The organism is Hydrogenophaga sp. (genome assembly GCF_019264445.1).
Taxonomy (GTDB): Bacteria; Pseudomonadota; Gammaproteobacteria; order Burkholderiales; family Burkholderiaceae_C; genus Hydrogenophaga.
The window spans coordinates 1-54,963 of the sequence record NZ_JAHVAB010000040.1; the positions used below are offsets into that span (position 1 = coordinate 1).

Consider the following 54,963-nt stretch of genomic DNA (forward strand, 5'->3'; position numbering starts at 1 on the left):
TGCATGAACCACCCCGCCTTCACCCGCCGCGACACCCTCAAGACCCTGGCCGCGCTCAGCGCGGCGGCCACCAGCCCGCTGGCGTTTGCACAGAAGCCCATCACCGTGGGCGTGATCTACGTCGGCCCGCGCGACGACTACGGCTACAACCAGGCGCACGCCGAAGCGGCGGCGCAACTCAAGAAGATGGCTGGCGTGAAGGTGGTGGAAGAAGAGAACGTGCCCGAGACCGCCGCCGTGCAGCGCAGCATGACCGGCATGATCGCGCAGGACGGCGCCTCGCTCGTGTTCCCCACGTCGTTCGGCTACTTCGACCCGCACATGCTGGCCGTGGCGGGCAAGTTCCCCGACGCGCGCTTTGCCCACTGCGGCGGCATGTGGACCGAAGGCAAGCACCCGAAAAACACCGCGAGCTTCTTCGGCTACATCGACGAATGCCAGTACCTCAACGGCGTGATCGCCGGGCACATGAGCAAGAGCGGCAAGATCGGCTTCGTGGCCGCCAAGCCCATTCCGCAGGTGCTGCGCAACATCAACGCCTTCACCATGGGCGCGCGCTCGGTCAAGCCCGGCATCACCACCAACGTGATCTTCACGGGCGACTGGTCGATGCCGGTGAAGGAAGCCGAGGCCACCAACAGCATGGCCGACCAGGGCGTGGACGTGTTCACCATGCACGTGGACGGCCCCAAGGTGATCGTGGAAACCGCTGCCAAGCGCGGCAAGATGGTCTGCGGCTACCACGCCAGCCAGGCCAAGCTGGCCCCGCAGGCTTACCTGACCGGCGCCGAGTGGAACTGGCTCACCGCGTACATGCAGTTCCTGGAAGCCGCGCGCAGCGGCAAGCCGCACCCCAACTTCGTGCGCGGCGGCCTGAAGGAAGGTTTCGTGAAACCCTCGGCCTACGGCCCGGCCGTGACCGACGCCGCCAAGAAACAGGCCGACGGCATCAAGGCCCAGATGATGGCGGGCAGCTTCGACATCTTCAAAGGCCCGCTGAAAGACAACAAGGGCGCCACCGTGATCCCGGCCGGCAAGGTGTTCAAGCAGACCGACCTGGAGCTGGAAAAGATGAACTACCTGGTCGAAGGCGTGAACGGCAGCGTGTGATGGATCCCCTGTGCCCACGCCACCCGTTCGCCCTGAGCTTGTCGAAGGGCATCCAGGCACACACCATGCAAAGGCTTCGACAAGCTCAGCCCGAACGGAGAGTGGCTCAGCCCGAACGGAGAGTGGCTCAGCCCGAACGGAGAGTGGCTCAGCCCGAACGGGCGGCAGCTCAACCCCCACATCCATGAGCTGACCATGCGCAACATCCTGCTGCCCATCGGCGCGATCCTCGCGGCCCTGCTGCTGTTCGGGCTCTTCGTCTCGTTCGCGGGCGTGGACCCGGTGGAGGTGTGGGTGCTGCTGTTCAAGGGCGCGTTCGGCGACTGGTATTCGTGGCAGAACACGCTGCAGCGCGCTGCACCGCTCATGCTCACCGCGCTGTGCGTGGCGATTCCCGCGCGCGCCGGCCTGGTGGTGATCGGGGGCGAAGGCGCGCTGGTGCTGGGCGGGCTGGCGTGTGCGGCGCTGGCGCATGCGGTGCCGCTGCCGGGCCACGCGCTCGGCACCGTGGCGGTGTGCGTGGCGGGCGCGCTGGCCGGTGCGCTGTGGATCGCGCTGGCCGGCTGGCTGCGCCAGTTCCGCGGCATCAACGAAACCATCAGCAGCCTCTTGCTGGCCTATGTGGCCATCGGCCTGTTCAAGCACATCGTGGAAGGGCCGCTGCGCGACCCGGCCAGCCTGAACAAGCCCTCGACCCCCGCGCTGCCCGACGGCCTGCTCATCAGCGGCATGGGCGGCTCCGACGTGCACTGGGGCCTGGTGATCGGCGTCGTGGTGTGCCTGCTGGCCGGCCTGTGGCTGCGCCTCACGCCCTCGGGCTTTGCGGTGCGCGTGGTGGGTGGCAACCCGCGCGCGGCCCAGCTGGTGGGGCTGCCGGCCACGCGCCTGATCGTGGTGGCCTGTGCGCTCGGTGGCGCCGCCGCTGGCCTGGCGGGCGCCATCGAGGTGGCCGCCGTGCACACCAGCGCCAACGCCGCGCTGATCGCCGGCTACGGCTACGCGGGCATTCTGGTGTCGTTCATCGCGCGCCACCACCCCGTTGCGGTGATTCCGGTGGCCATCGTGTTTGGCGGCTTCGGCGCGGCGGGCAGCCTGCTGCAGCGCCGCCTGGGTCTGCCCGACGCGTCGGTGCTGCTGCTGCAAGGCATTGCCTTCGTGCTCATCCTTGCCAGCGAAGCGCTGCGCGATGTGGACTTCAAGCGACTCTTCGCGCGCCTGGGGCAATTCGGCCCGTCCGAGCCGGTGCCCATCGTGATCGGCACGCCTGCCCCCACCCCGGGAGAGAAGCCATGACCACCGACCAGTTGATCATTTTTCTCGCCGGCATCGTTGGCGGCGCCCTGCGCGTGGGCGTGCCCTTCCTCTTCGTGAGCCTGGGCGAATGCCTCACCGAAAAATCGGGCCGCATCAACCTCGGGCTCGAAGGCGTGCTGGTGCTCTCGGCGATGGTGGCGTTTGGTGGCTCGTACCTCAGCGGCTCGCCATGGGTGGGCGTGCTGGCCGCCGCCGTGGCGGGCGCGCTGCTGGCCACGCTGCACGGCTTGCTGTGCTCGCTGCCGCGCGTGAACGACATCGCCACCGGCATCGCGCTCATGCTGCTGGGCATGGGGCTGGCGTTCTACCTGGGCAAGCCGCTCATTCAGCCGCAGGCACCGCAGCTCCCCGCCATCCCACTGGGCTTCTGGAGCGACTCGGCCGCCGTGCGCTCCGCGCTGCAGATCAACGCGCTGCTGCCCATCGGCCTGGTGCTGGCGGTGGCCCTGTGGTGGGCCTTTGCGCGCACGCGCGCCGGCCTGCTGGTGCGCATGGCCGGCGACTCGGCCAACGCCACGCGCGCGCTGGGGTACTCGGTCTCGGGCATCCGCATTGCGGCCACGGCAGCCGGTGGTTTGATCGCCGGGCTGGGCGGCGCCTCGCTCACGCTGTTCTACCCCGGCAGCTGGAACGAAGGCATCTCCAGCGGCCAGGGGTTGATTGCGGTGGCGCTGGTGATCTTTGCGCGCTGGAGCCCGCTGCGTTGTGTGGGTGCGGCGCTGCTGTTTGGCGGCGCGGGCGCCATCGGCCCGGCGCTGCAGTCGGTTGGCGTTGGCTGGGGCTACCACCTCTTCAACATCGTGCCGTATGTGCTCACGCTGCTGATCCTGGTGATCACCTGCCGCCCCGGTGTGATCGTGCCGGGCAGCCCGACCGAACTTTCTTCAAACCGTTGACATGAACACCTATCCGTTCGGGCTGAGCCTGTCGAAGCCCTTCCAGGCCCACACCGCAAGAGCCCTTCGACAAGCTCAGGGCGAACGGCATTGAAGGAAACCGACATGGAACGTTTCGTGGATGCCCAACCGTATGCCTGGCCCTACAACGGCGACCTGCGGCCGCAGAACACCGCGCTCATCGTGATTGACATGCAGACCGACTTCTGCGGCGTGGGTGGCTATGTCGACAAGATGGGCTACGACATCTCGCTCACGCGCGCGCCCATTGCGCCGCTGCAGCGCCTGCTGGCCGCGATGCGCACGGCGGGCTACACCGTCATCCACACACGCGAAGGTCATCGGCCCGACCTCTCGGACCTGCCAGCCAACAAGCGCTGGCGCTCGCGGCAGATCGGCACCGATGGCGTGGGCATTGGCGACGACGGGCCGTGCGGGCGCATTCTGGTGCGCGGCGAGCCGGGCTGGGAGCTCATTCCCGAACTCGCGCCGCTGCCGGGCGAAGTCGTCATCGACAAGCCGGGCAAAGGCTCGTTTTACGCGACCGACCTCGAACTGCTGCTGCGCACGCGCGGCATCACCAACCTCGTGCTCACCGGCATCACCACCGACGTGTGCGTGCACACCACCATGCGCGACGCCAACGACCGCGGCTTTGAATGCCTGCTGCTGTCGGACTGCACCGCCGCCACCGACCGGGGCAACCACGAGGCCGCGCTGAAGATGATCACCATGCAGGGCGGTGTGTTCGGCGCCCATGCCACCTCAACCGCCTTGCTGGAAGCGATCCAATGAAACACCCCTGCCGCGCTTCGCGCGACCCCCTCAAGGGGGCAGCACCGGCGGCCCGGCAAAGCCGGTTCCGCGGTGCTTCTGGACGGAGACCGTGACATGAGCGAAACAAATCCCATCGGCGGCCTGCCGCTGCCCACCGGCGCGCTGGCGCTGGACACCTACGACATGGGCATGCAGTTCGGCAGCTTCAAGGCGCTGGACGGCGTGAGCATGAAAGTGGCGCCTGGCACCGTGCACGCGCTGCTGGGCGAGAACGGTGCGGGCAAGAGCACGCTCGTGAAATGCGTGGCGGGTTTTCAGCGGCCCACCTCGGGCAGCATCCTGATTGACGGGCGCGAGCAGGCCATTGCCAACCCGGTGGTGGCGCGCACGCTGGGCATCGGCATGGTGTACCAGCACTTCACGCTCGCCCCCGGCATGACCGTGGCCGAGAACCTGCTGCTGGCCGGCGGCAAGACGCCGGCCGTGATCGACTGGCGCGCGCAACGCGCCGACCTGCAGCGCTTTCTGGCCACCACGCCGTTCCAGCTCGATCTGGACGCGCGGCCCCAGGCGCTGGCCGCCGGCGAAAAGCAGAAGCTGGAGCTGCTCAAGCAGCTCTACCTCAAGCCGCGCCTGCTGATCCTGGACGAGCCCACCTCGGTGCTCACGCCGCAAGAAGCCGACGAGGTGCTCGGCCACGTGCGCCAGTTCGCCCGCAGCGGGCTGTGCACCGTGCTGATCATCACGCACAAGTTTCGCGAGGTCATGGCCTATGCCGACGACGTGACCGTGCTGCGCAGGGGCAAGGCCGTGCACCACTGCGCGGTGCCCGACACCACCCCCGCCCTGCTCGCGCAGGCCATGGTGGGCGAAGCGGGCGCGGCCACCCCAGAGCACCAGGCCTCGCGCGCGGCGCCACCGCCTGCGCTCTCAAGCCAGGTCGCGTCGTTGCAGGTGCAGGGCCTGAACGTGGTGGGGGACCGCGGCACGCTGGCCGTGCAGGAACTCAGCCTCGCCGTGGCGCCGGGCGAGATTCTGGGCATTGCCGGTGTGTCGGGCAACGGCCAGCGCGAGCTGGTGGAAGCCCTGGTGGGCCAGCGCCCGCGTGCAGCGGGAGCGGTGACGGTGCAGGGCCAGCCGTACCACGCGCGCCGCGAAGAAAACCACCGCCTGAAGGTGCGCAGCCTGCCCGAAGAGCCCTTGCGCAACGCCTGCGTGGGCGATCTTTCTGTGGCGGAGAACATGGCGCTGCGCGACTTTGACCGCGCCCCGCTGTGCGCTGGCGGGCGCCTGCGCTTTGGCCATTGGCGCAGCCGCGCGCGCGAATGGATCGCCAGCTACGGCATCAAGACGCAGGGCGAAGGCGCGCCGATCCGCAGCCTCTCGGGCGGCAACGTGCAGCGCGCGGTGCTGGCGCGCGAGCTGCACGGCGACATCAGCGTGCTGATCGCCGCCAACCCGGTGTTCGGGCTGGACTTCGCGGCGGTGAGAGACATCCACGGCCGCCTGCGCGGCGTGCGCGACCAGGGCGGCGCGGTGCTGCTGATCAGCGAAGACCTCGACGAGCTGCTGGAGCTGGCCGACCGCATCGTGGTGATGAGCGAAGGGCGCATCGTGTTTGAAACACCCGGCGCTTCGGCGAACCGGCAAACCCTGGGCGCCCACATGGGCGGAGGACACTGACCATGCTGATCGATGCCCAACCCTTCGCTTACGGGTTCGACGTGGCGCACACCGCGCTGGTCATCATCGACATGCAGCGCGACTTCATCGAGCCCGGGGGCTTTGGGGAAACGCTGGGCAACAACGTGTCGCTGCTCGCGGCCATCGTGCCGGCGTGCCAGGCCGCGCTCGGTGCGTGGCGCCGCGCGGGTGGCATGGTGGTGCACACGCGCGAGGCCCACCGGCCCGACCTCTCCGACTGCCCACCGGCCAAGCGGCTGCGCGGCAACCCGAGCCTGCGCATTGGCGACGTGGGGCCCATGGGTCGCATCCTCGTGGCGGGCGAACCGGGCAACCAGATCATTCCGGCGCTCTCGCCGGTGGCCGGCGAAACCGTGATCGACAAGCCAGGCAAAGGCATGTTTTACGGCACCACGGTGCACGCGCAATTGCAGAAGGCAGGCATCACGCACCTGCTCTTCATGGGCGTGACCACCGAGGTGTGCGTGCAGACCAGCATGCGCGAGGCCAACGACCGCGGCTACGACTGCCTGCTGCTCGAAGACTGCACCGAGAGCTACTTCCCGCACTTCAAGGCCGTCACCGTGGAGATGCTGCGCGCGCAGGGCGCCATCGTCGGCTGGACGGCCACCAGCGCGCAGCTGATCGCGGCCCTGCAAGGCACCTGAATCGCCAACGCTGCTAGAGTTTCCCCGTGCCCACCACCATCCCCCAACCCAAGGCCCTGCAGGCGCCTGCGCGCCGCTCTCGCGCGAACGAGGTGTACGAGCAGCTCAAGCGCGACATCGCCGATTTCCGCATGGTGCCCGGCGACCGCTTCAGCGAACACGAACTCTGCAGCCGGCTGGACGTGTCACGCACGCCGGTGCGCCAGGCGCTCACCCGGCTGCAGCAAGAGGGACTGGTGGAGGTGATGTTTCGCAGCGGCTGGCGCGTGCTGCCGTTTGATTTCGACAAGTTCGACCAGCTCTACGACCTGCGCATGGTGCTGGAGACCACCGCCGTGCAGCGCCTGTGCCTGCAGGACGTGCAACCCCCGGAGCCCGCGCTGCAGGCCTTGAAAGACCGCTGGCTCGCGCCCGTGGCCGAGCGCAGCACCGACCCGGTGCAGGTGGCCGAGTGGGACGAAGACTTTCATGAGGCGCTGGTGCGCGCCGCCGGCAACGCCGAGATGGCGCGTGTGCACCACGAGCTGACCGAGCGCATCCGCATCATCCGCCGGCTCGACTTCCTCAAGCAGATGCGCATCGACGCCACCTACGACGAGCACGCCAAGATCCTGCGCGCCATCCTCGCCCGCAAGGCCGACCGCGCCGACCTGCTGATGCGCTCGCACATCGAGACGAGCCAGGTCGAGGTGCGCAAGATCACGCTGCACCAGGTGTTCATGGCGCAGCAGGTGGCGCCGGCGGCCTGAGCCCGCGCACCGGCCCGCTTCACAAGCGGTTCTTCTCGATCTTCTGCGCGGGTGCCCCGTGGTCCACCCGCACGTGGCCCACGTCGGAGTACGAACCGCCCATGTCGAGGCTGACATCCAGGCTGGTGAGCACCACCGTGAGCTTCGGGCGCACCCAGGTGGCAATGAAGAAGTCCTGGCGGCCTTCGCTGCGGCGGTCCAGGTAGCGCTTCTCGATGCGCGTGGGCGCGCCGTATTTGGCCTCCAGCGCCTGCTGCACATCGGCTATGCCCAAGGCCGGAAAGTAGAACTTCACCGCCTGCAGCGTGCCCCCGGCCACGCGCACCCAGATCCATTTGTCGCCCACCAGGCTGGGGCGCAGTGCGTCAGCGTGAATGATCTTGACATCGCCATCCACCAGCGGGCCGGCCGGCGGCAAGGGGTTGGGGTTGCCGGCCGTGTCCATCGGCTCCACCGTGTAGCCCACGCCCTCGCGCTGAAAGCACTTGCCACTGGCGGGCGTCACTTCCGTGTAGCGGTACATGTTGGTCGTGCGCCGCCGCAGCAGGCCCTGCTGCCCGATCGGCACGGTGATCACTTCGTACTGGCACTCGCGCACGTCAAAGGGCTTGTTGAGCTCCAGATCGAACACGAAAAAGTCGCGGTCTGCCGCCGTGGCGGGCCACCACAGGCTGGCCAGGCACGCGGCCACACCCCATGTCACAAGCGGTTTCATGCCAGTCTCCCTGCGGGCCATTGCATGGCGTTGCCAAAGGCACCAGTGTCTGCCGCAAGGGCGGCGCTTGGAACCCGACCTAGGTCGGGTGTGACGGTGTCAGGCCTGCGGGGCGATGCCGTGGCGCAGCAGGCGATTGAGCCAGGACAGCGCGATCACCGGCAGCACCGCGGCGACCTTGACGTTGCCGCGAAACACAACGGCCACCGCCAGCGCGAGCACCACCGCCAGCAGCAACAGCCAGGAGCGCTGAAGCACCACACGCCTGGCGCCCACCTTGCCCACGAAGCCTGCCGGCGTTCGCCACATCGCCAGCACACCCACGAGCAACATGCTGGCAAAGAGGCTGGCTTCACCAAAGTGCTGGTAGATGCGCAGCAACCACCACTGCTCCAGAAACGCCGCCGCACCGCCCACGATGAGCCAGACATTGGCGCCCATGATCAGCCGGTTGGCTGGCACCTCGCGCGCCAGCAAGGCCACGAGCTCCAGCAAGGCGACCACCGACGCGACCTTGAACGCGTGGACAAAGCGCTCGTCAGACGCCGGCCCGGCCGCGAATGCCAGATAGGCAAACACCGCCAGCGCGAGAAAGCCGAGCAGGTATTCGAGCGTGGCGGTGAGGATGCGGCGCATGCGTGCAGATCCGCTCAGGCGCAGGCCGCGGTGAGGTTGCTTCGCGCCCGCGCTTCGCAGCGCTCCCTGAAATACGACGTGTTGTAGATGTGCTCCCGGTCCAGGAACGACTTCAGCACCGCCTTGCGCTTCACGCGGTAGATCAGGCCTGGCACCCAGCTGTATTCGGCACGCACCTGGCGGTCGTATTCCGCAAAGCGCTCGGGCGTGGCACCCGCCGCTGTGAGCGCGCGGACCGCCCAGTCGGCACTCTGCTGCTCGTTGGACTTGCCCTGAACGTCGTAGACCGCGTCGTGAAACCACAGGGCCAAGGCCACCTCGCCGGAGTGGTGGGCCAGATGGCGCGCCTGGTCGAAGTGCACCAGGCATTCTGCGAGGTGCTGAAGCGAGTGGTAGTGCCGCTGTGGCTCTTCGTAGGCGGCCACGAGTGCCTCAAACAGCCCGGCAGGCGCCGGCAAGCCGAGGTCGGCCCACGCCTGCCGCCACGCCGCCTTCAAGTCATGCATGGACGTTCTCCCACCTACCCGCACACCACCCCATCCGCGTCCAGCGCAGGCGGTCGCAGCAGGTCGTTGTCGATGCCCATGACCGCGCTGGCGCGCTCCACGGCTTGCCACAGCGGTCGGGGCATTTTCAGGATGTCGTCGGGCGATTGCGCCTGGGCGATCCAGGCGCTGATCTGCTGGTGCTGCTCGTGGGTAAGCAGGGCCAGGTGCAGCATTTCGTCAATGATTTTCATGCGGGGTTCAGGTCGGTTTGGGCACTTGCAGTGCCTTCAGGTTGGCGGCGGCGCGTTCGGCCAGCCGGTCGATCAGTGCGTCGAGTTGCTGCACTTCTTCGGGCGAGAGCGCCAGCAGCAGCTGGCGGTTGAGCTCCACCACCTCGGGCAGGAATTCGTCGTAGAGCGCGCGGCCTTGTTCGGTGAGGGCCACGCGGGCGTGTCGGCGGTCGCTGGGGATCACTTCGCGGGAGGCCAGCTTCATGTCCACCAGGATGGTGACGATGCGCGAGGTGCGCGCGCGGTCCAGCTGCGCCAGCTCGGCGAGTTCTGACGACAGGACCGGCCCATGCCGGGCCAGCACCACGATCAGGCGCCACTCGCGGCGCGACACGCCGTAGCGCGCCTGGCACAGGCGCCCCAGCGGTGCCACGGCCTGCGCCTGCAGGCGCGAGAGGCGATATAGGAACAGCTCAGCCATCTGACGCTCGGACTCCACCAGTGAATACCCTGAGCATAGTTGTATTGGTCAACCATCGTCTGCGGGCATAGATTCACCGGACGCGTCCAGAAACACAGGAGACATTCATGACCCAGGTACCGCTTGCCCCTGCCACCCCTTCCCGCCTGCTGGGCGCGGCGCTGCTCGCGCTGGCGGCCTCGATGGCCTCCTCACCCGCCCTCGCGCAGGCCTGGCCGGCCAAGCCGGTGACGCTGGTGGTGGGCACACCGGCCGGTGGCTCGGTGGATGCGTATGGCCGCGCGCTGGCCGACCAGCTCGCCAAACAGACGGGCGGCACCTTTGTGGTGGAAAACAAGGGCGGCGCCAACGGCAACCTGAGCGCCGAGCAGGTGCGCACCGCCGCCGCCGATGGCCACACGCTGTGGCTCAGCACGCAGGCGATGTTCACGATCAACCCCTCGGTGTACCCGGCCCTGAAGTGGAAGCAGGCGGACTTCAGACCCCTGGCCAAGGGCATCGAGAGCCCGCTGGTGCTGGTGACGCACCCGTCGGTGCCCGCCAAAACGCTGCCCGAGCTGGTGAAGTGGGTGGCGGCCAACCCGGGCAAGATCACCTACGCGTCGTTCAGCCCGGGCACGCCCTCGCATTTCCTGGGCTTCCAGCTCAACGAGCGCTTCAAGCTGGACATGGTGCACGTGGCCTACAAGGGCAGCGCGCCGCAAATCACCGACCTGCTCGGCGGGCAGGTGGTGCTGGGCTTCACGCAGCTGCAGGCGGCGCTGCCGCATGTGCAGAGCGGCAAGCTCAACGCGATTGCGGTGACCTCGAAAGACCGCACCCGGTTCCTGCCGCAGGTGCCCAGCCTGGCCGAGCTGGGCCACCCCGACCTGACGTCCACCGTGTGGTTCGGGCTCATGGCGCCCTCGGCCACACCCAAGCCGGTGCTCGACCAGATCCAGGCTGCCGCGGTGAAGGCGCAGGCCGATGCCGACTACAAAGCCAAACTGGAAGCGCAGGGCTTTGATGTGCCGCAGGAGAGTGGCGAGGCGTTTGCCGCCACCATTGCCGCGGAAACCGCGCGCTGGGCCAGGGTGGTCAAGGCCACCGGTTTCCGCGCCAACGACTGAACAGAAAGCCCCGCCCACATGCCCCGCCCCAACGCGCCTTCACTGGCGTTCTTCGCCCAGCTCTCGATCGAAGTGGCCCCGGCCCACGAAATCGGCCAGACCCCGGCGGGCCTGCGCCGTGTGATTCCCATCCTGAGCGGGCTGGTGCAGGGCGACGGCTGGCGTGCGCGCGTGTTGCCCGGTGGCGCCGATTTCCAGGCCATCGTCAGCCCCACGCTCGCGCAGCTCGATGCGCGCTATGTGCTCGAAACCGATGCGGGCGACCTCATCTATGTGTGCAACCGCGCCATCCGCGTGGCCGCGCCCGAGGTGACGGCGCGGCTGGTGCGCGGCGAGCCGGTGGACCCGGCGCTGGTGTATTTCCGGTGCGTGCCCACGTTCGAGACCGCCGCGCCCGCGCTGGCCTGGGTCAACGAGCGGCTGTTCGTCGGATCGGGCATTCGCCGCCCCAGCGCCGTGGAGATCGACTGCTTTACCGTGAACTGACCGGCAGCAGCGTGAGCGATGCAAACCCGAGGTGGTGCATGGTCTCGCGCAGGATGAGCACGTAGGCCGCAAACTCCGCGCGCACGGGCAGGCCGGCAGAGGCCGCCGGGCGGCCCAGCGACACCGCCACCAGCTGGTTGAACACTTGCTCGATATCGTCAATGAGCAGCAGCGCACCGTGCGCTTCGCGCTCGTGCACCAGGCGGTGCAGCTCGCGCGCCGGGGCGTCCGCTGTCACCAGCTGCGAGCCCGGCGGCATTTGCCGCAGCAGCGGCATCACGGCGTTTTCCACGTGTTCGATGGCGTTTTCCAGCTCCAGCGGGGTCGGCGGTTCGCGCCGGAACGGGCCTTCGCCCAACGCCTGGGTGCCGATGTCGAGCATCCATTCACGCACCCCGCCGCGCAGGAACTCGGTGATCAGGTGCGTTTCGTGTGTGCCGATGGCGATGCGGGTGCGGGCATCAGGCACCATGCACGCCTCCGTGCTCCTGCCCCTGCCGCGCCGAAATGCGCTCGGCCACCCGCTCGGCCTGCTGGGCAATGGTGCGCAACAGGCCGCCGGGCTGGCGCACGTCAAAGCCCACGAAGTACACGCCCTGCAGCGCGCCCTCGCCGCTCACGCCGGGCGGTATGCCGCGCTCGTCCAGCGGCAGCGGGGTGTAGGGAAAGAGCGCCTGCAGCGCAGGCTGGTAGCCGGTGGCCAGCAGCACGGCGTCAAACGGGTGCTCGGTACCGTCGGTGAAACGCACACCGCCAGAGGTCAGCGACTGAATGCCGGGGTACACCAGAATGTCGCCGGTCTGGATGCGCTTGACGGTGCCCACATCGATCACGGGCGTCTTGCCCTCCTCGCGCAACTGGCGCTGCGGCGACACGCGCGCAGTGGGCAGCCCGTGGCGGCGCAGGTCGCCCACCGTGAGGTCTCGAAACAGCGTGGCCAGCGCATCGCCCAGCGCATGGGGCAGTTTGCTCAGCAGGATGCTGGAGAGCTGCGTCGGCCGCCCCAGCACCTCGCGCCGCACGATGTTGACCGGCGAGCGCACCGAGAGCGCGGCGCGCACGCCGTGCTCGACCAGATCCAGCGCGATCTCGGCGCCGGTGTTGCCCATGCCGACCACGAGCACGCGCTGCCCTGCGAAGGGCGCGGCGTTGCGGTAGCTGCGGCTGTGCAGCACGCGGCCCTGGAACACGTCTTCGCCCGGCAGGCGCGGCACCTGCGGCACGCGGTTGGCACCGGTGGCCACCACCACGTGGTTGGCGGCGTAGTGGCGCCCATCCGACAGCCGCACCTGCCACGGCGCGCCCGGTTCCTGGCGGGGTTCGATGGCCTCCACGTTGACGCCCAGCTCGGGCTCGATCCGGTGATGGCGCGCGTAAGCGGTGAGGTAGTCCACCACGCCCTGGCGCGGCACGTAGCGCGGCGCGTCTTCCGGGAACGCCATGCCGGGCAGGGCCGAATGGGTCTTGGCGGTGTGCAGGTGCAGCCGCTCGTAATGGCGGCGCCACGAAGACGCCACCTCCTGCGCCCGGTCAAACACCAGCGGGCTGTGCCCGCGCTGCATCAGGCACGCGGCCACCGCCAGCCCGGCAGGACCGGCGCCAATGACGACGATGTCTGCCTCGGTGTCGGGGTCGAGCGGGGCGTGGTTGGAGCCGCGAAAGGGTTGGGTGTACAGGTCTGGCGTGTCGTGGTCCATGGAGGCAGTGTGCGGCCTTGGCCTCGCATGTCAAGCCCGAGGAGTCGGGCTGGCGTCACTGGCTCGGGGGGTCGAGGCGGCGGGCCCGCTCCATCAGAAAGGTTTTTTCGCGCTCGTTGCCCGCCAGCTCGGCCGCGCGCACGAATTCGGTGCGCGCTTCGGCGTGGCGCCCCAGCCGGGCCAGCAAATCGCCGCGCACGCTGGGCAGCCAGTGGTACTGGCGCAGCGCCTTGTGCGCCATGAGCGCGTCCACCAGCACCAGGCCGGCGGCCGGGCCGGCGTGCATGGACACCGCCACGGCGCGGTTGAGCTCGACCACCGGCGAAGGCGACACGCGCGCCAGCTCGCCATAGAGCGCGGCAATGCGCGCCCAGTCGGTGTCGGCCGCGCGCAGCGCGCGGGCATGGCAGGCGGCAATGGCGGCCTGCAGGTGGTACGGGCCAGGCGCGGTGGTGAGCCGGTCGGCGCGGTCCAGCGCGTCCAGGCCTCGGCGCACGAGCAAGGCGTCCCAGCGGCTGCGGTCCTGCTCGGCCAGTAGCACGGGGCGGCCTTGCGCATCGGTGCGCGCGGCCGTGCGCGAGGCCTGGATTTCCATCAGCGCCAGCAGGCCCAGCACCTCGGGCTGCTGCGGTGCCATGCCGGCGAGCATGCGGCCCAGGCGCAGCGCTTCGTCGCACAGGGCCGGGCGCATCCAGTCGTCACCGCTGGTGGCGGTGTAGCCCTCGTTGAACACGAGGTACACCACTTCCAGCACCGAAGCCAGGCGCTCGCCCAGCGCCTCGCCGCGCGGCACCTCGAACGGCACGCCCGCCTCGCTGAGCGTGCGCTTGGCGCGCACGATGCGCTGCGCGATGGTGGCTTCGGGCACCAGGAAGGCGCGTGCAATTTCGTGCGTGGTGAGCCCGCCCAGCAGCTTGAGCGTGAGGGCCACGCGCGCGTCGGTGCCCAGCACGGGGTGGCAGGCGGTGAACACCAGGCGCAACAGGTCGTCGCCAATGTCGTCCTGGCGGGCCTCGTCGAGCGCGTCCACAAAGTCGGGCACGTGCGTGGCGCCCAGCGCCTCCAGGTCGGCCGCGATGCCGTCGTGCTTCTCCTGCGCCATCTGGCGGTGGCGCAGGTGGTCGAGCGCGCGGCGCTTGGCGGTGGTCATGAGCCAGGCGGCGGGGTTGTCGGGCACGCCGTCGCGCGGCCAATGTTCGAGCGCGGCCACCAGCGCGTCCTGCGCCAGCTCTTCGGCCACGCCGATGTCGCGCACCACGCGCGCCACCGACGCGGTGATGCGCGCGGACTCCAGGCGCCAGACGGTGGCAATGGCCTGATGGACACCGGAATGCATGCGCGCGAATTTACATCTGCGCGGGTGCGGCGCTCTCGTCCATCCAGAACACCTCCCACTGGTGGCCGTCCAGGTCGGCAAAGCCATGCTGGTACATGAAGCCGTGGTCCATGGGTGTGTTGGGCGTGGTGCCGCCGGCGGCCACGGCCCTGGCCACGATCTCGTCCACCTCGCTGCGGCTGTCGCACGAGAGCGCGATCAAGACCTCGGTGGCCTTGTTCGCGTCGCTGATCGGCAACTTCGTAAAGCCTTGAAAGAAGGGCTCAACCAGCAGCATGGCGTAGATGTTGTCGGCAATCTCCAGGCAGGCGCCCTGCTCGTTGGTGAACTGCCGGTTGAAGCTGAGGCCCAGCGAGGTGAAGAAGGCCTGCGAACGGGCCATGTCCTTGATGGGCAGGTTGACGAAGATCTGGCGCAGCATGGGGTTCTCCTTGTAGGGGTTCAGTGCGTGCCTTCGCACAGGGTCTTGAGCTTTTCCAGCGCCAGCGGCCAGGTGCGGGCCATGTGGTCGTCGTAGCCCCCGAACACATCGGCGGCCACCCGCAGACGCGTGCCGCCGGCCTCGTCGGTGAAGCGGTAGTTTTCGTGGCAGGGCGCCCAGGCCTTCACGGCTTCGCTGGTGGTGTCTTCGCCTTGCGGGCCGATCATGCCGAGGTGGCGGATGGACACGAACTCGGCAGGCCGGTGCTCCGCGATCTCGGACACCATGCCCTGGCCGTTGGGGCCCAGGAAGCGAATGCGCTCGCCGGCGTTCCACGAGCCCTCGAAACGCGAGCCTTCGCAGAAGACGCTGGTCCACTGCTCGTAGGTGGGCGACTGCAACATGGTGGCCCACACGCGTTCGCGCGGCGCCGCAATGTGAATGTCAAAGTGTTGCGTGTTCATGGACATCTCCTCAAGGCCTGGCGGCCTGCATGGCGTCGAGTTTCTTGAAGTCTTCCAGCGGCTCGCTGGGCGGGAAGTCGTCGAGTTCGTAGAGCTGGCGCAGCTCGATGACGGCCTCCTTGCCCTGCCCGGCCGGGTTGGGAAAGCGGCGACTCCACTCCATCGCCTCTTCGCGCGAGCGCACCTGGATCAGCGTGTAGCCGGCGATCAGCTCCTTGGCTTCGGCAAAGGGGCCATCGACGACGCGCTTGCCACCATCGGCGCTGTAGTGCACGCGCCAGCCCTTGCAGCTGGGGTGCAGGCCCGAGCCGTCGAGCAGCACGCCGGCCTGCGCCAGGGCTTCGTGGTAACGCACCATCTCGGCCATCAGGGCTTCGTCGGGGGCGGGGGTGGTCTCTGCTTCGAACTCGGCGCAGGACTTGACGATGATCATGAATCGCATGGGCTTCTCCTGGGTGGCGGATGAAAGGGACTTTCAACCGGTACGACGAAGCGGGTGCGGCGTTTTCGACACACCCCGCTCAGGACAAACCCTGAGAGCCCCCCGGTCTCAGCCCGGGCTGTCGTCGTAGCAGGGCCCCACGGCGCGCACCTCCACCGTGGCCCACTCGGCGGCGGGGCACTCGTGTGCAATGGCAACGGCCTCGGCCATGCTGTCGCACTTCAGCAGGAAGAAGCCGCCGATCATTTCCTTGGCTTCGGCGAACGGTCCGTCGAGCACCTGGGGCTTGCCGCCGCCCGTGTGCACCCGCACCGCCTGCGACTGCGACGCCAGTGACTCCACCGCCAGCAGCTTGCCGCGCGCCTTGAGCGATTCACCAAACTGCTGCATGCGGGCGTACACCTCGCGGCCCTGGGATTCGGTGCGCGTGCGGCGCTGGCCGGTGGGTTCAACGATCAAGAGCATGTGGGACATGGCAGGGCCTTTTGACGAAGCACAAGCCCGGGATGCTACCGCTTGACCCCGCAGGGCAAACACCCACAATGCAACGGAATGAACACCAGCACCAACTTCGAAAGCTTCCGCCTGCAAGCCCTGATCGAGGGCTTTGACGAAGCCCTCGAACGGGAATGGCCACCCCTCACGCTGCTGGACATGCACACCCACCCCTTCGCGGCCAAGGCGGTCGTCACCCGGGGCGAGATGTGGCTCACGGTCGGCGACCTCACGCGCCAGCTGCGCCCGGGCGACACCTTCGAGATCGAGCGCGACGTGCCCCACGCCGAACGCTACGGCGCCGAAGGTGCCACGTACTGGGTGGCGCGGCGCAAGGACTGAGGCCTCAGCCCGCCCGCTCCAGCCACACATACAGGCCCACCACGGGCTGTTGCTGGTCTTCGCGCAGCGGCGCCTGCCATGTCTGGCGCACACGAAAGCCATGGGCTTGGGCCAGTCGCTCCACGTAGCCGGGTGAATGCGCGTAGCGCAGGCTGGGCCGCAGCTGGAGTTCGTGCGCATCGCCGGCCAGCTCCACCGAGAACGCGAAGCAGCCGCCCGGCCGCAGCCGCTGCCGCACGGCGGCAAACACCTCTTCGAGCGCACCCACGTAAATGAACACATCGGCGGCCACCACAAGGTCTGCCGGTTCTTCGGACGAGCGCAGGAAGCCGAGCAGGTCGTCCTGCGCCACGTGGCGGTAAGCGCCGCTGGCGCGCGCCTGCTCCACCATGGCCTGTGCGAGATCGACACCGTCCACCGCATCGGCATGCGGGCGGATGAGCGAGCCACACAGGCCCGTGCCGCAACCGAGATCGAGCGCCAGCGGGAAGCGCTGCCCACCCTCGCGCAGGGGCTCGAGCAGGGTCGCATGGGCCTGGTACTTCAGGTGCTCGATGAGGTGGCTCTGAAAGTCGTCGGCGTACTCGTCAAAGAGTGCTTCCACATACGCGCGTGGCGGCTGCGCGGGCGTGGCGTCGCCTGTGCGCACCGAGGCGAGGTAGAAGCGGTGCAGGGTGTCGTCGCCACCGTGGGCCAGGGCTTGCTCAAAGCAGCGCGCGGCTTCGGCGTATTGGCCGGCGTCGCGCATCAGGCTGCCGCGCTGGCTCCAGGCCTCGGCCAGCGTGTCGTCCAGCGCCAGCGCCCGGTCCAGCGCCTGCAGTGCCTCTTGCGGGCGCTCCAGGCGCAGCAGGCACAGGGCCAGCGAGAGATGGATCTGCCCGGTGCTGGCACCGAGCTTCACGCCCTGCTGCAGCGCGTGCGCGGCTCCCGCCCAGTTCGAGAGCGCTTCCTGTGAGAGCCCCAGCGCGATCCAGGCGTCGCGGTGGGTGGGGTCGGCTTGCGTGGCCTGCGTGAGCGTCGCCACGGCCTCGGCCCAGCGGCCCAGGCGGCACTGCGTCACCCCCAGGTTGGCCAGGATGGAAGGCCGCCCGGGCACCAGGGCCAGCGCGGCCTGGTAGCGATCAGCGGCCTCCTCAAGTTGTCCGGCCTCGAAGAGGGTGTTGCCTTCGAAGAAGCAGGCCTTGGCCTGCTCCAGGTGTTCGGGGGTGTTCATGGCGCGACACCATACACCCGCCGGCTTTACTTGTTGGTGTTCGCGGGCGGGTCCAGCGGTTCGAGCAGGCTGCGCGGCGGGTTGCGCTTCATTTCCTCGGCCAGGGTGACCTGGTCCGGGTTCATGCATTCGTCGGCCAGGCGCTTGCCCAGCTTCTGGCTCATCAGCATCGACTTGTTGCCCAGCTGCAGCCACAGCGCGCCGCGCTTGGGGTCTTCCAGGCGAATGGCGCCGGTGCGGCTTTCCACGGGGTGCATGAAGTAGCGCGCGTTGCGCATGTCCTTGACCTGCACGATGAAGAAGCCCTGGCGCTTCGCGGGCGTGACCTGCACGGACGCACCCAGCTCGCAGGGGATGGAGCCCACGTGCACGCGCTGGGCAATGGCCAGGTCGGCCTCGGAGAGCGCCACGTCGGTGTCTTCGTCAATGGGCGTCATTTCTTCCACGGCCTTGACCGCCGAGCGCGCCAGCGGAGGGCGCTGGGCCGCCGGCTTGGCCGCTGGCGCGGGTTTGGCAGCGGGTTTCGGGGCGGTTGGCTGGGTCTGCGCCTGCACGGCCAGGGGCATGAGCGCGGCGGCGCCGAGGGAGACGACAAGGGGGAGAAGTTTCATGAGGGTACCGGTTGAAAGAGAAGCGCAGCGCGCAGTCTGCCCGCTCGGGCGGTGAAATGATGTTCCCAGATGTTTCGGTGTCCAGCGGCGCGGGCCCTCTCAGTCCGCACCGCGCACGCCGCTGGCCACCAGCGCACGGTACTCCGACGGCGTATGGCCCACCACGCGGCTGAAAAACTTGCTGAAGTACGCCGCGTCGTCGTAGCCCAGCTGTTGTGCCACTTGCGTGACCGACAGGGACGAGTAGGCGAGCAGACGGCGCGCCTCGAGCATCAGCCGCTCGTGCAGGATCTGCAGCGCCGACCGCCGCAGCGCGTGGCGGCAGGTGCGGCTGAGGTGGTCGGGCGTGACGCCAAGCGCCTGCGCGTAAAAGGGCAGCGCTTCGTGCCCCCGGAAATGCAGCTCCACCAGCGCCAGGTAGCGGCGCACCAGCGCATCGCGCGCACCCTGCCCTCTTTCGCGAATGAAGTGCTCGCCGCGCTGGCGCAGCACCTGCACCGCCAGCAGCGTGGCGCAAGACAACAGCGCATGCACCCGCCCCGGGCTCTGCATGCGGAACTCGCGTGCGACCTGGGTGAAGAGGCTCTTGCACTCGGCCGAGTTCTCGTCGTCCATGTCTGCCAGTACGCAGGAGGTGCCCAGCCCCATGTCGGTCAGGTTCGAGCCACCCAGCAGCTTGCGCAGCGTGGCGGTGGGCACAGTGACCTGATGACCCACGGTGTCGGGCGTGTAGGTGAAGCCGTGCACCGAGCCGGGGGCGAGCATCAGCAGCACGGGGGCCTGGGCCTCGAATTCACGGCCGTCGATGGTGCCGTGCAGCTGGCCTTGTTCGAGCCACTGGAACTGGTGCAAGCCATCGTGCCGATGCGCGGGAATCGTCCAGTCCATCTCCGAGCCGCGCACCGCCACCGACTCGTAGTGCAGGCAATCGTCCGGCTGCTCGTGTCGGACTTCATGGAATGGAACCAGCAACAAGGGCGAGGTGCTCATGGCGCGCGATTGTCACCGCATGCCGGAAAACTACAAGGCCTGTCCGAATCGTCCATCGCGCGAAGGCGCCGGCCCGCTCATCATCGGCCGGTGACGGCCGCTGCACCGCAGGCGGGCCGGCACGAGACCACCACACCACAACGATGGAGACACGCATGCCACACCCTTCACCCGCCCACCCCTCCCGCCGCCGTCTGCTGGCCGCCCTGCCGCCGCTGGTGGCGCTGGCGGCCACCAGCGGCGGCAGCCGCGCCTGGGCCCAGGGCACTTTTCCGCAGCGCCCCGTGAAATTCATCGTGCCCAATGCACCGGGCAGCTCCATCGACACCATTGCACGCATCCTGAGCACGCAGATGGCACAGGGCTTTGCGCAACCCCTGGTGGTGGACAACAAGGCAGGTGCCGCCGGTGCACTGGGTGTGGAAGTGGGTCGCACATCGCCGGCCGACGGCCACACCGTGATCGTCGCCAGCAGCAGCTCGATCACCATCGCGCCTTTGCTGCAGAAGGCCGTGCCCTACGACCCGCTCAAGGACTTCGATTTCATCTCGCTGATCGCCTTGCTGCCCAATGTGCTGGTGGTCAACCCCGCGCTGCCCGTGCGCAACGTGGCCGAGCTGATCGCGTACGCCAGGTCAAAGGGCAGCAACAGCAACATGGCCTCGGCAGGCGTGGGCTCCACGAGCCACCTGGCCGGCGCGGCGCTGCAATCGGCGGGGGGCTTCCAGTCGCTGCATGTGCCGTACAAAGGGGGCGCGCAGGGTGTGACCTCGGTGGTGGCGGGCGAGACCGACTGGGTGCTCACGCCCGCACCGGCGGCTATGGGCCAGGTGCAGAACGGCCGCTTGCGGCTGCTGGCGCACAGCATGACGACCGAGTCGCGCCCCTTGGGCGACGTGCCTTCCATTGCCCAGACGCTGCCCGGCTTCGAGTTCGCGGGCTGGATCGGCCTGATGGCACCCAAGGGCCTGCCGCCCGGCGCGGTGGACACCCTGCGGCGCACCCTGGCGCAGGCCCTGCAACAACCGGAGCTGCGCAAGCAGTTCGACATCAACGGCGCCGTGCCCACGCCATCGACCCCGCAGGAGTTTCGCGCGTTCCTCGCGCGCGACATCGAGGTGCACAAGAAGGCCATCGAGGTGGCGGGCGTGAAGGCCGAGTAGGGCCTGCGCCGATGCCGGAAATGTGCAAGCACGCTGCGCTTTCGTCCATGGACCGTGTCGGACAACGCCCCTATCGTGGCGACCGCATCTGCACACCACGTACAAGAAGGAGACACCTGATGCTCAACCGACGCGCCCTGATACAGGCCGGCGCCGCCACCGGCGCCGCGCCCTTCCTGCTCCCTGCCCTGGCCCAGGCGCCCGGCGCGGGCACCGCCTTCGTGGTCTCCGGCTTTCCCGCCGGGGGCATGGGCGACAACGTGGCCCGCCCGCTGGCCGAAAAAATGCGCGGCCGATACGCGCCCGCCGTGGTGGTCGAAAGCCGCACCGGCGCGGGCGGTCGCATCGCGGTCGAGTACGTCAAGCGCGCAGCGCCCGATGGCTTGACCATCCTGCAGATCCCGAGCTCGCCCATGGTGCTCTATCCCCACACCTACAAGAAGCTCGCCTACGACCCGCTGGCCGACTTCATCCCCGTGTCCACCACGGTCAACTACGGCTTCTCGTTCACCGCAGGCCCGGGACTGCCCCCCGAGATCAAGACCGTGGCCGACTACATCCAGTGGGCCAGGTCCAACCCCAAGATGGCCACCTACGGCGTGCCGGCGGCCGGCTCTGCGCTGCACTTCGCGGGCATGCTGCTGCAGAAGGCGGCGGGCTTTGAGTTCACCGTCGTGCCCTACCGTGGTGGCGCCCCACTGCTCAACGACGTGATGGGGGGCCAGATTCCGGTGAGCTTCAACGTGATCGGCGAGGTGCTGCCGCACGTGCGCGCCGGCAAACTGCGCTCGCTCGCGGTCACCAACCCGCAACGCTCAGTGTTCATGCCCGACGTGCCGACCATGGTCGAGCTGGGCTACAAGGACATCGCGATTCAGGAATGGCTGGGCTGGTTCGTGCCCGCCCGCACGCCCGCCGACACCGTCACCAGGCTCAACGCCCTGGTGCGCGAAGGCCTGCAGGCGCCCGAGTTCACCGAGATCCTGACGCGCAACGGCCTGCAGGCCATTCACCAGTCGCCGGCCGAGTTCGCGGCCATCGTGCGACAGGACCACCAGCGCTGGGCGGGTCTGGCCAAGACCACCGGCTTCACCGCAGAGGACTGACACCGCGTGGCTTTGCATCTGACAGGGGCTCAAGCCCTGGTGGCGGCCCTCGCCGCCGAAAACGTGGGCCATGTGTTCGGCATCGTGGGCGGCAAGCTCACGCCCTTGCTGCACGCCATTTCCCAACAGCGCGGCATGCGTTTCATGGGCGTGCGGCACGAAGCCGCCGGCCCCATGATGGCCGCTGCCATACACGCCGGCAGCGGCCGCATGGCGGTGGCGCTGGGCGAGATGGGCCCGGGCGGCCTCAACTTGGCCTCCGGCATGGGCGTGGCCTTCAACAACCACCTGCCGCTGCTGGCCATCACCACCAACCAGCACCGCGCCGCCGCGTACCCGCACAGCGGCATGTTCATGGACATGGACACCCGGGCCGTGCTCGCGCCACTGACCAAGTGGAACGCCGTGGTGCACGATGCGCGCCGCATGCCCGAGCTGGTGCGCACCGCATTCCGGGAAGCGCTCGGCGGGCGGCCCGGGCCGGTGCACCTGGACATTCCGCAGGACGTGCTTGGCGCCCCGTGCAGCTTCGCCGACGACGAGTTCGCTCCGGCGCCCTCGCGCTACCGCGCCTCGCACTCGGCGCGCCCGGCGGCCGATGCGATCGAGCAGGCCGTGCGACTGCTGCGCACGGCCAAGCGCCCGCTGGTGGTGGCCGGTGGCGGCGTCATCAGCAGCCACGCCGCCACCGCCGTGCGCGCGCTGGCCGCCACCCTGAAGGCCCCGGTGGTGCCCACGCAAATGGCGCTCGGCGTGGTGCCCACCGACAGCCCGCATTTCATCGGCCACGGTGGCTTGATCGCGGGCGAGGCCGTGCGCGCCGCGTTTGAGCAGGCCGACGTCATCGTCTCCATCGGTTGCCGCTGGTCGTCCTGGATGTGGGACGAGCGCGGGGCGCTGGCGCGCCGCAGCCACCGCGTGATCAGCATCAACATCGACCCCTCCGCCCTCGGCCACCCGGTGATGCACGAGGTCGGCATGCTGGCAGACGCCTCGCTCGCGCTGGCCGACCTGAACGCGGCGCTGAACGATGCGGGCGCTTTCCAGATCGACGCGCAGTGGTTGCCGGGCATCCGGGCTGTGCGCGCGCAGTACGACGCCAAGCTCGCCGTGATGGCACGCGACACCGAAGAAACCATGCACCCCGCTGCCCTGGCCAGCGCCGTGGCGCAGGCCATGCCCGACGACGCGCTGGCCGTGTACGACGGCGGCCACACCACGTTCTGGAGCAACGATTTCACGCCTGTGAAGGACGTTCGCACACGCTTCCACGAACCGGGCATGAGCCACCTTGGCTTCGGCCTGCCGTATGCGCTCGCGCTCCAGCTGCAGCACCCCGGCCGCGCGGTGCTCAACATCACCGGCGACGGCTCGTTCGGTTTCACGCTCAACGAGCTGGACACCGCGCGCCGCGAGCGCCTGCCGGTGATCAATGTGATCCACAACAACGCGGCCTGGGGAATCATCCGGCAGGGCCAGAAGATGCAGTTCGACTTCGAACTCGGCACCTCGCTGGACGAAACCGACTACGCCGCCGTGGCCCGCGGCTTCGGGTGCCACGGCGAAGTGGTCCGGCGTGCGCAGGACGTGGGCCCCGCCATCGCGCGCGCCATCGCCTCGGGCCTGCCCGCCGTCATCGATTGCCGCACCAGGTTCCTGCCCCATCCCGCCATGCCGATGTTCGGCAGCATGAACCGGTATGGATTCGACGCCCTCACCGGACCCGCGCCGCCCGCGTCAGAAAAACGAACCGCATCCAGAGATGGCACTTGAGGCAGAGCCCAGGCGCTATGCTTTCTGACTTCACTTTTCAACCGGACCCACCATGACCCTCACCCTCGCCCAAGCCCAGCAGATCATCACCGCCGCCCTCGCCAAGTCCAAGGAAATGGGCTACCAGCCCATGGGCGTGGCCGTGCTCGATGCCGGCGGCAACCTCAAGGCCTTTGCCAGCGAAGACGGCGCCAGCATGTTCCGCTTTGACGTGGCGCGCGCCAAGGCCTGGGGAGCCATCGGCATGGGCGTGTCCAGCCGCACGCTGGCCGAACGCGCCAAGGGCAACCCCAACTTTTTCGTGGCACTCGCCGCCACCGCCGACGGCAAGTTCCTGCCGCAACCCGGCGCCGTGCTGATCAAGGACGCGCAAGGCCAGCTGCTGGGCGCCGTGGGCGCCAGCGGTGGCACGGGCGATGAAGACGAGGTCATCTGCATGGCTGGCGTGACCGCCGCGGGTCTGAGCCACGGCTGATGCGCCGGGCCGGGCCACTCAGCCCGGCAAACCCTCATTCGCCTCACGCCGGTTCACCTCGAAGAACACGCCGCGCAGCCAGCGGTTGGCCAGGTCGTGCTGCATGCGGCGGTGCCAGAACTGCTGCACATCGATCACCGGCACGTGAAACGGCAGCGCGATGCGCCGGATGGCGACGTGCCGCTCCAGCACGGTGGCGATGTCTTCGGGCACGGTGGCCACGAGGTCGGTGCCCGGCAACAGCGCGAGCAGGCTCATGAAGTGCGAGAGCTCCAGCATGACGTGGCGCTGCCAGCCCTTATCGCTCAGGTAGCGGTCGAGCAGGTGTTCGCGCCCGTCCGGGCGCACCACCACATGCCGGGCCGCGAGGTATTGCTTGAGCGACAGGCGCGCTGCCGCCGGCCCGGCTTTGGCACAGGTGACGCACGCGTACGACGTCCTGAACAGCGCCTGCTGAAAAAAGCCGGCCTTGTGCAGGTCGGGGAAAAAGCCCACGGCCAGATCGGCCTCGCCCGACTCCAGCGCCTCGGCTGCCGCAAAGCGCGAGCGCGCGGTGGCCAGCAGCCGCACCTGCGGTGCCTCCTGCCGCAGGCGGCGCAACACCCCGGGCAGAAACGCCACCTCGCCAATGTCGGGCGTGAGGATGGTGAAGGTGCGCTCGGCACGCGCAGGATCAAAGCTGGCCTTCTGCAGGATCTCCGCGTTGATCGCCTCCACCACCCTTTGCACGGCCGGGGCCAGCTCCATGGCGCGCGGCGTCGGCTTCATCTGCGCGCCGGCACGCACGAACAGGGCGTCGTCGAACACGGTGCGCAGCCGCGCCAGGGCCGCGCTCGTGGCCGGCTGGCTCAGGCCGAGCGCGTCACCGGCGCGCCCCACGCTGCAGTGGCGGGCCATGGCGTCAAACACCACGAGCAGGTTCAGGTCCACATTTCGAATATCCATGGCGTGGATTTTATGAATCCATGCCATCGTCTTTTCATCCACCACATTGATCCCTAGCATGGTGCCCGGAATCGCCCAAAAACCCACCGCGCCGCACGCACGGCCCGCAGGAGACAAGACCCATGAAACGCAGACACTTTGCGGGAGCCGCGCTCCTGTTGCCCCTGGCCGGCGCCCTGCGCGCCCAGACGCCCGCGTGGCCACAGCGCCCCGTGAAATTCATCCTCTCCCAGCCGGCCGGCGCGGGCCCCGACATCCTGGCGCGCTACGTCACCGACCAGCTGGCGCGCCTGTGGAACCAGGGCATCGTGGTGGAGAACCGCCCCGGCGGGCAAAACGTGATCGGTGCGCAGGCCGCCGCGCGCTCCCCCGCCGACGGCTACACCTTCTACTACGCGACCACGGCCGCGATGGTCACCAACGCCTTCACCTTCAAGACCCTGCCGTACGACCCGGTGAAAGACTTCGTGCCCGTGCGGCTGGTGGGACGCAGTCCGTTCGTGATCGCCGCGGCCAGCGGCTTCGCGGGCAAGGACCTCGCCGAAACCCTGGCCATGGCCAAGGCCCAGCCGGGCGTCATCTCGATCGCCACCGAAGGGCCCAAGACCTTCTCGGGCATGCTGGCCGACAGCGTGGCCGCCAAGGCCGGCGTGAAGCTCAACCACGTGCCCTACACCAAGGCCCCCGAAGCGATTCAGGATGTGGTGGGCGGGCGCGTGCAGCTTGTGTGCCTGCCCGACGCCGCGCTCACCGCCTTCATCAAGAGCGGGCAGCTGCGCGCCCTCGCGGTGAGCACCGCGCAGCGCCAGGCCGACATGCCCAACGTGCCCGCCCTCAGCGAGACCTTCCCCGGTTTTGAGTACACCGGCTGGAACGGCGTGTTCGCCCCCACCGGCACACCCGCCGACGTGGTGGCCCGCGTGAACCGCGACCTGGAAACCGTGCTGCGCCAGCCCGAAGTGGCGCAGCGCATGCAGCAGCTGGGCTCGCTGGCCGAGCAGAAGATGTCGGTGGCCGAGTTCGATGCCTTCATGCGCGGCGAACACAGCCGCTGGCGCGACATCGTCAAGGCCCTGGGCATCACGGCGGAGTAACGAACTGTGGCGTCCACCCTGCGTTGCGCCTGCGGCGGCATCGACATGCATTCGCACGTCGTGCCGGAAAACTTTCCCGCCTACATCGGCCGCACCGCGCCCACCGACTGGCCTTCGATGGCGCCGGCGCAGCCCTGCCACCGCAGCGTGATGATCGCGGGCAAAAACTACCGCACGGTCTCGGAAGCCTGCTGGAGCGTCTCACGCCGGCTGGAAGACCTGCCCGGCATGGGCCTGGCGCTGCAGGTGCTCTCGCCCATGCCCGAGCTGCTGTCGTACTGGATGGCACCGGCCGATGCGCAGCAGCTGCTGCGCTACCTCAACGACCAGATCGCCAGCATGGTGGACGCCGGCAACGGCCAGCTCGCCGGGCTGGGCGCCGTGCCGCTGCAAGACATGGACCTGGCCCTCCGCGAGCTCGAGTACGTGGTGAAAACGCTCGGCTTCAGCGGCGTGGAGGTGGGCAGCAACATCAACGGTGTGCCCATCGGATCGCCGGTGTTCGACCCCTTCTTCGAAGCGTGTGAAGCGCTGGACGCCGCGGTGTTCGTGCACGCCATCCGCCCCGCCGGCATGGACCGCCTGGTGGGCCCGGCGCCGCTGCAGCAAGTGGTGGGTTACCCGGGCGAAGTGGGTCTGGCCGCGGCCTCGGTGATCACCAGCAACCTGCTGGTGCGCCGCCCGAAGCTGCGGCTGGCCTTCAGCCACGGCGGCGGCACGCTGGCCTCGCTGCTGCCGCGCCTGCAGCAGGGCTGGGGCGTGTTCCCGGCGCTGCGCGAAGCCGTGCAGACATCGCCCGTGGAGCAGGCGCGCCGCCTCTTCTACGACACGCTGGTGTTCGACACGCCCACCCTGCGCCATCTGGTGGACTTCTTCGGCGCGTCGCAACTGATGATCGGCACCGACTACCCCTTCAACTTCCACGACCGCACGCCGGTGTCGCGCATCGAAGCCGCAGGCTTCGACGACGCCACCGCCGCCGCGCTGGTGCGCCACAACGCCGAGCGGTTTCTCGGCACACAGAAAGCCACATCCCCATGAGTTCACCCTGGATCGAATCCGTGCGCAGCGTGGCGCTGAACGTGCCCGATCTCGCGCGCGCCGAAGCTTTCTACACGCAGGTCTGGCATCTGCAGGTGGCCCACCGCACCGACCACGCCCTCTACCTGCGCGGCACCGGCAGCGACCACCACCTGCTGGCCCTGCACGCGGGCGGTGAGGTGCCCCAGATCCGGCACGTCACCCTGCGTGCGCGCAGCGCACAAGCCTTGCCTGCGGTGGCGCAGGCTGCGCTGGCCGCGGGCGGGCACATCGCTTCGCCAGTGGGCCCCATCACCCACGACCCCGCTGGCGGCACCGGGCTGACGCTGTGCGACCCGCACGGCCGCGTGTTCGAGGTGGTGCACGGCGACGCGCGCCACGCCGACCAGGGCCCGCAGCGCGACAAACCCATGCGCCTCACGCACGTGGTGCTCAACAGCCACGCCGTGGACGACACGCAGCGGTTCTTCACCGAGGCCTTGGGCTTCAAGCTCGCCGACCGCACGGTCGCCATCGCCTTCATGAACTGCAACCACGACCACCACACGCTCGCGGTGGGCGTGGCCGACAACGACGCACTCAATCACATCGCCTTCCTGATGCCCGACGCCGACGCCGTGATGCGGGGCGGGGGCCGCATGAAAGACGCCGGCCATCCCATCGAGTGGGGACCGGGCCGCCATGGCCCGGGCAACAACCTCTTCAACTATTTCATTGACCCGTTTGGCGTCGTCATCGAGTACACGGCCGAGGTCGAGCAGGTGGACGACAGCTACCAGCCACGCGGCCCGGCCGACTGGAAATGGCCCCCTGGCCGCGTTGACCAATGGGGCATCTCGCCACCGCCCGGCGCCACGCTGAAGGAAGCCCAACGCCGCGTGCACTTTGCCCCGCTCGCCTGAACCTTTTCTCTCTCTGTTCACCTCACCATGAAATTCACCACCTACCTGCGCCAGGGCGCACCCCGTCTGGCCGTCGTCGACGGCGAAAACCTGATCGACCTGAACGACGCACAGCCCCATGTGCCCTGCGACCTGCGCGCCGCCCTGCACCAGGGCGTTGACCTGCTCGCCGCTGCCCGCGCCGCGCTGGCGAGCACGACCCCCCGCCAGCCGCTGGCCGCCGCCACGCTGGCGCCCCTGGTGCCGGACCCCGGCAAGACCGTGTGCCTGGGCCTGAACTACTTCGACCACGCCAAGGAAGGCGGCCGCGACAAGCCCGACTACCCGTGGTTCTTCTACCGCGGCTCCAGCTCGCTCATTGCGCACGGCGCCGCCGGTGTGGTGCCCAAGGTGTCGTCGCGCTTCGACTACGAGGCCGAACTCGCCGTGGTGATCGGCCGCCGCGTGCCGCGCCACACCACCCAGGCCGATGCGCTGCAATACGTGCTGGGCTACAGCTGCTTCAACGACATGAGCGTGCGCGACTACCAGAAGCGCACCCCGCAGTGGACCATCGGCAAGAACTTCGACGGCACGGGCGCCTTCGGGCCGGTGCTGGTGACGGCCGACGAACTGCCGCCGGGTGCGGTCGGCCTGAAGATTCAGGGCCGCCTCAACGGTGCCGTGATGCAGGACGCCAACACCAGCGACATGATCTTCAACGTGGCCGAAACCATCGCGCTGCTGGCCGAAGTGCTCACGCTGGAGCCGGGCGACGTGATCGCCATGGGCACGCCCGCCGGCGTGGGCCAGGCGCGCACACCGCCGGTGTGGATGAAAGCCGGCGACACCTACGAGGTGGCCATCGAAGGCATCGGCACGCTGGTCAACCCGATCGCGAACGAGGCCGCATGAACGCCGCAGCGGTCTATGACGTCGCCATCGTCGGCTATGGGCCGGCGGGCGTGGTGGCTGCCGGCCTACTGGGCCAGGCGGGCCTGCGCGTGGCCGTGTTCGAAAGGCTCACCGGGGTGTACGAGATCCCGCGCGCCATCTCGCTCGACCACGAAATCATGCGGGTGTTCCAGCAGCTCGGCGTGGCCGAGGCCGTTGCGCCGTTCTGCGAACCGTTCACGCCGTCCGAGTACTTTGGCGTGGACGGCCAACTGATCCGCCGCATGACCATGGTCGCCCCACCCTACCCGCAGGCACACACGCCTTCGATGGTGTTCACGCAGCCCGAAGTGGAGCGTGTGCTGCGCGAGCGCGTGGCACAGCTGCCCAATGTCGCGGTTGAGCTGGGCGTGGAGATGACGCGCATCACGCACGACGCGCAGGGCGTGGACCTCACCCTCCGCGCGCCAGACGGCACCGAGAAGGCCGTGCGCGCGGCCTACGTGGTGGCGTGCGACGGCGGCGCCAGCACCGTGCGCAACCAGCTCGACATGGCACTGGAAGACCTCGACTTCGATGAACCCTGGCTGGTGGTGGACGTGCTCATGAACGAGCGCGGACTGGCCAAGCTGCCCCCGGTGAGCGTGCAGTTCTGCGAACCCGAACGACCCTGCACGCTGGTCATCGGACCGAAGAACCACCGCCGTTGGGAGATCTCGCTCAAGCCCGGCGAAGACCCCAAACTCGCCGCCACACCCGAAGCCACATGGCAACTGCTGTCGCGCTGGATCACGCCGCAAGACGGCACGCTGTGGCGCCAGTCCAGCTACCGCTTTCACGCCCTGGTGGCGCAGCAATGGCGCCAGGGCCGCGTGTTCCTGGCGGGCGATGCGGCGCACATGCAGCCGCCGTTTCTGGGCCAGGGCATGTGCCAGGGCGTGCGCGACGCGACCAACCTCGCCTGGAAGCTCATCGCCGTGCTGCGCGGTGAGGTGACCGGCGCTCACGCGCAAGCGCTGCTGGAGAGCTACGGCACCGAGCGCAAGGCGCACGTGCGCGAGCTCACCAGCCGCATCAAGCACGTGGGCGCCGTGATCTGCGAGCGAGACCCGGCCAAGGCCCGCGAACGCGACGCCGCCCTGCTCGCGCAATGCGGTGGCGTGGTGAAAGACACACCCCGCCAGGACATCCTTCCCCAGCTCGAAGCGGGCTTGCTGTCGGCGCAGACGCACGCAGCGCGCGGCAGCCTGTTTCCGCAGCCGTGGCTGATCACCCGCACCGGGCGACAACGCATGGATGCCGTCGCAGGCAACGGCTGGCGGCTGGTGCTGGCGCCAGGTCAACACATCGCGCAAGACACAGGCCACCCCTGGCTGCGCACCGTGGCGGTGGGCTCACCCGAAGCACAGGAGGCCGATGGCGTGGTGCAGGCGTGGTTCCAGCGGCACGGGTGTGTGGCCGCGCTGGTGCGGCCCGACAACTATGTGTACGGCGTGACCGCGCAGGGCGAAGAGGTGCCGGCGCTGGTGGGCGAACTGGCCAACGCGCTGGGCAGAGCCGAGGCCGCCATGGCGGCCTGAGCCGCAGAGGCTCACACCTTCGAGAAATCCGGCTTGCGGCGCTCCAGGAACGCGCCGAAGGCTTCTTTGGCCGCCGGCTCGCCGAGCATGCGGCCAAAGCTGACACCCTCTTCGGCCATCACCGCCATGACCTGCTGCGCCTGGCCCTTCTTCATGAGGCGCTTGGTCTCGATCAGCGAACTCATGGGTTTGGCCGCCATCTTGCGCGCCACCGTTTGCGCATAGCCGGCCACTTCCAGCGGGGGCAGCACGCGGTTGACCAGGCCCACTTCGAGCGCGGCCTCGGCCATGAAGGGCTCGCCCAGCAGCAGCGCTTCGGCAGCCCGGTGGTAGCCCAGCATCTGCGGCACCAGCAGGCTCGATGCCGCCTCCGGGCACAGGCCCAGGTTCACGAAGGGCATGGAGAACGCGGCGTTGTCGCCCGCGTACACCAGGTCGCAATGGAACAGCAGCGTGGTGCCCACGCCCACGGCCGGTCCGCACACAGCCGCAATCAGGGGCTTGGGAAACTGCGCAATGCCGCGCAGGAAGCGGAACACCGGGGACTCGGTGGTGGCGGGCGGGTTGTTGAGAAAGTCCCCGATGTCGTTGCCCGACGAGAAGATCGCCTCGTTGCCCTGCAGCACCACGCAACGCACGGCGGCATCGTCCTGCGCGGCCTGCAGCGCATCGGCCAACGTGCCGTACATGGCGGCGGTGATGGAGTTCTTTTTGTCGGGGCGGTTGAACGTGAGGGTGCAGACGCCGGCTTCGGTGTGGACGAGGATGTCGCTCATGGGGGTGTCTCTGGGAGTGTCGGGAAGGACCCGCAAATTACCACGAACGGGCGTGCTTTTCTGGGGCCGTGCGCCCAGTGGCTGACCGGTGCGTGACAGCGTGTTTCAGGCCGCTGTTTTGCCATGCCCGACACCTACACTTGCCGCTTTCGCCCACCCGGCGCTGCCGCTGTCCACAGGTGCCTTCCATGCTGTCCCGATTCGCCGCCCTCTTCGTTCCCCGCCTTGCCGGCGCCCTGGCGCTGCTGCTGGTCACCCTGCCCGCGCAGGCCCAAACGGCGGGCGAACCGGCGGCCAAGGGCGGCAGCGAACGCCCGCGCGTGGGGCTGGTGCTCTCGGGCGGTGGTGCGCGCGGCTTCGCGCATGTCGGCGTGCTCAAGGCGCTGGAGGCCGCCCGCGTGCCGGTGGATGTGATCGTGGGCACGTCCATGGGCGCCATCGTCGGCGGGCTCTACGCCAGTGGCATGACGGCCGATGACTTGGAGCGCGAGATCCTGGCGGTGAACTGGGGCGACCTGTTCGACCGCCGCGAGCCGCGCCAGTTGCTGTCGCAGCGCCGCAAGGAAGAAGACTTCGAGCTCTCGCCGGTGCTGATGCTGGGTTTTCGCGACGGCCAGTTCGTGCTGCCTTCGGGCGCGGTGTCCACCCGTTCGCTGGAGATGCTGCTGCGGCGCTACACGCTCTCCACCCGCCACCTGGCCAACTTCGACGGCCTGCCCACGCCGTTTCGCGCCGTGGCCACCGACATGGAAACCGGCAAGGCGGTGGTGATGGACCACGGCGACCTGGCCGCCGCGCTGCGCGCCAGCATGTCGGTGCCCGGGGTGTTCTCGCCGCTGGCGGTGGACGGCCGCATCCTGGGCGACGGCGGGCTGGTGAACAACCTGCCGGTGGACGTGGCGCGGCGCATGGGCGCCGACGTGGTGATCGCCGTGAACATCGGCACGCCACTGGCCGGGCGCGAAACGCTGGGCAGCGTGGTGGGGATCACCACGCAGATGGTCAACATCCTGACCGAGCAGAACGTGCAGGCCAGCATCGCCACCCTGAAGCCTCAAGACCTGCTGCTGGCGCCGCCACTGGGCCAGCTCACCTCGGGCGACTTCGGCCGCGCACCCGAGCTGGTGAAGATTGGCAACGAGTACGCCTTGACCGTGAAAGAAGCGCTCGCGCGCTTTGCGGTGGACGCGCCCAGCTACCAACGCTGGGCTGCCGCACGCGAGGCACAGGCCCTGGCCAACACCGGGCGCATCGGCGCGGTGGCGTCGGTGAAGTTCGAAGGCGTGAACGAGCAGCGCGCGGCGCGCCTGGCCACCACGATGGACACCTCCGAGGGCCAGCGCCTGGACGTGCCCAAGCTCGAAGGCGATCTGCAGCGACTGGCCGCCATGGGCGACTATGAGCGCGTGGACTACAGCCTGGTGCGGCGCAGCGACGGCGCTGAAGACCTGACCGTGCAGCTGCGCGAAAACGCCTGGGGGCCGAACTACCTGCGCGTGGGCCTGGACCTGCGCACCGACTTCCAGGGCCAGGGCGCCTTCAACCTGCGCATCAGCCACAACCGACACTGGCTCAACGACAGCGGCGCCGAATGGCGCAACCGCGTGCAGCTCGGCGAAACCGTGGGCCTGTACTCCGAGATCTACCAGCCGCTCACGCTGCACAGCGACCGCTTCGTGGCCGCCTACGCGGACGCCAACCTGCGCAAGGTGGAGCTGTTCAGCCCCGAGGGCGACGCGCTGGCGCTGGTGCAGCGGCAAAGCCTGCGCGTGGGCGCCGACATCGGCTGGCCCATGGGCCTGCTCGGCAACGTGGGCGACATGCGCGTGGGCGTGGTGGCCGCGCAGCGGCGGGTCACACCCGAGCTGTTGGCCAGCAGCATCCCGGCGGGCTCCACCACCTCGCTCAAATGGCGCGAGCTGGGCGTGCGCGGTGCGGTCATTGCCGACCAGCTCGACTACGCGAATTTCCCCTCCAGCGGCTACCGCGCCGAAGGCGAGGTGGTGTTTGGCCGTCGCAGTTTCGACGGCGCATCCAGCAGCCCGTTCACGAGTTTTGAAGGCACCGCCACCGCCGTGAAGTCGTGGGGCGTGCACACCTTCAACTTCGGCGCTCGCCTGGCCAAGACGAGCCAGATTCCCCTGGGCGCCATCGACGAGTATTCGCTCGGCGGCTTCCAGCAGCTCTCGGGCTACCGCGTGGGCCAGGTGGCGGGCAACTACCTCGTGTTTGGCCGCCTCACCTACTACCAGCGCCTGCCCTGGAGCGTGGGTGTGGCGCGCGCGCTGTTCGTGGGGGGCTCGCTGGAAGCGGGCAACGCGTGGACGTCGCGGCGCGACATCTCGTTTGGCGACCTTCGTGCGGGCTCCAGCCTGTTTGTGGGGGCGGACACCGGCATCGGCCCGCTCTACCTCAGCATCGTGAGTGCGCCGCGCGGCTACACCGGGCTGTACCTGTTCCTGGGCCGGCCATGAAAACCGCCACCGGCGCACCAGACGTTCTTCCAGCAGACACCGCGGAACCGGCTTTGCCAGGCCGCGGGTGTCGCCCCCTTGAGGGGGTCGCGCGCAGCGCGGCGGGGGTGGTTCACTCCTTGTAGTAGACGATCTGGTGCGTGGTGGCCAGCAGCACGCCGGCTTCGTTCCAGAGCTGTGCGGTCTGGTCAAAGAAGCCATTGCGAAACGCCTGCGCCCGTGCCTGCGCCAGCAGCCAGCCGCTGCCGGTGGCCTCCAGTTCGCGTGAACCCGCGTGGAAGTACACCGTCATCGACACCGTCCCGGTGGGCACGGGGCGGGCGCGGCGCAGCCACACGCGCGGGTAGAACACATCGGCCAGCGCCGTGAGGCTGCAGAAGTCCAGCGCCCGCAGCGGGTCGTCGCGCACCCACATCTGCATCAGGCTGCCGTCGCCCTGGCCCTCCCACACCGTGGGCAGGGCACCGGTGATCGGATGCATGGCGTAGCGGCTGACCCATTCCACCCGGGCTTCCAGCCGCGCACGCGGCACGTCGGCTGGTGCAGGCACGGGCGGCATGGGCTCGTCGTCCACGCCCCAGGTCTCGCGCCGCGCAGCGGTCACGGCGGTGGCCGTGATCACCGTGGTGGGTTCGCCATTCGCATCGGGCTGGGTGATCTCCATCACCCAGTGCTGTGTGGAACGGTTGGTGCGCACCGGCCGCGCCGTGAGCGCGAACGCCCCATCGGCCAGCGCCGCAGCGTAGTTCACCGTGAGCGAGATCGGCTCGCCCAGCCGCTGCACATGCTGCATCACCGACTGCATGACCACCGCCGCGGTCACACCCCCGAACGGCCCGACCATGTTGCCGTAAGGCGGGGACGTGGCGCCGCTGTACTGGTGCGGACCGGTGGGGGTCAGCGCGATGGCCTGGTCAAAGGGATGTGGGTGGCTCATGGCTAAAGTGGGCTGAAGAAACAAACCATCCTGCAGTCACCTCGCAACAAGCGTACCGGCGCGAAGTGAATGAGGCCCAGGGGTGTCGCGGAACCGGCTCCGCCGGGCCGCAGGCACCGCCCCCTCTCAGGGGGTGACGCGCGCCAGCGCGGCGCGGGGGTGGGTCGTCAGACCCTTTCGAAAACGCCGGCGGCGCCCTGACCCATGCCCACGCACATCGTCACCATGCCGTACTTCTTGTTGTGGCGCTTGAGCGCATGCACCACGGTGGCTGCGCGGATGGCACCGGTGGCGCCCAACGGGTGGCCCAGCGCAATGGCGCCACCCATGGGGTTGACCTTGGCCGGGTCCAGGCCAAGCGTGTTCATGACGGCCAGCGACTGCGCGGCAAACGCTTCGTTCAGCTCGATCCAGTCGAGCTGGTCCTGGGTGAGCCCCGCAGACTTCAGCGCCGCAGGAATCGCCTCAATGGGGCCGATGCCCATGAGGTGCGGCGGCACACCGCGCGAGGCGTAGCTCACGAAGCGCGCCAGCGGTGTGAGGCCAAAGCGCTTGACGGCCGACTCGCTCGCCAGGATGAGCGCGCCTGCGCCGTCGCTGGTCTGCGAGCTGTTGCCGGCAGTGACGGAACCGCGCGCCGCGAACACCGTGCGCAGCTTGGCCAGGCCCTCGATGGAGGTGTCGGGCCGCGCGCCTTCGTCCAGGCTCACCGTGCGCGTGCTCGTGGTGACTTCCGCGCTCTCCAGGTCCACGCTGCGCTCGGTCACTTCCACCGGCGTGATCTCGTCGGTGAACTCGCCGTTCTTCATGGCCACCACGGCGCGCTGGTGCGACTGCAACGCGAAAGCGTCTTGCGCTTCGCGCGAGACCTTCCACTTCTGCGCCACTTTCTCGGCGGTCAGGCCCATGCCGTAGGCAATGCCATAGCTCTCCACGTCGTCGGTGTTGCGGAAGATGGTGGGCGAGAGGCTGGGCGAGTTGCCCATCATGGGCACCATGCTCATGCTCTCGGTGCCGGCGGCGATCATCACGTCGGCCTCACCCACGCGAATGCGGTCGGCCGCCATCTGCACCGCCGACAGGCCGGAGGCGCAGAAGCGGTTCACCGTGATGCCGCCCACGCTGTTGGGCAGGCCCGCCAGGATGGCGCCGATGCGCGCCACGTTCAGGCCTTGCTGCGCCTCGGGAATGGCGCAGCCGCAGATCACGTCCTCGATGGCCTTGGGATCCAGCCCCGGCACCTGGCTGAGCGCCGAGCGCAAGGCCAGGGCCAGCAGGTCGTCGGGGCGCAAGTGCTTGAAGGAGCCCTTGTGCGAACGGCCAATGGGGGTGCGGGTGGCGGCGACGATGTAGGCGTCTTGAATCTGTTTCATGTTGACTCCAAAAGTGTCTTGTCCAGAACACCGCGGAACCGGCTTTGCCGGGCCGCTGGTGTTGCCCCCTTGAGGGGGTCGCGCAAAGCGCGGCGGGGGTGGGTCAATTTCTCACCGGTTTGCCCGTGTTGAGCATCCCGAGGATTCGTTCCTGCGTCTTGGGGTGCACGATCAGCGAGCAGAACGCACGGCGCTCCAGCGTCATCAGGTAGTCCTCACTCACCAGCGTGCCCGGCTCCACGTCGCCACCGGTCACCACGTTCGCAATCAGCGAGGCGATGTGGAAGTCGTGCTGGCTGATGAAGCCGCCGTCGCGCATGTTCACCAGGCTGCCCAGGATGGTCGCCTTGCCGTCGCGCCCCGCCACCGGGAACAGCCGCTTGTGCGGCGCACGGTAGCCGCCGTTGAACAGGCCCTTGGCCTCGTTGATGGCCACATACAGCAGCTCGTCCTTGTGCGGCACGATCACGTCGGAGTGCAGCACGTAGCCGAGCTTGCGCGACTCCAGCGCGCTGGTGCCCACCTTGGCCATCGCGGCTGCGGTGAAGCCTTCGGTGAGGAAAGGCAGCAGGTCTTTGCCGGTGGAGGTCTCGGCGTTTTCGGCCGCGCGGCGCGCGATGTAGGTCAGGCCGCCGGCGCCAGGCACGAGGCCCACGCCCACTTCCACCAGGCCGATGTAGCTTTCCATGTGCACCACGCGGCGCGCGCTGTACACGGCCAGCTCACAGCCACCGCCCAGCGCGAGGCCGCGCACGGCAGACACCACCGGCACGTTGGCATAGCGCAGTCGCAGCATGGTCTGCTGCATGAAGCCCTCGGCGTCTTCGATGGCCGCCACACCCACCGCCATGAAGGCGGGCAGCATGGCCTGCAGGTCGGCACCGGCGCTGAAGGGCTCGTCGCCCGACCAGATCACCAGACCCTGGTACTCCTTCTCCGCCAGGTCCACAGCCGCCATCAGGCCTTCGCACACCTCGGGGCTGATGGCGTGCATCTTGGTCTTGATGCTGGCAATGAGCACCTGCTCGTCCAGCGTCCAGAGGCGGATCGAATCGTTCTCTTCGATCGTGCTGCCTGCCGTCTCGAACTTCGCACCGGCTTCGCCCAGCAACAGCTCGGGGAAGTGCTGGCGCTGGTACACCGGCAGCTGCAGGCGGCCCTGGAACTCGCCCTTCGTGGGGTTCCAAGACCCTTGCGCGGTGTGCACACCACCCGCCTCGGCCACCGGCCCCTTGAACACCCACTCGGGCAGCGGCGCCGTGCTCAGCGCCTTGCCGGCGTCGATGTCCTCCTGGACCATCTTGGCCACCTCCAGCCAGCCGGCTTCCTGCCAGAGCTCGAAGGGGCCCTGCTTCATGCCGAAGCCCCAGCGCATGGCCTGGTCCACGTCGCGCGCGGTCTCGGCAATGGTGGCCAGGTGCACGGCGGCGTAGTGAAAGCTGTTGCGCAAGATGGCCCAGAGGAACCGGCCCTGCGGGCCTTCGGCATTGCGCAGCAGCTTCAGGCGTTCGGCGGCCGGGCGCTTGAGCATGCGGCCGTACACCTCGTCGGCCTTCTCGCCACCGGGCACGTAGTCTTCGCTGTCCAGGTCAAAGCGCAGGATGTCGCGGCCGACCTTCTTGTAGAAACCGGCCTTGGCTTTCTGGCCCAGGTTGCCGAGTTCGATGAGCTTCTTGAGCACCGGCGGTGTGCCGAAGCTGCCGTAGAAAGGATCCGTCTCCAGGCTCAGGTTGTCCTGCAGCGTCTTCACCACGTGGGCCATGGTGTCTAGGCCCACCACGTCGGCGGTGCGGAAGGTGCCGCTGCTCGCACGGCCCAGGCGCTTGCCGGTGAGGTCATCGACCACGTCGTAGGTGAGGCCAAAGTTCTCCACCTCTTTCATCGTGGCCAGCATGCCGGCGATGCCGATGCGGTTGGCCACAAAGTTCGGCGTGTCCTTGGCACGCACCACGCCCTTGCCCAGGCCACTGGTGACAAAGGTTTCCAGGTCGTTGAGGATCTGCGGTTCGGTGGTCGGTGTGGCAATCAGCTCCACCAGCGTCATGTAGCGCGGCGGGTTGAAGAAGTGAATGCCGCAGAAGCGCGGCTTGATCGCTTCGGGCAGCGCTTCGCTCAGCTTCGTGATCGACAGGCCCGAGGTGTTGGAGGCCACGATGGCGTGCTCGGCAATGAAGGGCGCGATCTTGGTGTACAGATCGAGCTTCCAGTCCATGCGCTCGGCAATGGCCTCGATGATGAGGTCGCAGTCCTTGAGCTGCTCCATGTGCTGTTCGTAGTTGGCCTGGCCGATCAGGTCGGCATCAGACGCCACACCCAGCGGCGAAGGCTTGAGCTTCTTCAGGCCCTCCACCGCGCGGGTCACGATACCGTTCTTCGGGCCTTCCTTGGCGGGCAGGTCAAACAGCACCACCGGCACCTTGACGTTGACCAGATGCGCAGCGATCTGCGCACCCATCACGCCCGCGCCGAGCACGGCGACTTTCTTCACTTGAAATCGGTTCATTCTTCGGGTTCCTTTGCACGCCACGCAACGCGTGAGGGACAGTTGTCGAGAGATACCGCGAAACCGGCTGTGCCGGGCCGCAGGTGTCGCCCCCTTGAGGGGGTCGCGCGAAGCGCGGCGGGGGTGTTTCCTTATTCGACCCGCAGCCACGTTTGTGTTCGGTAGAACGGGCCGATGTAGCCGCGCATCTCCAGCTTCTTGCCGTCGTCAACCGGCTTGAGGCGGCTGCGGTACACCTTGCCGTTGTTCGGGTCGACGATGTCGCCACCGTCGTACACCGCCTTGTCGTCGGCGCTCTGCTTGAGGTTGCGCAGGATCGTCATGCCCAGGATGGGTTTGTCCTTGCGCTCGTCGGTGCACTTGTCGCACACCGCGTCTACCTTCGTCGTGGGGTCGAGAAACTTCTCGATCTTGCCGCTGTACACGCCATTGCTCTCCGTGATGCGGACCAGCGATTTTTCCTTCTTGGTCTCATCGTCGATGGTCTTCCACAGGCCCACGGGCGACATCTGCGCGAGGGCTGGCAGGGAAACCATCGTGAGGGCGATGGCGGTGAGTGCGATCTTGATCATGGAAGTCTCCTTGGTACAGGTCTCAAACCGGGATCACCGCGGCACAGGACTGGCCTGGCCGCAGGTGTTGCCACCCCGAGATGCGCAGGCGGGTCATGCCAATGCGGCGTCGGTGTCCATGAGCACCTTGCTGCCGGTGCGCGCCGTGCGCATCAGCGTCGCGGTCTCGGGGAACAGCTTGGCGAAATAGAAGCGTGCGGTCTGCAGCTTGGCGGTGTAGAACGGGTCGGTGTTGCCAGCCGCGATTTCACGCAGCGCCACCTGCGCCATGCGCGCCCAGAAGTAGCCGAACACCAGGTGGCCAGCCACGCGCAGGTAGTCCACGGCAGCAGCGCCCACTTCGTCGGCGTTCTGCAGACCCTTGAAGCCGATCTCGGTGGTGAACTTGGTGATCTGCTCACCCAGCACCGCCAGCGGGTTGATGAACTCGGCCATCTTTTCGTTGACGCCCTCTTCCATCACCAGCGCGCCCACGAGCTTGCCAAACTTCTTGAGCGTGGCGCCGTTGTTGCCCAGCACCTTGCGTCCCAGCAGATCCAGGCTCTGGATGGTGTTGGTGCCCTCGTAAATCATGTTGATGCGGGCATCGCGCACGAACTGCTCCATGCCCCATTCCTTGATGTAGCCATGGCCACCAAACACCTGCTGACACTGCGTGGCGGCGTTGTAGCCGTTGTCGGTCAGGAAGGCTTTGGTGATGGGCGTGAGCAGCGAGAGCATCTCGTCGCTGTCCTTGCGCACCTTCTCATCAGGGTGGTTGTGCGCTTTCTCCAGCAGCACCGAGCAGAACATGGCCAGTGCGCGGCCGCCCTCGGCATATGCCTTGGCGGTGAGCAGCATGCGGCGCACATCCGGGTGCACGATGATCGGATCGGCCGGCTTGTCCTTGGCCTTGGGGCCGGTGAGCGAGCGCATCTGGATGCGGTCTTTCGCGTAGGCCAGGGCGTTCTGGTAAGCCACTTCGGTCAGACCGAGCGACTGGTTGCCCACGCCCAGGCGGGCGGCGTTCATCATCACGAACATGGCCTGCATGCCCTTGTTGGGCTGGCCCACCAGGGTGCCGGTGGCGCCATCGATCACGATCTGCGCGGTCGCATTGCCGTGGATGCCCATCTTGTGTTCCAGGCCGCCGCAGTAAATGCCGTTGCGCTCGCTGATGGTGCCGTCGGCCTTCACGTGGAACTTGGGCACGATGAACAGGCTCACGCCCTTGATGCCGGGAGGCGCATCGGGCAGCCGGGCCAGCACCAGGTGAATGATGTTGTCGGCCATGTCGTGTTCACCGGCGCTGATGAAAATCTTGTTGCCCGTGAGCTTGTACGTGCCGTCGGGCTGCGGCTCGGCCTTGGTGCGCATCAGACCCAGGTCGGTGCCGCAATGAGGTTCGGTCAGGCACATGGTGCCGGTCCACTCGCCGCTGGTCATCTTCGGCAGGTAGGTTTTCTTCTGCTCGTCGGTGCCGTAGGTGTGCAGCGCGGCGTACGCGCCGTGCGTGAGGCCGGGGTACATCGTCCAGGCCTGGTTGGCCGAGTTCATCATTTCGTAGAAACACTGGTTCACCACCAGCGGCAGGCCCTGACCGCCAAACGCGGGATCGCACGAGAGGGCTGCCCAACCGCCCTCCACATAGGTTTTGTAGGCTTCCTTGAAACCCGTGGGCGTGGTGACTTCGTGCGTCTTCTGGTCGAGCTTGCAGCCTTCGGTGTCGCCGCTGATGTTCAGCGGAAAAATCACCTGCGACGCAAACTTGCCCGCTTCTTCCAACACGGCGTTGATGGTGTCCGCATCCACCTCGGCATGCTGCGGCATGGCCTTGAAGTCGTCGGTCACCTTGAGCACTTCGTGCATCACAAACTGCATGTCTCGCAGGGGCGGGTTGTAAACGGGCATGGGGAACTCCTGTGCTGGGTTTGTGAAAAGAGAAAAGTCAGGCCTGCGGCTTGCGCGCCGGGGCGGGGGTTTTGCGGGTGCGGGTGGCTGCATCCGTTTCGCGGCTGTAGCGCTGAACGATGCCCTCGAAAGCTTGCAAGGCGCGGCGCACGGAATCCGGACTGCGCAGGAAGCGGGCCTCGTAGTGCAGCGCGAGGATCTGCGCATGAACTTCAAACGCCATCTGTGACGCGTCGGTGTCGGCCGCCAGATGGCCTTCTTCAATGGCAATTTCCACCGCGCGGCGCATGGCACTGAGCCAGGTGTTCACCGAGCTGGCCAGCGCGTCGCGCACCGGGCCGGGCCGGTCGTCGAACTCGACCGCGCCACTGATGTAGATGCAACCGGAGTCGATCTCCACCGAGGTGCGCTTCATCCAGTTGTCGAACAGGTTGCGCAAACGGGGCAATCCGCGTGCCGCCGACATGGCGGGATAAAAGACCTCGTCTTCGAAACGCGTGTGGTACTCGCGCACCACGGAAATCTGCAGCTCTTCGCGCGAGCCGAAGTGGGCAAACACGCCCGACTTGCTCATCTGCATGACCTCCGCGAGCGCGCCGATCGACAGCCCTTCCAGACCAATCTGCGTGGCCAGGCCCAACGCTGCATCGACGATGGCGGCTTTGGTCTGCTGGCCTTTTTGCAAAGGCTTGTGGGCCGCGGCTTCGGCGCGCGTGCGGCGGGCTGTCGGTATCACGCTCATGCGGTCGGTCCTGGTGGAGGGGATGGGCTGAAAAAAGCGACCGCTCGAATAATCGAACGGTCGTTCTATTTTTACCGCAAAAACGCCGCCGCGTGCAAACGAGGGGCCGTTTGCGTGACCTTTGTTTAGGGTCCGCGCCCTAAATGCGCCGAGACCTCGGGTCTTCAGAGTCGCCCGGTGGGCAACAACAGCGCGAGGCTGTGCTCCAGGTTTTCGCCAGGCGTGCGCTTGAAGCCACTGCGCGCAAACCGCTGCAACCGACCCACGCAAAACGCGGTGATCACCGAGGCATCGGCCTGCGCGTCGACCGTGGGCGTGGCCGCGCCCGCCAGCACCGACGTCTCGCGCAGGTTCTGGCGCAGGGCCGACTCGATCTTGTCGAAGAACAGGTTCATGCGCTGCTGCAGGCGCTCGTTCTCGAACACCAGCGCGTCGCCCACCATCACGCGCGTCATGCCGGGGTTCTTTTCGCCGAACTGCAGCAGCAGCGTGACGAGCTTGCGTGAGCGCGCGTTGGGGTCGGGCTCGCGCTCGCCAAGCTGGTTGATCAGGCCAAAGACCGACTGCTCGATGAACTCAATCAGCCCTTCGAACATTTGCGCCTTGCTCGCGAAATGGCGGTACAGCGCCGCCTCGCTCACTTCCAGGCGTGCGGCCAGCGCGGCGGTGGTAATGCGCTCGGCACCGGGCTGTTCCAGCATGGTGGCCAGGGCCTGAAGGATCTGCACACGGCGCTCGCCAGGCTTGGGCCGTTTGCGGGCACCACCGTCGGCGTGGGCCGCGGCCTCGATGGCCTCGGCGGCTTCACGTGCGGCTTGGTCTTCCGGGGATGGGGACTCTGGGACGTTGGAGGTCATGGCGAGCGGTCCGTGTGGTGTTCGGCGATTCTCGCACGGCACCCTCAAGCGACAGCGAGCCGCGTCGAGCCCTTGCAGGTCAGTGAGTGACCGCGTTCACCCAGCGGCCTACCGCACTCAGTGCGAACGGATCATGGTGCCGAAGGGCTCGTTGCCCAGCACCTCGAGCAGCAGCGCGTGCGGCACGCGTCCATCGATGATGTGCACCGCATTCACACCGCTCTTGGCCGCGTCGAGCGCACCGGCGATCTTGGGGATCATCCCGCCCGAGATCGTGCCGTCTTCCACCAGTTCGTCGATGCGGCGTGGCGTGAGCTCGGTCAGCAACTGGCCGTCCTTGTCGAGCACGCCGCGGATGTTGGTGAGCATGAGCAGCTTCTCGGCCTGCAGCACCGTGGCCAGTTTGGCGGCCACCACGTCGGCATTGATGTTGTAGCTCTCGTTCTGCTCGCCAAACCCGATGGGGCTGACCACCGGAATGAACTGGTCGTCCTGCAGCGCCTGCACCACGCTGGGGTCGATGCTCACGATGTCGCCCACCTGGCCGACGTCGTGCTCGAGCTGGGGGTCTTTCTGGTCGGTCATGCGCAGCTTGCGCGCGCGGATCATGGCGCCATCGCGCCCGGTCAGGCCCACGGCCTTGCCACCGGCCTGGTTGATCAAACCCACGATGTCCTGCTGCACTTCACCCGCCAGCACCCACTCCACCACCTCCATGGTTTCCGGGTCGGTCACGCGCATGCCCTGGATGAACTGGCCTTGTTTGCCCAGGCGCTTGAGCAGCGTCTCGATCTGCGGGCCGCCTCCATGCACCACCACCGGGTTGATGCCGACCAGCTTGAGCAGCACCACGTCTTCGGCAAAGTCCTGCTGCAAGGCGGGGTCGGTCATGGCGTTGCCGCCGTACTTGATGACCATGGTCTTGCCGTGGTACTTGCGGATGTACGGCAGCGCCTGCGCAAGGATCTCGGCCTTGTCGCGCGGGGCAATGGAGGTGATGTCGGTGGGCTCGGTCATGCGGTTTCCTGCGAGGCGGGCAAAGGGGAAATTCTAGGGCCAGCACATGACACGCCCCTCCAGCCCGCACCTCATCCAGAAACGCCGCGAAACCACCTTTCGACAGGCTCAGGACGGGCGGCAGGCATTACCCCCTGCAAGGGGGGTCGCGCGCAGCACGGCGGGGGTTAGAAATGTATTCCGCGCATCATCTGCTGCATGGCCACGGCTTCGGGAGACAGCTGCGACTTCGCGCCCTTCTCACCCTTGGCCGCCGACGAGTCGGGGAACATGCGAAAGCTCGTGTTCATCACGATCTGCGCCACGCGCGGCACCAGCGCGTGCATCACCTGCCCGGTCACGCCCAGGCGGGTGGCGATGCGCACGGGCTTGAAGATGCAGGCCTGCGCGATCATGTCGGCGGCTTCTTCGGGTGCCAGCGTGGGCACGTTCTTGTAAATCTGCGTGGGCGCGATCATGGGCGTGCGCACCAGCGGCATGTTGATGGTGGTGAAGGTGATGCCCTGGTCGGCAAACTCGCTGGAGGCGCAGCGCGTCCAGGCATCGAGCGCCGCCTTGCTTGCCACATAGGCGCTGAAGCGTGGGGCATTGGTGAGCACGCCAATCGAGCTGATGTTGACCACATGGCCCTTGCGCTTGGCCACCATGCCGGGCAGCAAGCCCATGGTGACGCGCAGGCAGCCGAAGTAGTTGAGCTGCATGGTGCGCTCGAAATCGTGGAAGCGGTCGTAGCTGCCTTCAATGGCGCGGCGGATCGAGCGGCCCGCGTTGTTGATGAGGAAGTCGACCCCGCCATGGTTCTGGACGAGCAACTGCACGAAGCGGTCGGCATCGGCCATGTCGGCAATGTCGGCGGGGTAGGCGATGAACTGATAGCCCTTGTCCTTCGCCTCCTTGCAGGCTTCATCCAGCTTGTCCTGGTCGCGCCCGCAGATGATCGTGACGGCGCCAGCCTCGGCGAACTTGTGCGCGGCCGCAAGGCCAATGCCGGAGCTGCCGCCGGTCACCAACACCACCTTGCCTGCCACCGTGCCCTTGAGGCTGCGGTCGATGTGCAGGTCGGGGTCGAGGTGGCGCTCCCAGTAGTCCCACAGGCGCCACGCGTAGTCCCTGAAGTTGGGACACGCAATGCCACTGCCTTTGAGTGCGGCGAGCGTGTCGCGGCAGTCAAAACGCGTGGGGTAGTTGACGAAGGTCATCATGTCCTCGGGCAAACCGAGGTCTTGCATGACCGCCTTGTAGACGCGGCGCACAGGCGCCAGCGCCATCAAGCCCTTCTTGACGCTCTTGGGAATGAAGCCCATCAGCGCCGCATTGACGAACAGGTTCATCTTGGGCGCGTGCGCGGCCTTGCTGAGAATGTCGAGCACGTCGCCCACGCGGTAGCCCATCGGGTCCACCAAGTGGAAGCAGGCGCCGCTGCTGCGCTTCTGGTGGCTGATGTGGTCCAGGGAATCCACCACGAAGTCCACCGGCACGATGTTGATGCGCCCGCCCTCCAGGCCCACGCTGGGCATCCAGGGCGGCAGGATCTGGCGCAGGCGCTGGATCAGCTTGAAGAAGTAATAAGGGCCGTCGATCTTGTCCATTTCACCGGTGCGCGAGTCACCCACGACGGCTGCGGGCCGGTACACGCTCCATGGCACCTTGCATTCCTGGCGCACGATCTTCTCGCTCTCGTGCTTGGTCATGAAGTAAGGGTGGTCCAGGCCCTCGGCCTCGTCGAACATGTCTTCGCGGAACACGCCTTCGTACAAGCCAGCCGCCGCAATCGAAGACACGTGGTGAAAGTGCCCCGCGCCAATGGCTTTGGCAAATTCGACGGTGTTGCGCGTGCCGTCCACATTCACCGCGATCTGGCTCTCGGCATCGGCCTCCAGGTCGTACACGGCGGCGAGGTGGTAGAAGTGATCGATTTGCCCCTTGAGCGCCTTGACGTCATCCGCTGAGACACCCAGCTTCTTGCTCGTGAGGTCGCCAAACACCGGCACGGCGCGCGCAGCGCCCACGCCCCAGTACTCGCGCAGCCCGGCCACCTTGCCTTCGCTCTCCTGACGAATCAGGAAGTGCACCACGGCCCCCTTGCGCTGCAGCAGCCTGGCCACCAGGCGTTTGCCAATGAAGCCGGTGGCACCGGTGACGAAGTAATGCATGGGAGTCTCCTGAAGCGGTGGGTAGAAAGCAGGGCAGCGCCGGATGGCCCGCCATTCTTGATCAGGAAGGCCGCCCTCGCCTTCCGCAAAAACCCGCGTGGGGTTTAGTCTTGCGCCCCTACACAGCCGCATTGCACGCGCCGTACAGTGGCCAATCGTTGCGGTGGCCCCGTCACCGCATGCTTTCCACCATCCACTACAGGAGTCTTCCCATGGTCAAGAAAATCCAGAAAGCCGGCAGCGCCGCCAAGCCCACCGCTGCAGCGTTCAATTCGCCACTGTCGGGCGCCATCAAGGACTCCGCGCAGCAGATCTGGCTGGCAGGCTTGGGCGCGTTCTCCAAGGCACAGGAAGAAGGTGGCAAGGCGTTCGAGTCGCTGGTGAAAGAAGGCATGTCCATCCAGCGCAAGACGCAGGCCGTGGCCGAAGAGCGCATTTCCGAAGCCACCAGCCGCGTGAGCAGCATGGCCACCGACATCTCATCCAAGGCGGCAGGCCAGTGGGACAAACTCGAGAACATCTTCGAAGACCGCGTGGCCAAGGCGCTGAACAAACTGGGCGTGCCGTCGGCTCGCGATGTGGAGGCGCTGATCGAACGCATTGACGCCTTGAACCGCCACGTGCAAAGCCTGGGCAGCAAGGCGCCCGCCAAAACAGCGGCCCGCAAGGCTGCTCCGGCCAAGAAAGCGGCGCCCGCCAAAAAGGCCGCACCACGCAAGACCGCGCGCAGCACCAAGGCCGCGTGACCTCGCAGCAGGCCGATCATGGCCAGCGGAACAGGGGCGCTTGACGCCCCTTTTTTGCGACCGCTTCAGATGCTGCAACGCAGCATGTCGATTCGGCATCGCGCTCTACACTCAAACGCATGACGACGCCCCGCAAAGCCCCATCACGCACAGCCAGGCAGAAGGTCCGCCGTCCACGCATCGCGCTGGCCCTGGCCGGCGGGGGGCCGTTGGGTGCCATCTACGAACTGGGGGCGCTGTGCGCCCTGGACGATGCGCTCGAAGGCCTGGACCTCAACGACTGCGAACACTACGTGGGTGTGTCCGCCGGCGGGTTCATCGCGGCAGGCCTGGCCAACGGCATGCGCCCGCGCGAGTTGTGCGCAGCCTTCATCGACGACCGTCCCGGTGTCGACCGTTTCGACCCGTCCTGGTTGCTCAAGCCCGCCTGGGGCGAACTGGGTGACCGGCTGCAGCGCCTGCCGCGCCTGCTCGGTGGCGCGCTCTGGGCTTGGGGCGCGCAACGCAAGCCCTTCACGCACGCGTTCGAGCGTCTGGGGGCGGCCCTGCCGACCGGCGTGCTCGACAACGAAAACATCCACCGGCAGATCGAGCGCCTGTTCAGCCAGCCTGGGCGCAGCAACGACTTCCGCGAACTGCGCGCGCGCCTGACGCTGGTGGCCACGCAACTCGATACCGGCGATGCCGCGCCCTTCGGGCGCGCGGGCTGGGACCACGTGCCGATCTCGCGCGCGATCCAGGCCAGCGCCGCACTGCCTGGCCTGTTTCCGCCTGTGGAAATTGGCGGTCAGCACTACGTCGATGGCGCGCTCAAGAAAACGCTGCACGCCACGGTGGCGCTGGATGAAGGCACCGACCTGCTGCTGTGCCTGAACCCGCTGGTGCCGTTTCACACCGACCCCAGCCTGCACGACGGGCGACGCATCCCGTCGCTGGTCGAAGGCGGCCTGCCGGCCGTGATGAGCCAGACCTTCCGCTCCATGATCCATTCCCGCCTGGAGCTCGGGTTCAAGCACTACGAGCGCGCCTACCCGGGCACCGACATCGTCCTCATCGAGCCCGACCACCGCGACGCCACGCTGTTCTTTGCCAACACCTTCAGCTACCGGCAACGGCGCGAAATCGCCGAGCACGCCTACCAGCAGACGCGCCGCATGCTGCTGGACCGGCGAGGCGACTTGTCGCAGAAGCTGGCGCGCCACGGCGTGACGCTCGATCTGGCGGCGCTGCGCGACCCGGGCAGGCACCTGCTGGACGCGCGCGCGCCAGCTCGAACCCCGCTTGCCGCGCGGCTGCACACCACGCTCGACGAACTGCAGCGGCAACTGGAACCGTCTGCCGTCGCGGCCGCTGCCCACTGAGCGGCGCCATGGTCAAGAAAGCCCCGCGTCGCACCGCCGAGCGCATTCTGGAAGTGACGCTGGAGCTGTTCAACCGCTTCGGTGAACCCAACGTCTCCACCACGCTGATTTCGGCCGAACTGGGCATCAGCCCGGGCAACCTGTACTACCACTACCCGGCCAAGGACGAGCTGATCAACTCGCTCTTCGAGCGATATGAGCGTTCGCTGGGCGAGCTGCTGAGTGCCAGCGAAGGCGTGCGCAACGTGGAAGACGCCTGGTTCTTCCTGCACTCGTTGTTCGAAATCATCTGGGAATACCGCTTCCTCTATCGCGACCTCAACGACCTGCTGTCGAAGAACCGTTTGCTGGAAACGCGTTTCCAGACCGTGCTCAAGAACAAGTCACGCGCCATCCGCCACCTGCTCGACGGCATGAGCCGGCACGGCGCGGTGAGCCTCGATGCGCGCGAGACCGAGCCGACCGCCACCAGCATGGTGGTGGTGCTCACCTATTGGCTCAGCTTCGAGTACGTGCGTGACCCACGCCACGCACTGGAACCCGACAACGCACAGCAGGCCTTGCTGCGCGGCGCCCACCATGTGCTCAACCTGCTGGCGCCCTACCTGGAAGCCACCCAGCGACAACACCTGATGACGCTGACCGGCGCCTACAGCCAGCCCACCTGACCCCATCGCGAGAACCCACCATGGCCGACTGGAAACCCTTTCCCCGCGCTGGCCATCCCGCATTCGGTGCCGAGCGGCTCAAAGCCCACTGGAACCACCTGCACCGTGGCGACGCCGAGCCCTGGCCGGACGATCCGTTGGTGGTGCAGGCCTGGGTGCTGTTTCACAACGGTGAATTCCAGCGTGCCGCAGAAGCCGGCCTGGCCCTGGGCGATGCCGGCCTGAACGTGGCCAGCAAGGCCACCTGCATTTACGCCAACCACCTCGAAGCGCGCGAACAGCTCCGCCAGGACCTGCTTCTGCAAGCCGCCGCCCGCGCCGAGGCCGCGCAGCGCCACCTGCCCGAACTGCCCGGCCCCTGGTACTGGCAGGCATACGCGCTGGGCCGTTACAGCCAGGGCATCAGCGTGGCCAAGGCGCTCACCCAAGGCCTGGGCACGCGCATCAGGCATGCGCTGGAAACCACCATCGCACGCTGCCCGTCACACGCCGATGCCCACCTCGCGCTGGCGACGTTCCACGCCGAGGTGATCGACAAGGTGGGCAGCATGGTCGGCGGCATGACTTACGGCGCCAACGCGGCCGCAGGGCTGGCACTGTACGAAAAGGCGATGGCACTGAACCCGGATTCGGTCGTCACGCTCACCGAATACGCCACCGGTCTGGTCATGCTCAAAGGCCCGGACGCGCTGCCCGAAGCCAACAGCCTGCTGGACCGCGCGGCGTCGATCGAGCCGCTGGACGCGCTGGAGCGGCTGTACGCCGCATCGGCGCGGGTGGCACTGGAGAGCTGAGCGCTTCTCAGGCAGCGGCCAAGCCGTCCACGGCCTGGAACATCGCCTGGCGCGCCTGCACCACGATCTGCGCCTTCCACTCGTCCGTGTCCACGTAAAACGCGGCCAGCATGCGCGCCTTGATCGCCGCCTGCAGCTCGGGCGGTGCTTCGGGATGCAGGTGCAACCAGTGGTCGCCGCGCAGCGCATCGATGAGTTCGGTAATGGGCACGGTGCCGTATTCCATGGCAATGCCGGTGTACTCGGCCTGCGGGCACTCTTCGTACGCGGCACACCACATCAGGCCGGTCAGCCGGGCCGAGGTGGAGGAGCCGTCGTAGATGGAGGTGACCGGGGTTTTTCCACCTCCGTCCCACCAACCGCGGGCGCGCTGCAGGGCGGCGGCGTCGTTGGCGCACGCAAAGATGCGCTCGCCCAGACCACATTCGCCCAGCCCCGTGTGCAGATCGATCCAGGCCAGGCGACGGGCGCTGGCCCCGTGCCGGCGCAGCACCTTGCGCAGCGTCTGGTTGCTCCAGGTGGGCGCCGTACCGCCGAAGAAGAGACCGTCGGCAAACGCATGCTGGCCTTGCGACACCGCCGCCTGGTAGCGCGCCAGGCCATGCGTCTGGATGTAGGCACCGATGGCGGCAGCGTTGTCCGCTGTGGGCGGCCATTGCGGCGGCAGCAACAGGTCGTGCAACTCGGCGTAGGCCGGGTTCTGCGGCAGGGGCTGGCTGAAGTCCTGGAAGTTGCGGTTGAGGTCGACGTTTTCCTGCGTCACGCGGCGCACCCAGGAAAAGCCGTGCGGGTTGAGCGCGTGGATGTAGAGCACGGCCACGCCCGCCGAGCGGGCATGCGCGCGCCACTGCTCGTCGTGCGTGGCGAACACCTGCACGCCCGAACCGCAATAGCCTTCGGCGCCGTGGCAGGCGCTGCTGACGATGAGCAAGCGCTCGGCATCGGGCGAGCCGTCCAGCGCCACGTCCATGGCCAGCGTCTCGCCGTCGCGCCCGGGCAGCGGGTGGTTGTGGCTGGTGATGGCCATGCCCGCCGCGGCGGCGCCCTCCAGAAAGCGCACCCGGGCGCTGGCGTAAGACGAAGAGAACGCGTCCTGCGGCGCGATCAAACCGCGGCTCCGGCGCGCGCCTGGCCCAGCCATTTCTCGGCCAACCGCACCCAGAAAGTTGCCCCCAGCGGGATCAGGTCGTCGTTGAAGTCGTAGCTCGGGTTGTGCAGCATGCAGGGTCCGCCGCCATGGCCCATTTCGCGGTGGGCGCCGTCGCCGTTGGCGATGAACGCGTAGCACCCCGGGCGGGCCTGCAGCATGTAGGCGAAGTCTTCCGCGCCCATGGTGGGCTCCTGCTCCACCACGTGCTCGGCACCCACGATCTCGGCCATCACCTCGCGCGCAAATGCGGTCTCTGCGGCGTGGTTGATCGTTGGCGGGTAGTTGCGGTGGAAGTGAAATTCGCAGGTCGCACCAAAGGCGGCCGACGTGTGCTCGGCCACTTCGCGCATGCGCCGCTCGATCAAGTCGAGCACTTCGTAGGTAAAGGTGCGCACGGTGCCCTGGATCTCGCAGCTGTCGGGCACCACGTTGGTGGCCTCGCCGGTGTGGATCATCGTCACCGAGATCACGCCGGCGTCCACCGGCTTCTTGTTGCGCGAGATGATGGTCTGGAACGCCATCACCATCTGGCAGGCCACCGGCACCGGGTCGATGCCGTTGTGGGGGAGCGCAGCGTGCGCGCCCTTGCCGCGGATCACGATGCGGAACTCGTTGCTCGACGCCATCACCGGGCCGGCGCTCGCGGCAAACGTGCCCACTGCCATGCCGGGCCAGTTGTGCATGCCAAACACCGCCTCCACCGGAAACTGCTCGAACAGGCCATCCTTGATCATTTCGCGCGCGCCACCACCGCCCTCTTCGGCCGGCTGGAAGATCAGGTAGACCGTGCCGTCAAAGTTGCGGTGCTTCGCGAAGTGCTGGCCCGCTGCGAGCAGCATGGCGACGTGGCCGTCGTGGCCGCAGGCGTGCATCTTGCCGGCGTGCTGGCTGGCGTGGGCGAAGGTGTTGTGCTCCTGCATGGGCAGCGCGTCCATGTCGGCGCGCAAGCCGATGGCCCGTCCGCACTTCCCACCGTCTCTGCCGTGCACGATGCCCACCACGCCGGTGGTGCCCAGGCCGCGGTGCACGGGAATGCCCCATTCGGCGAGTTTTTGCGCCACCACGTCGGCGGTGCGAACCTCCTGGAAGCAAAGCTCGGGGTGGGCGTGAATGTCGCGTCGGACGCTGGCGATGCCGGCCGCCTGCGTGAGGATGGAGTCGATCAGTTTCATGGGATGGGGCCTCGCGATGCCCGGCGCAGGGCATGGGTTCAAAAGAGGCATGGTACCCAAGGCAACGGTATGAGCCGGCGCCTTGCGGGACAACCAACCCGGCTCAAGGGGATACCCCCTCCCCCTATCGGCGTTTCAGCGCCGGATGCGGCCGTCTTCGGTCAGCAAAGTGAGCTCGACGAACCTGGAGCCGGTGTGCTTGTTCGGGCTAAAGTCCACCGGGAAACCGCCCAGGTCCAGGTTGCGCATGCCTTGAATGGCATTGATGAAACCTTCGCGCGTGAGGTTGCGCCCGGCCCGCTGGACCGCCTCGCTGAACACCTTGGCCGCCACAAAGCCTTCCATACCGGAATAGTTGGCCGCGCGCCCCTGCTTGGCCCGTACGGCGTTGAGGTACTCACCCGAAATGCCCGTGACCGGTGTGTAGGGAAAGGGCATCACCTGGCTGACCACCACGCCTTTGGCGTCGGTGCCCAACTCGTCGAGCAGGGCCTGCGTGCCCACAAACGACACGTTGTAGAAATTGCCGGCATAGCCGCGCTTGCGTGCCTCGCGAATGAACGCGGCGCACGCCTTGTACGCGCCGATCTGCACGATGGCCTCGGGCCGCTGCGCCATGACGTCGGCGAGCGCCTTGGCCACATCGACCGTGTTGCGCTCCACCGTGCCGGTGGACGAAGGCTCCATGTTCAGCGCTTTGAGCGCCCGCGTCACCCCCTCCAGCCCGGCCTTGCCATACGCATCGTTCTGGTAGAACACCGCCACCTTCTTGATGCCGGTGCCAGTGATCTGGCGCACGATCGCGGCCGTTTCGTCGTAGTACGACGCGCGCACGTGAATGGCGTAGCGGTTGAACGGATCGCGCAAGACCTCGGCGCCCGTGAAGGGCGCAAAGAACGGCACCTTGGCTTCGCTGGCCAGCGGCAGCGCCACCACGCTGGTGGGCGTGCCGATGTAGCCAAACAGGGCGAACACGCCATCGGCAATGAGCTGGCGGGTGTTGGCAGCGCAGCGCTCGGGCTCATAGCCATCGTCCATGCGCACCAGCTCGATGCGCCGCCCGTTGACGCCGCCTTTCTGGTTCAGCGCCTCGAAGTACAGCTGCGCGCCCAGGTGGAACTGCAGGCCCAGCTGCTCGGCCGCGCCACTGAACGGCGCGGACTGCCCCAGCAGGATGCGGGTGTCGTTCACGCCCACCGACTGGGCATGCGCGACCAGCGCGGTACCGCCCCATGCCTGCAAGGCCGCCATGCGGCCGGCATATCCCAGGATGTCTCTGCGTCGCATCGTGCCGTACCCCTCACCGTATTGATCCGATGAGTGCAGGGTATGCGATTTTCTTCATACGGGTAAGGTCGCAGGCGCGCACTTCGTCGGCGATGAACGGTGCAACCGTGAGCGAGTCCACATCCCCACCTGCGGCATGGGCGCACGCCTATCATGGGCACCCTGCACTCCTCCAAGCCATGACGAACACCGCCAACACCCCGGCCACGCAGCACGTGCGCGGCGCCTGCCCACACGACTGCCCCGACACCTGTGCCCTGGTCACCACGGTGGACAACGGCGTGGCCATCCGCGTGGCCGGCAACCCCGATCACCGACACACCGACGGCGCCCTGTGCACCAAGGTCTCGCGCTACGCCGAACGCACCTACCACCCCGAGCGGCTGCTCACGCCGCTCAAGCGCAGCGGCCCCAAAGGCAGCGGCCGCTTCGAACCCGTGGGCTGGGACGAGGCGCTCGACGACATCGCCACCCGCCTCCAGGCCATTGCCGCCCAAGACCCGCAAGCCATCCTGCCCTACAGCTACGCCGGCACCATGGGGCAGGTGCAGGGCGAGGCCATGGCGGGGCGCTTCTTCCACCGCCTGGGCGCCTCCCTGCTCGACCGCACCATCTGCGCGTCGGCCGGTGGCGAAGCCCTGGTGCAGACCCTGGGCGGCAAAGTCGGCATGAAGGTGGAGCACTTCGCGCGCGCGAAGCTGATCCTGATCTGGGGCAGCAACTCGATCGGCAGCAACCTGCACTTCTGGCGGCTGGCGCAACAGGCCAAGCGCGATGGCGCACAGCTGGTGTGCATCGACCCACGCCGCACCGAAACCGCCGACAAGTGCCACGAACACATCGCCCTGCGCCCGGGCACCGACGCCGCCCTGGCGCTCGCGCTCATGCACCAGCTCATCACCCATGACTGGCTCGACCACGACTACATCGCCCAACACACACTGGGCTGGGAGGCACTGCGCGAGCGGGCGCTGCAATGGCCGCCCGAGCGCGCGGCCGAGGTTTGCGGCGTTCCGGTGCAGCAGATCGCGGATCTGGCACAAGCCTACGGCACCACCCGCCCCGCCGCGATCCGGCTCAACTACGGCATGCAGCGCGTGCGCGGTGGCGGCAATGCGGTGCGCGCCATCGCCTGCCTGCCCGCGCTGGTGGGCGCCTGGCGCGAAGCCGCCGGCGGTTTGCTGCTCTCCGCCTCGGGCCATTTCCCGGTGAACCGGGCGGCCCTGCAACGGCCCGACCTGCTCGCCGCGCGACGCGCGCGCACCCTCAACATGAGCACCATCGGCGACGACCTGTTGCGCGACGCATCCCCTGCATTCGGGCCCAAGGTGGCGGCGGTGATCGTCTACAACAGCAACCCCGTGGCGGTCGCGCCCGAGTCGGGCAAGGTGGTGCAAGGGTTTGAGCGCGAAGACCTCTTCACCGTGGTGCTGGAGCACTTCCAGACCGACACCGCCGACCTGGCCGACTACATCCTGCCCGCCACCACCCAGCTCGAACACTGGGACATCCACACCAGCTACGGCCACACCGACGTGCTGCTGAACCGCCCGGCCATCGCACCCGTGGGCCAGGCCCGCACCAACACCGACATTTTCCGCACGCTGGCCCGGCGCATGGGCTTTGACGACCCCTGCTTTGCCGACGACGACCTCACCCTGTGCCGCACCGCTTTCGGCGATGCTGTGGACTTCCAGCAGTTGCTCGACCAGGGCTTTGCCACCCTGGACGTGCCCGATGCGCCCTTTGCCCATGGGGGCTTTCCCACTGCATCAGGCCGCTGCGAGTTTTTCAGCGCACGGCTGGCCGCGCAAGGTCAGGACGGTCTGCCCGACCACTTGCCCAACTTCGAAACCGCCGGCAGCTCGGCCGAGTTTCCGCTGGCCATGATCTCGCCGCCCGCGCGCAACTTCCTCAACTCCAGTTTCGTCAACGTGACCAGCCTGCGCGACATCGAAGGCGAACCGCTGCTGGAGATCCACGCCGACGACGCCGCCCCGCGGGGCATCGTCAGCGGCCAGATGGTGCGCGTGTTCAACCAGCGCGGCGAATACCGCTGCAAAGCCAGCGTGTCGCGTCGCGCGCGCCCGGGCGTGGTCAATGGCCTGGGCATCTGGTGGCGCAAGCTGGGGCCTGCTGGCACCAACGTCAACCAGGTCACCAGCCAGCGCCTGACCGACATGGGC

General features: G+C 67.8%; 54 protein-coding genes (1 of these 54 only partly in view). 25 read left to right on the forward strand and 29 right to left on the reverse strand.

The genetic code is table 11. The features are described 5' to 3' along the window. Positions 1–3: 3 nt before the first annotated feature. From KXJ60_RS05880 to KXJ60_RS05910, 7 genes are all read left to right on the forward strand, one after another. Complete coding sequence (locus tag KXJ60_RS05880; RefSeq protein ID WP_291125430.1) at positions 4–1,110, forward strand: BMP family ABC transporter substrate-binding protein; 1,107 nt, start codon at positions 4–6, stop codon at positions 1,108–1,110. A 195-nt stretch (positions 1,111–1,305) separates the two neighbouring features. Beyond that, the gene (locus KXJ60_RS05885) at positions 1,306–2,403 is read left to right on the forward strand and encodes an ABC transporter permease (protein WP_291125132.1); all 1,098 of its coding nucleotides are present in this window, start codon (positions 1,306–1,308) and stop codon (positions 2,401–2,403) included. Next, a complete protein-coding gene (locus KXJ60_RS05890) occupies positions 2,400–3,320 on the forward strand; it encodes an ABC transporter permease (protein ID WP_291125135.1) in 921 nt (306 codons plus the stop codon). Before KXJ60_RS05885 ends, KXJ60_RS05890 begins: the two co-directional genes overlap by 4 nt. Positions 3,321–3,425: 105 nt before the next feature. Next, complete coding sequence (locus tag KXJ60_RS05895; protein ID WP_291125138.1) at positions 3,426–4,115, forward strand: isochorismatase family cysteine hydrolase; 690 nt, start codon at positions 3,426–3,428, stop codon at positions 4,113–4,115. Between the two features lie 96 nt (positions 4,116–4,211). Further along, positions 4,212–5,780 (forward strand): ABC transporter ATP-binding protein, encoded by a 1,569-nt coding sequence (locus tag KXJ60_RS05900; RefSeq protein WP_291125141.1) that lies wholly within the window; start codon positions 4,212–4,214, stop codon positions 5,778–5,780. A 2-nt stretch (positions 5,781–5,782) separates the two neighbouring features. Beyond that, positions 5,783–6,448, forward strand: a complete 666-nt coding sequence (locus tag KXJ60_RS05905) for an isochorismatase family cysteine hydrolase (protein ID WP_291125142.1) — start codon at positions 5,783–5,785, stop codon at positions 6,446–6,448. Positions 6,449–6,474: 26 nt separating this feature from the next. Next, the gene (locus KXJ60_RS05910) at positions 6,475–7,197 is read left to right on the forward strand and encodes a GntR family transcriptional regulator (RefSeq protein ID WP_291125144.1); all 723 of its coding nucleotides are present in this window, start codon (positions 6,475–6,477) and stop codon (positions 7,195–7,197) included. A 19-nt stretch (positions 7,198–7,216) separates the two neighbouring features. Here the strand turns inward: KXJ60_RS05910 and KXJ60_RS05915 are convergent, their stop codons facing one another. The 5 genes from KXJ60_RS05915 to KXJ60_RS05935 all read right to left on the reverse strand — a co-directional run bounded on the left by KXJ60_RS05915 (position 7,217) and on the right by KXJ60_RS05935 (position 9,747). Then, entirely contained in the window at positions 7,217–7,912 is a 696-nt protein-coding gene (locus tag KXJ60_RS05915; RefSeq protein ID WP_291125146.1) for a hypothetical protein, read from the reverse strand. Between the two features lie 99 nt (positions 7,913–8,011). Then, positions 8,012–8,548, reverse strand: coding sequence for a hypothetical protein (locus tag KXJ60_RS05920; protein ID WP_291125148.1), 537 nt, complete (start codon positions 8,546–8,548; stop codon positions 8,012–8,014). A gap of 14 nt (positions 8,549–8,562) precedes the next feature. Then, positions 8,563–9,054 carry an N-methyl-D-aspartate receptor NMDAR2C subunit gene (locus KXJ60_RS05925; RefSeq protein ID WP_291125150.1) on the reverse strand — a complete coding sequence of 164 codons (492 nt, stop codon included), beginning with the start codon at positions 9,052–9,054 and terminating at the stop codon, positions 8,563–8,565. Positions 9,055–9,068: 14 nt separating this feature from the next. Continuing rightward, positions 9,069–9,287 (reverse strand): hypothetical protein, encoded by a 219-nt coding sequence (locus tag KXJ60_RS05930; protein WP_291125152.1) that lies wholly within the window; start codon positions 9,285–9,287, stop codon positions 9,069–9,071. A gap of 7 nt (positions 9,288–9,294) precedes the next feature. Next, a complete protein-coding gene (locus KXJ60_RS05935) occupies positions 9,295–9,747 on the reverse strand; it encodes a MarR family transcriptional regulator (RefSeq protein ID WP_291125154.1) in 453 nt (150 codons plus the stop codon). Positions 9,748–9,854: 107 nt separating this feature from the next. On the opposite strand from KXJ60_RS05935, the gene KXJ60_RS05940 reads away from it, so the two are divergent. Together KXJ60_RS05940 and KXJ60_RS05945 are read left to right on the forward strand one after the other, a co-directional pair. Continuing rightward, entirely contained in the window at positions 9,855–10,856 is a 1,002-nt protein-coding gene (locus KXJ60_RS05940) for a tripartite tricarboxylate transporter substrate binding protein (protein ID WP_291125157.1), read from the forward strand. An 18-nt stretch (positions 10,857–10,874) separates the two neighbouring features. After that, positions 10,875–11,342, forward strand: a complete 468-nt coding sequence (locus KXJ60_RS05945; RefSeq protein WP_291125159.1) for a DUF3237 domain-containing protein — start codon at positions 10,875–10,877, stop codon at positions 11,340–11,342. Here KXJ60_RS05945 and KXJ60_RS05950 read toward each other — a convergent pair. The 7 genes from KXJ60_RS05950 to KXJ60_RS05980 form a co-directional block, all read right to left on the reverse strand. Continuing rightward, entirely contained in the window at positions 11,329–11,814 is a 486-nt protein-coding gene (locus KXJ60_RS05950) for a hypothetical protein (RefSeq protein WP_291125161.1), read from the reverse strand. The genes KXJ60_RS05945 and KXJ60_RS05950 overlap by 14 nt on opposite strands. Then, on the reverse strand, positions 11,804–13,039 hold the full coding sequence (locus KXJ60_RS05955) for an NAD(P)/FAD-dependent oxidoreductase (RefSeq protein WP_291125163.1): 1,236 nt from the start codon (positions 13,037–13,039) through the stop codon (positions 11,804–11,806). Before KXJ60_RS05955 ends, KXJ60_RS05950 begins: the two co-directional genes overlap by 11 nt. 55 nt (positions 13,040–13,094) lie before the next feature. After that, complete coding sequence (locus KXJ60_RS05960) at positions 13,095–14,375, reverse strand: RNA polymerase sigma factor (RefSeq protein WP_291125165.1); 1,281 nt, start codon at positions 14,373–14,375, stop codon at positions 13,095–13,097. 10 nt (positions 14,376–14,385) lie between these two features. After that, complete coding sequence (locus KXJ60_RS05965; protein WP_291125167.1) at positions 14,386–14,796, reverse strand: VOC family protein; 411 nt, start codon at positions 14,794–14,796, stop codon at positions 14,386–14,388. A gap of 20 nt (positions 14,797–14,816) precedes the next feature. Next, the gene (locus KXJ60_RS05970) at positions 14,817–15,260 is read right to left on the reverse strand and encodes an SRPBCC domain-containing protein (RefSeq protein WP_291125169.1); all 444 of its coding nucleotides are present in this window, start codon (positions 15,258–15,260) and stop codon (positions 14,817–14,819) included. Positions 15,261–15,270: 10 nt separating this feature from the next. Next, the gene (locus KXJ60_RS05975; RefSeq protein WP_291125171.1) at positions 15,271–15,702 is read right to left on the reverse strand and encodes a YciI family protein; all 432 of its coding nucleotides are present in this window, start codon (positions 15,700–15,702) and stop codon (positions 15,271–15,273) included. 108 nt (positions 15,703–15,810) lie between these two features. Beyond that, positions 15,811–16,176 carry a YciI family protein gene (locus tag KXJ60_RS05980; RefSeq protein ID WP_291125173.1) on the reverse strand — a complete coding sequence of 122 codons (366 nt, stop codon included), beginning with the start codon at positions 16,174–16,176 and terminating at the stop codon, positions 15,811–15,813. Positions 16,177–16,254: 78 nt separating this feature from the next. Here KXJ60_RS05980 and KXJ60_RS05985 point away from each other — a divergent pair, with 78 nt between their 5' ends. Then, complete coding sequence (locus tag KXJ60_RS05985) at positions 16,255–16,539, forward strand: cupin domain-containing protein (protein ID WP_291125175.1); 285 nt, start codon at positions 16,255–16,257, stop codon at positions 16,537–16,539. A gap of 4 nt (positions 16,540–16,543) precedes the next feature. On the opposite strand, the gene KXJ60_RS05990 is transcribed toward KXJ60_RS05985, so the two are convergent. From KXJ60_RS05990 to KXJ60_RS06000, 3 genes are all read right to left on the reverse strand, one after another. Then, positions 16,544–17,752: a tetratricopeptide repeat protein gene (locus tag KXJ60_RS05990; protein ID WP_291125177.1), complete on the reverse strand. Its 1,209-nt coding sequence runs from the start codon at positions 17,750–17,752 to the stop codon at positions 16,544–16,546. Between the two features lie 26 nt (positions 17,753–17,778). Next, positions 17,779–18,363, reverse strand: coding sequence for a hypothetical protein (locus tag KXJ60_RS05995; protein WP_291125179.1), 585 nt, complete (start codon positions 18,361–18,363; stop codon positions 17,779–17,781). A gap of 99 nt (positions 18,364–18,462) precedes the next feature. After that, positions 18,463–19,353: an AraC family transcriptional regulator gene (locus KXJ60_RS06000; RefSeq protein ID WP_291125181.1), complete on the reverse strand. Its 891-nt coding sequence runs from the start codon at positions 19,351–19,353 to the stop codon at positions 18,463–18,465. Between the two features lie 155 nt (positions 19,354–19,508). Between KXJ60_RS06000 and KXJ60_RS06005 the strand changes: the two genes are divergently transcribed. The 4 genes from KXJ60_RS06005 to KXJ60_RS06020 all read left to right on the forward strand — a co-directional run bounded on the left by KXJ60_RS06005 (position 19,509) and on the right by KXJ60_RS06020 (position 23,870). After that, positions 19,509–20,516 (forward strand): tripartite tricarboxylate transporter substrate binding protein, encoded by a 1,008-nt coding sequence (locus tag KXJ60_RS06005; protein ID WP_291125183.1) that lies wholly within the window; start codon positions 19,509–19,511, stop codon positions 20,514–20,516. Positions 20,517–20,635: 119 nt separating this feature from the next. Continuing rightward, positions 20,636–21,622 carry a tripartite tricarboxylate transporter substrate-binding protein gene (locus KXJ60_RS06010; RefSeq protein ID WP_291125185.1) on the forward strand — a complete coding sequence of 329 codons (987 nt, stop codon included), beginning with the start codon at positions 20,636–20,638 and terminating at the stop codon, positions 21,620–21,622. 6 nt (positions 21,623–21,628) lie between these two features. Further along, positions 21,629–23,395, forward strand: coding sequence for a thiamine pyrophosphate-binding protein (locus KXJ60_RS06015; RefSeq protein WP_291125187.1), 1,767 nt, complete (start codon positions 21,629–21,631; stop codon positions 23,393–23,395). A gap of 52 nt (positions 23,396–23,447) precedes the next feature. Then, positions 23,448–23,870, forward strand: a complete 423-nt coding sequence (locus KXJ60_RS06020; RefSeq protein WP_291125189.1) for a heme-binding protein — start codon at positions 23,448–23,450, stop codon at positions 23,868–23,870. 18 nt (positions 23,871–23,888) lie between these two features. Here KXJ60_RS06020 and KXJ60_RS06025 read toward each other — a convergent pair whose 3' ends face one another. Beyond that, positions 23,889–24,815 carry a LysR family transcriptional regulator gene (locus KXJ60_RS06025; RefSeq protein WP_291125191.1) on the reverse strand — a complete coding sequence of 309 codons (927 nt, stop codon included), beginning with the start codon at positions 24,813–24,815 and terminating at the stop codon, positions 23,889–23,891. A 122-nt stretch (positions 24,816–24,937) separates the two neighbouring features. On the opposite strand from KXJ60_RS06025, the gene KXJ60_RS06030 reads away from it, so the two are divergent. From KXJ60_RS06030 to KXJ60_RS06050, 5 genes are read left to right on the forward strand one after another with little or no spacing between them, the layout of a single operon-like run. Then, on the forward strand, positions 24,938–25,909 hold the full coding sequence (locus KXJ60_RS06030) for a tripartite tricarboxylate transporter substrate-binding protein (RefSeq protein WP_291125193.1): 972 nt from the start codon (positions 24,938–24,940) through the stop codon (positions 25,907–25,909). Positions 25,910–25,954: 45 nt separating this feature from the next. Continuing rightward, a complete protein-coding gene (locus KXJ60_RS06035; RefSeq protein WP_291125195.1) occupies positions 25,955–26,950 on the forward strand; it encodes an amidohydrolase family protein in 996 nt (331 codons plus the stop codon). Next, positions 26,947–27,852, forward strand: a complete 906-nt coding sequence (locus tag KXJ60_RS06040; RefSeq protein ID WP_291125197.1) for a VOC family protein — start codon at positions 26,947–26,949, stop codon at positions 27,850–27,852. Before KXJ60_RS06035 ends, KXJ60_RS06040 begins: the two co-directional genes overlap by 4 nt. A gap of 27 nt (positions 27,853–27,879) precedes the next feature. Then, a complete protein-coding gene (locus tag KXJ60_RS06045; protein WP_291125199.1) occupies positions 27,880–28,746 on the forward strand; it encodes a fumarylacetoacetate hydrolase family protein in 867 nt (288 codons plus the stop codon). Beyond that, entirely contained in the window at positions 28,743–30,305 is a 1,563-nt protein-coding gene (locus tag KXJ60_RS06050; protein ID WP_291125201.1) for a bifunctional 3-(3-hydroxy-phenyl)propionate/3-hydroxycinnamic acid hydroxylase, read from the forward strand. The genes KXJ60_RS06045 and KXJ60_RS06050 overlap by 4 nt, the downstream gene beginning before the upstream one ends. A gap of 11 nt (positions 30,306–30,316) precedes the next feature. Here KXJ60_RS06050 and KXJ60_RS06055 read toward each other — a convergent pair whose 3' ends face one another. Next, the gene (locus tag KXJ60_RS06055) at positions 30,317–31,081 is read right to left on the reverse strand and encodes an enoyl-CoA hydratase (RefSeq protein ID WP_291125203.1); all 765 of its coding nucleotides are present in this window, start codon (positions 31,079–31,081) and stop codon (positions 30,317–30,319) included. 188 nt (positions 31,082–31,269) lie between these two features. Between KXJ60_RS06055 and KXJ60_RS06060 the strand changes: the two genes are divergently transcribed. After that, positions 31,270–33,555, forward strand: coding sequence for a patatin-like phospholipase family protein (locus KXJ60_RS06060; protein WP_291125205.1), 2,286 nt, complete (start codon positions 31,270–31,272; stop codon positions 33,553–33,555). Between the two features lie 112 nt (positions 33,556–33,667). On the opposite strand, the gene KXJ60_RS06065 is transcribed toward KXJ60_RS06060, so the two are convergent. The 9 genes from KXJ60_RS06065 to KXJ60_RS06105 all read right to left on the reverse strand — a co-directional run bounded on the left by KXJ60_RS06065 (position 33,668) and on the right by KXJ60_RS06105 (position 45,599). Then, positions 33,668–34,492: a thioesterase family protein gene (locus KXJ60_RS06065; protein WP_291125207.1), complete on the reverse strand. Its 825-nt coding sequence runs from the start codon at positions 34,490–34,492 to the stop codon at positions 33,668–33,670. A gap of 167 nt (positions 34,493–34,659) precedes the next feature. After that, a complete protein-coding gene (locus tag KXJ60_RS06070; protein ID WP_291125209.1) occupies positions 34,660–35,865 on the reverse strand; it encodes an acetyl-CoA C-acyltransferase in 1,206 nt (401 codons plus the stop codon). A gap of 103 nt (positions 35,866–35,968) precedes the next feature. Next, positions 35,969–38,368, reverse strand: coding sequence for a 3-hydroxyacyl-CoA dehydrogenase/enoyl-CoA hydratase family protein (locus tag KXJ60_RS06075; protein ID WP_291125211.1), 2,400 nt, complete (start codon positions 38,366–38,368; stop codon positions 35,969–35,971). A 131-nt stretch (positions 38,369–38,499) separates the two neighbouring features. Beyond that, entirely contained in the window at positions 38,500–38,940 is a 441-nt protein-coding gene (locus tag KXJ60_RS06080; RefSeq protein WP_291125213.1) for a DUF2147 domain-containing protein, read from the reverse strand. 93 nt (positions 38,941–39,033) lie between these two features. Beyond that, positions 39,034–40,830 (reverse strand): acyl-CoA dehydrogenase C-terminal domain-containing protein, encoded by a 1,797-nt coding sequence (locus KXJ60_RS06085; protein WP_291125216.1) that lies wholly within the window; start codon positions 40,828–40,830, stop codon positions 39,034–39,036. Between the two features lie 37 nt (positions 40,831–40,867). After that, the gene (locus tag KXJ60_RS06090; RefSeq protein ID WP_291125218.1) at positions 40,868–41,572 is read right to left on the reverse strand and encodes a TetR/AcrR family transcriptional regulator; all 705 of its coding nucleotides are present in this window, start codon (positions 41,570–41,572) and stop codon (positions 40,868–40,870) included. A gap of 164 nt (positions 41,573–41,736) precedes the next feature. Beyond that, complete coding sequence (gene slmA, locus KXJ60_RS06095; RefSeq protein WP_291125220.1) at positions 41,737–42,429, reverse strand: nucleoid occlusion factor SlmA; 693 nt, start codon at positions 42,427–42,429, stop codon at positions 41,737–41,739. A gap of 117 nt (positions 42,430–42,546) precedes the next feature. Then, positions 42,547–43,446 (reverse strand): acetylglutamate kinase, encoded by a 900-nt coding sequence (gene argB / locus KXJ60_RS06100; protein ID WP_291125222.1) that lies wholly within the window; start codon positions 43,444–43,446, stop codon positions 42,547–42,549. Positions 43,447–43,613: 167 nt separating this feature from the next. Then, the gene (locus tag KXJ60_RS06105) at positions 43,614–45,599 is read right to left on the reverse strand and encodes an SDR family oxidoreductase (RefSeq protein ID WP_291125224.1); all 1,986 of its coding nucleotides are present in this window, start codon (positions 45,597–45,599) and stop codon (positions 43,614–43,616) included. Positions 45,600–45,811: 212 nt separating this feature from the next. Between KXJ60_RS06105 and KXJ60_RS06110 the strand changes: the two genes are divergently transcribed. From KXJ60_RS06110 to KXJ60_RS06125, 4 genes are all read left to right on the forward strand, one after another. After that, complete coding sequence (locus KXJ60_RS06110) at positions 45,812–46,345, forward strand: phasin family protein (RefSeq protein WP_291125226.1); 534 nt, start codon at positions 45,812–45,814, stop codon at positions 46,343–46,345. Positions 46,346–46,464: 119 nt separating this feature from the next. Then, complete coding sequence (locus KXJ60_RS06115) at positions 46,465–47,706, forward strand: patatin-like phospholipase family protein (protein WP_291125228.1); 1,242 nt, start codon at positions 46,465–46,467, stop codon at positions 47,704–47,706. A gap of 8 nt (positions 47,707–47,714) precedes the next feature. Beyond that, complete coding sequence (locus KXJ60_RS06120; RefSeq protein WP_291125230.1) at positions 47,715–48,374, forward strand: TetR/AcrR family transcriptional regulator; 660 nt, start codon at positions 47,715–47,717, stop codon at positions 48,372–48,374. A 20-nt stretch (positions 48,375–48,394) separates the two neighbouring features. Continuing rightward, complete coding sequence (locus KXJ60_RS06125) at positions 48,395–49,168, forward strand: hypothetical protein (protein WP_291125231.1); 774 nt, start codon at positions 48,395–48,397, stop codon at positions 49,166–49,168. A gap of 7 nt (positions 49,169–49,175) precedes the next feature. Here the strand turns inward: KXJ60_RS06125 and KXJ60_RS06130 are convergent, their stop codons facing one another. From KXJ60_RS06130 to KXJ60_RS06140, 3 genes are all read right to left on the reverse strand, one after another. Continuing rightward, complete coding sequence (locus KXJ60_RS06130; RefSeq protein WP_291125233.1) at positions 49,176–50,276, reverse strand: M14 family metallopeptidase; 1,101 nt, start codon at positions 50,274–50,276, stop codon at positions 49,176–49,178. Then, positions 50,273–51,490: a M20 aminoacylase family protein gene (locus KXJ60_RS06135; protein ID WP_291125235.1), complete on the reverse strand. Its 1,218-nt coding sequence runs from the start codon at positions 51,488–51,490 to the stop codon at positions 50,273–50,275. The genes KXJ60_RS06130 and KXJ60_RS06135 overlap by 4 nt, the downstream gene beginning before the upstream one ends. A gap of 135 nt (positions 51,491–51,625) precedes the next feature. Continuing rightward, entirely contained in the window at positions 51,626–52,777 is a 1,152-nt protein-coding gene (locus KXJ60_RS06140) for an ABC transporter substrate-binding protein (protein WP_291125237.1), read from the reverse strand. A 179-nt stretch (positions 52,778–52,956) separates the two neighbouring features. Here KXJ60_RS06140 and KXJ60_RS06145 point away from each other — a divergent pair, with 179 nt between their 5' ends. Further along, a protein-coding gene (locus KXJ60_RS06145) for a molybdopterin oxidoreductase family protein (RefSeq protein ID WP_291125240.1) crosses the window boundary here: on the forward strand, positions 52,957–54,963 show its 5' portion. It continues 60 nt past the right edge of the window; only the first 2,007 of its 2,067 coding nucleotides appear in the window; its start codon is at positions 52,957–52,959; the stop codon falls past the right edge of the window.

Excerpts from the sequence above, each read along its gene's own strand:
- KXJ60_RS05880 (WP_291125430.1), top strand. The coding sequence starts at position 4 with ATGAACCACCCCGCCTTCACCCGCCGCGACACCCTCAAGACCCTGGCC.
- KXJ60_RS05885 (WP_291125132.1), top strand. The coding sequence starts at position 1,306 with ATGCGCAACATCCTGCTGCCCATCGGCGCGATCCTCGCGGCCCTGCTG.
- KXJ60_RS05890 (WP_291125135.1), top strand. The coding sequence starts at position 2,400 with ATGACCACCGACCAGTTGATCATTTTTCTCGCCGGCATCGTTGGCGGC.
- KXJ60_RS05895 (WP_291125138.1), top strand. The coding sequence starts at position 3,426 with ATGGAACGTTTCGTGGATGCCCAACCGTATGCCTGGCCCTACAACGGC.
- KXJ60_RS05900 (WP_291125141.1), top strand. The coding sequence starts at position 4,212 with ATGAGCGAAACAAATCCCATCGGCGGCCTGCCGCTGCCCACCGGCGCG.
- KXJ60_RS05905 (WP_291125142.1), top strand. The coding sequence starts at position 5,783 with ATGCTGATCGATGCCCAACCCTTCGCTTACGGGTTCGACGTGGCGCAC.
- KXJ60_RS05915 (WP_291125146.1), bottom strand. The coding sequence starts at position 7,912 with ATGAAACCGCTTGTGACATGGGGTGTGGCCGCGTGCCTGGCCAGCCTG.
- KXJ60_RS05920 (WP_291125148.1), bottom strand. The coding sequence starts at position 8,548 with ATGCGCCGCATCCTCACCGCCACGCTCGAATACCTGCTCGGCTTTCTC.
- KXJ60_RS05925 (WP_291125150.1), bottom strand. The coding sequence starts at position 9,054 with ATGCATGACTTGAAGGCGGCGTGGCGGCAGGCGTGGGCCGACCTCGGC.
- KXJ60_RS05930 (WP_291125152.1), bottom strand. The coding sequence starts at position 9,287 with ATGAAAATCATTGACGAAATGCTGCACCTGGCCCTGCTTACCCACGAG.
- KXJ60_RS05935 (WP_291125154.1), bottom strand. The coding sequence starts at position 9,747 with ATGGCTGAGCTGTTCCTATATCGCCTCTCGCGCCTGCAGGCGCAGGCC.
- KXJ60_RS05940 (WP_291125157.1), top strand. The coding sequence starts at position 9,855 with ATGACCCAGGTACCGCTTGCCCCTGCCACCCCTTCCCGCCTGCTGGGC.
- KXJ60_RS05945 (WP_291125159.1), top strand. The coding sequence starts at position 10,875 with ATGCCCCGCCCCAACGCGCCTTCACTGGCGTTCTTCGCCCAGCTCTCG.
- KXJ60_RS05950 (WP_291125161.1), bottom strand. The coding sequence starts at position 11,814 with ATGGTGCCTGATGCCCGCACCCGCATCGCCATCGGCACACACGAAACG.
- KXJ60_RS05955 (WP_291125163.1), bottom strand. The coding sequence starts at position 13,039 with ATGGACCACGACACGCCAGACCTGTACACCCAACCCTTTCGCGGCTCC.
- KXJ60_RS05960 (WP_291125165.1), bottom strand. The coding sequence starts at position 14,375 with ATGCATTCCGGTGTCCATCAGGCCATTGCCACCGTCTGGCGCCTGGAG.
- KXJ60_RS05965 (WP_291125167.1), bottom strand. The coding sequence starts at position 14,796 with ATGCTGCGCCAGATCTTCGTCAACCTGCCCATCAAGGACATGGCCCGT.
- KXJ60_RS05970 (WP_291125169.1), bottom strand. The coding sequence starts at position 15,260 with ATGAACACGCAACACTTTGACATTCACATTGCGGCGCCGCGCGAACGC.
- KXJ60_RS05975 (WP_291125171.1), bottom strand. The coding sequence starts at position 15,702 with ATGCGATTCATGATCATCGTCAAGTCCTGCGCCGAGTTCGAAGCAGAG.
- KXJ60_RS05980 (WP_291125173.1), bottom strand. The coding sequence starts at position 16,176 with ATGTCCCACATGCTCTTGATCGTTGAACCCACCGGCCAGCGCCGCACG.
- KXJ60_RS05985 (WP_291125175.1), top strand. The coding sequence starts at position 16,255 with ATGAACACCAGCACCAACTTCGAAAGCTTCCGCCTGCAAGCCCTGATC.
- KXJ60_RS05990 (WP_291125177.1), bottom strand. The coding sequence starts at position 17,752 with ATGAACACCCCCGAACACCTGGAGCAGGCCAAGGCCTGCTTCTTCGAA.
- KXJ60_RS05995 (WP_291125179.1), bottom strand. The coding sequence starts at position 18,363 with ATGAAACTTCTCCCCCTTGTCGTCTCCCTCGGCGCCGCCGCGCTCATG.
- KXJ60_RS06000 (WP_291125181.1), bottom strand. The coding sequence starts at position 19,353 with ATGAGCACCTCGCCCTTGTTGCTGGTTCCATTCCATGAAGTCCGACAC.
- KXJ60_RS06005 (WP_291125183.1), top strand. The coding sequence starts at position 19,509 with ATGCCACACCCTTCACCCGCCCACCCCTCCCGCCGCCGTCTGCTGGCC.
- KXJ60_RS06010 (WP_291125185.1), top strand. The coding sequence starts at position 20,636 with ATGCTCAACCGACGCGCCCTGATACAGGCCGGCGCCGCCACCGGCGCC.
- KXJ60_RS06020 (WP_291125189.1), top strand. The coding sequence starts at position 23,448 with ATGACCCTCACCCTCGCCCAAGCCCAGCAGATCATCACCGCCGCCCTC.
- KXJ60_RS06025 (WP_291125191.1), bottom strand. The coding sequence starts at position 24,815 with ATGGATATTCGAAATGTGGACCTGAACCTGCTCGTGGTGTTTGACGCC.
- KXJ60_RS06030 (WP_291125193.1), top strand. The coding sequence starts at position 24,938 with ATGAAACGCAGACACTTTGCGGGAGCCGCGCTCCTGTTGCCCCTGGCC.
- KXJ60_RS06035 (WP_291125195.1), top strand. The coding sequence starts at position 25,955 with ATGCATTCGCACGTCGTGCCGGAAAACTTTCCCGCCTACATCGGCCGC.
- KXJ60_RS06040 (WP_291125197.1), top strand. The coding sequence starts at position 26,947 with ATGAGTTCACCCTGGATCGAATCCGTGCGCAGCGTGGCGCTGAACGTG.
- KXJ60_RS06045 (WP_291125199.1), top strand. The coding sequence starts at position 27,880 with ATGAAATTCACCACCTACCTGCGCCAGGGCGCACCCCGTCTGGCCGTC.
- KXJ60_RS06050 (WP_291125201.1), top strand. The coding sequence starts at position 28,743 with ATGAACGCCGCAGCGGTCTATGACGTCGCCATCGTCGGCTATGGGCCG.
- KXJ60_RS06055 (WP_291125203.1), bottom strand. The coding sequence starts at position 31,081 with ATGAGCGACATCCTCGTCCACACCGAAGCCGGCGTCTGCACCCTCACG.
- KXJ60_RS06060 (WP_291125205.1), top strand. The coding sequence starts at position 31,270 with ATGCTGTCCCGATTCGCCGCCCTCTTCGTTCCCCGCCTTGCCGGCGCC.
- KXJ60_RS06065 (WP_291125207.1), bottom strand. The coding sequence starts at position 34,492 with ATGAGCCACCCACATCCCTTTGACCAGGCCATCGCGCTGACCCCCACC.
- KXJ60_RS06070 (WP_291125209.1), bottom strand. The coding sequence starts at position 35,865 with ATGAAACAGATTCAAGACGCCTACATCGTCGCCGCCACCCGCACCCCC.
- KXJ60_RS06075 (WP_291125211.1), bottom strand. The coding sequence starts at position 38,368 with ATGAACCGATTTCAAGTGAAGAAAGTCGCCGTGCTCGGCGCGGGCGTG.
- KXJ60_RS06080 (WP_291125213.1), bottom strand. The coding sequence starts at position 38,940 with ATGATCAAGATCGCACTCACCGCCATCGCCCTCACGATGGTTTCCCTG.
- KXJ60_RS06085 (WP_291125216.1), bottom strand. The coding sequence starts at position 40,830 with ATGCCCGTTTACAACCCGCCCCTGCGAGACATGCAGTTTGTGATGCAC.
- KXJ60_RS06090 (WP_291125218.1), bottom strand. The coding sequence starts at position 41,572 with ATGAGCGTGATACCGACAGCCCGCCGCACGCGCGCCGAAGCCGCGGCC.
- slmA (WP_291125220.1), bottom strand. The coding sequence starts at position 42,429 with ATGACCTCCAACGTCCCAGAGTCCCCATCCCCGGAAGACCAAGCCGCA.
- argB (WP_291125222.1), bottom strand. The coding sequence starts at position 43,446 with ATGACCGAGCCCACCGACATCACCTCCATTGCCCCGCGCGACAAGGCC.
- KXJ60_RS06105 (WP_291125224.1), bottom strand. The coding sequence starts at position 45,599 with ATGCATTACTTCGTCACCGGTGCCACCGGCTTCATTGGCAAACGCCTG.
- KXJ60_RS06110 (WP_291125226.1), top strand. The coding sequence starts at position 45,812 with ATGGTCAAGAAAATCCAGAAAGCCGGCAGCGCCGCCAAGCCCACCGCT.
- KXJ60_RS06115 (WP_291125228.1), top strand. The coding sequence starts at position 46,465 with ATGACGACGCCCCGCAAAGCCCCATCACGCACAGCCAGGCAGAAGGTC.
- KXJ60_RS06120 (WP_291125230.1), top strand. The coding sequence starts at position 47,715 with ATGGTCAAGAAAGCCCCGCGTCGCACCGCCGAGCGCATTCTGGAAGTG.
- KXJ60_RS06125 (WP_291125231.1), top strand. The coding sequence starts at position 48,395 with ATGGCCGACTGGAAACCCTTTCCCCGCGCTGGCCATCCCGCATTCGGT.
- KXJ60_RS06135 (WP_291125235.1), bottom strand. The coding sequence starts at position 51,490 with ATGAAACTGATCGACTCCATCCTCACGCAGGCGGCCGGCATCGCCAGC.
- KXJ60_RS06140 (WP_291125237.1), bottom strand. The coding sequence starts at position 52,777 with ATGCGACGCAGAGACATCCTGGGATATGCCGGCCGCATGGCGGCCTTG.